Source organism: Streptomyces albicerus (assembly GCF_008905045.1).
GTDB classification, from domain to species: Bacteria; Actinomycetota; Actinomycetes; order Streptomycetales; family Streptomycetaceae; genus Streptomyces; species Streptomyces albicerus.
Window position 1 is genome coordinate 17588 of the sequence record NZ_VWMY01000035.1, and the last position, 46810, is coordinate 64397.

Below are 46810 nucleotides of genomic sequence, written 5' to 3' on the forward strand. Positions count from 1 at the left end.
GAAACCCCCGGCGGCAGACAACTCCCCAATCGAGTGACACCCAGCCCCACTCCCCCCGAATCGCCCCAGAGGGCGCATAACCTGCGCTCCGCGACAACGCGCCGGGGGGCGCCCTCGCACCGGGGAGGGATCCGCATGCCGGACACGGCAACAAAGTCAGCGACGGTCACAGCGGCACAGACGGCGCCCGAGCCCACCCTCGGCCGCCCCCGCGGACGGCACCGCAAACCCCGCCCCCGCCGCACGCTGTTCGCGGTCGGAGGGCTCGCCCTGGCCGCGGGGGCGCTGAGCCTGCTGCGCCTGGCACCCCAGCCGTCGGGCGGAAGCGTGGAGGCCACCGATATCGAGCCCAGCGCGGTCAGCTCCACGGAGGAGACGGTTCAGGACAACTCCGGGGCAGTGGCCGAGGGCGACGTGCCCACGGCGAGTGCGTCGCCCTCGGCCACGACGAAGACGGGGAGCCCCAAAGCGACATCGCCCTCAGGGTCGAGAGGAGGCGCAGGACCGGCCATCGCCCACCCCGCGCCCACACCTTCAGGGACCCTCCAGGAATCGCGGCCACCGAGCGCCACCACCCCACCCGCACACTCGGCCCGACAGCCGGCGGCCCCCAAGCCCCCCGCCGCCACACCCTCGGCACCGGCCCCCACCCTCACCGGCACGCCCCAGAACCCCGCGCACCCGGCCCAAGACCTGTGCGTACCCATCGTGGGCCTCTGCCTCGACGAGGACTGAAACGGAAACGGGGACGGGAACGAGAACAGGGACGGAAACGGGAACGGGAACGAAGACCCCTAGTTCCTGCGGCTCATGAGCCACGGCTCGACCACACCCAGCCCCCGCACCGCCCGCTGCCACATCGGCTGGAGCGCGAAGCGGTACACCGGCGGCTCCTCGCCCTCCTTCTCCGCGGCGGCAGCCTCCTCCGCGGCCTCGGCCTCCGAGGCGGGCGCGTCGCCCGTCCGCGTGAGCTCCTCGGCGAAGGCCCCGTCGACCAGGACAGCATCCTTGGGGGCTATCGAGGTCAGCCGGGACGCGAGATTCACGGTCGTGCCGAAGACGTCGCCCATCCGAGTGGTCACCGTGCCGAAGGCGATACCGACGCGCAGTTCGGGCATCGTCTCGTCGTTGGCCATGGTCTCGATGAGGCGGAGGGCGATCTCGGCGGCGACGCCGGCGTCATCGGCGGCGTACAGGACCTCGTCGCCCAGGGTCTTGATGAGGCGGCCCCCGTGCGCGGCCACCAGATCCGCCGCCGTGGTCTCGAAGGCCTCGACGAGCTCGCCGAGTTCCTCCTCCTCCATACGGCGCGTGAGGCGCGTGAACCCGACGAGGTCGGCGAAGCCGACGGCCAGCCGACGGTCGACCATCTCCTCGTCGTCCGCCGCCTGCACGACGCGGCCGGTCGCGGCGGCGAGCTGACGCCGCCAGACATAGACGAGGAACTCCTCCAGCTCGGGCAGGAGCAGCTCGACGAGGGGGTATGTCACCTCGGTGCGCGTCATGCCCGGTTCCGGGGGCTCGGTCAGGCCCTCCAGGAAGGAGTCGATCTGCCACTCGGCCAGCCGGGCGGTGGTCTGACCGGTGGAGCGGGCCACCTGGACCGCCATCGCCTCGCTCAGCAGCCCGGCCTCCACCAGACCGGCGAGACGCCGCAGCGCCAGCACGTCCGCCTCCGTGAGGGCCTTGGCCTGGCCGATGTCGGCGAAGCCCATGGCCCGCCAGAAGCGGGACGCCAGCTCCATGGAGACGCCCGCGCTACGAGCCGCTTGGAAGGGGGTGTAACGCCGCTCGGCGCCGAGGATGAGCTGTTCGAGCCGGAGCGCCAGCGGATCGTCACCGGAGTCGTCGGCGTACACGTCCGTCCGGCTCTGCGCGTCCGTCCGGCTCTGCCTGTCCGTCCGGTCCGGCGCCTCCGTCCGGTCCCGCCGACCGTCCTGCGCGTCCACTCGGTCCTGCTCCTCCACCCGCGCGTGCGCCTCGGTCCTGCCGACGCGCGCGGCCGCCGTGTCGGCGACAGACCCGGCGGTACGCCCCGGCTCACCGTCGGAGGCGGGGTTACCCGTGCCGGAGCCGGTGTCGTCGACGGTCACGCCTGCTGCCCTTCCGATCTGCCGCGGTCAGGTATCGACCGGCCTCAACTCTACGGCAGGTGTGCTGTGGCTCACTCCCGAGTGCCGAGGCCGGACGGCCGGTGGCCCGCTCCTCGCGCGTACGTCCGGCGGCCCACTCCCTGTCGTACGGCCTGTACGTGCCCCTTGCTCACCATCAGGCACGAAGTACCCCGCGTACCCCTCTCATCACATCGGATCGCATCCATCACATCCGTCACGCGTCCCCCGAGGACCCCGCCGGCCGCAGATGCACGATGTCGCCCGCCCCCACGGGCCGCTGCACGCCTTCCTCCGTGGCCAGCACCAGACGTCCGTCGCCGTCCACGGCCACCGCCTCGCCGGTGACCGACTGGCCGCCGGGCAGCTCGGCCCGCACCACCAGTCCGAGCGTCGCGCACCCGGCGGCGTATGTCTCCTGGAGGCCGGAGGCGTCGGGGTCGCCCGCCGCGCCCCGCCACTTCACGTACCACTGCTCCAGGGAGCGGAGGACAGCGCGCAGGATCGTGTCACGGTCCGTGGTCGCCGCTCCCGCGAGGGCGAGCGAGCCGGCGCCCGGCACGGGCAGCTCGTCCGCACGGAGCGTGACGTTGATGCCGATGCCGACGACGACCGCGTCGGAGCCCGCGCGCTCGGCGAGGATGCCGCCGGCCTTGCGTTCCTCATCGCCGACCGTCACCAGCAGGTCGTTGGGCCACTTGAGTGCCGTGTCCACGCCGGCCGCCCGCGAGAGACCCGTGGCCACCGCGACCCCGGTGAGCAGCGGCAGCCAGCCCCAGCGCTCGACGGGGACCTCGGCCGGCTTCAGCAGGACGGAGAAGAAGAGGCCGGAGCGGGCGGGCGCCGTCCACTGACGGTCGAGGCGACCCCGCCCGGCGTCCTGCTCCTCGGCGACGAGGACCGCGCCCTCCTCCGCCTTACCCTCCGTGGCGAGGGCGACGAGATCGGAGTTGGTGGACCCGGTGCGGGCCACCACCTGGAAGTCGGACCAGAGCCCGCCGTCCCGTACGAGCGCGCGGCGCAGCGCCGCCGCGTTGAGCGGCGGACGGTCCAGGTCGGACCACCGATTGCTGTTCGCGTCTGAGTCATCTCGCGGCGTCATGCAACCCAGCCTAGGTGTGGTAAACGCCGCACTGCCGAACGGTAGGCACGCCATTACGCTACGGATGAGTAGCCACCCCCCCTTCTGAGCAGCACGTAACAGCCTTCGATACAACCTTCAATACCTCTGAATCACCCTGAATCGTCCCCCGAAGTACCTCTGAGCACCTCACCCTCACGTCCCCACTGAGCAGGCAGGGAGCCGCATCCCGATGTCCGAGCCGGAACAGCAGCATGAGATCGACATCCACACCACCGCGGGCAAGCTCGCGGACCTGCGGCGCCGTATCGAGGAGGCGACGCACGCCGGCTCGGCGCGCGCGGTCGAAAAGCAGCACGCCAAGGGCAAGTTGACGGCCCGTGAGCGGATCGAGCTGCTCATGGACGAGGGCTCCTTCGTCGAGTTCGACGAGTTCGCACAGCACCGCTCGACGGACTTCGGCCTGGAGAACAACCGCCCGTACGGGGACGGGGTCGTGACCGGCTACGGCACAGTGGACGAACGTCCGGTCGCCGTGTTCTCGCAGGACTTCACGGTGTTCGGCGGGGCGCTCGGCGAGGTCTTCGGCCAGAAGATCATGAAGGTGATGGACTTCGCGCTGAAGACCGGCTGTCCGGTCATCGGCATCAACGACTCGGGCGGCGCCCGCATCCAGGAAGGTGTCTCGGCGCTCGGCATGTACGGCGAGATCTTCCGCCGCAACACCCACGCCTCCGGCGTCATTCCGCAGATCAGCCTGGTCGTCGGCCCCTGCGCGGGCGGCGCGGTCTACTCCCCCGCGATCACCGACTTCACGGTGATGGTCGACCAGACCTCGCACATGTTCATCACCGGGCCCGACGTGATCAAGACGGTCACCGGCGAGGACGTCGGCTTCGAGGAGCTGGGCGGCGCGCGCACGCACAACGCGGTGTCGGGCGTGGCCCATCACATGGCGGGCGACGAGAAGGACGCGATCGAGTACGTCAAGTCCCTGCTCTCCTACCTCCCGTCGAACAACCTCAGCGAGCCGCCCGCCTTCCCTGAGGAGGCGGACCTGGCGCTGACGGACGAGGACCGCGAACTTGACACGCTGATCCCGGACAGCGCCAACCAGCCGTACGACATGCACACGGTGATCGAACACATCCTGGACGACGCCGAGTTCTTCGAGACCCAGCCGCTGTTCGCGCCGAACATCCTCACCGGTTTCGGCCGCGTCGAGGGCCACCCGGTGGGCATCGTCGCCAACCAGCCGATGCAGTTCGCGGGCTGTCTGGACATCGACGCGAGCGAGAAGGCGGCCCGCTTCGTCCGTACCTGCGACGCGTTCAACGTCCCGGTGATCACCTTCGTGGACGTGCCGGGCTTCCTCCCCGGCGTCGACCAGGAGCACACGGGCATCATCCGCCGCGGCGCCAAACTGATCTACGCGTACGCGGAAGCCACCGTCCCCCTCATCACGGTCATCACCCGCAAGGCCTTCGGCGGCGCGTACGACGTCATGGGCTCCAAGCACCTGGGCGCCGACCTCAACCTCGCCTGGCCGACCGCCCAGATCGCCGTGATGGGCGCACAGGGCGCGGTGAACATCCTGCACCGCCGCACCATCGCGGCGGCCCCCGCGGAGGAGCAGGACGCCACCCGGGCCCGCCTGATCCAGGAGTACGAGGACACGCTCCTCAACCCCTACACGGCGGCCGAGCGCGGCTACATCGACGGCGTGATCCTGCCGTCCGACACCCGCTCCCACGTCGTACGCGGTCTGCGGTCGCTGCGTTCGAAGCGGGAGTCCCTGCCGCCGAAGAAGCACGGCAACATCCCTCTGTAGGACGCCAGTCGAGAGCGGGAGCGGTCATGATCAAGGTCATACGGGGCAACCCGACCCCGGAGGAGCTGGCCGCCGCACTGGCGGTGGTCCAGGCACGCGCCGCGGCGGCGGCCACGACTCCGCCCGGCGCAACACAGGAAAGGGACGCGTGGTCCGACCCGTCCCGGGTGGCCGCGAGGCGCCTACCGACCCCGGGCCCGAGGACTTGGGCCCGCACCTTCTGGCCGAGTTGAACCTGCGCCCCGCAAGGGGCGCGGGGAACCGCGCGACCAGCCACAACGGGCCCGCAGTCAAAGAACCGCGGCGACGACTTCGGCCATCACTTGGTACCCGTCATCATTCGGGTGCAGGTGATCGCCGAAGTCATACGCGCCGCACAGCACATCCGAATCGGCAGGATCGGCAAGCGCACGACTGAGGTCGGCCACCGCGTCGTACTCCCCCGAGCAACGAATCCACTCGTTGAACTCATGGCTCACCTTCGCCGCCCGCTCCCCCCAGTGATCGGAGCCACCGAAGGGAAGCAGGGTCGCACCGACGACCCGCACCCCCCGAGCCCGTGCCTGCCGTATCAACTCCCGATGCCCCGCAATGAGTTCACCCACCTCAACACGCGGCGCGGGCCGATACGTAGGCTGCTCGTCCGTCTCACTGAAGCCGATGTCATTGAGCCCGAGCAGAACGACAAGGGTGTCGACGCTCGCGTAAGCGAGCACATCCCGGTCCAGACGACGGACGCCCTTCTCCCCGTACCAAGCGGAGTCGTTGAGCAGCAGATTCCCACCGATGCCCGCATTGAGCACGGGCCGCCCCGTGCGCTCGAGGAGGGCATCGGACCAACGCCGGTTCATACCTTGCGTGGACCCGAACCCGTCGGTGATCGAGTCGCCGAAGAGCGCCACACCGTCCGTACGCCCTGCGGAGACATCGACGCCCGACAGGAAGTACCAGGACTCGGTGACCTCGTCGAAGCCCTCGCCTCCGGCATCCTCCAGGAGATCCCCCGCGCCTCGATAACTGGTCGCGAAGGCCTGCGCATGGAAGGTCGCGGGCCCGGTGACGGCATCGAGATGAAGCGTGATGGTCACCGACTCCCTTGATTCCAGGGCGAGTTCGACGGCGTCGCTGATCAGCTCCCCGCGCGCGGGGATCGCCACGGACCGAGATCCCCCGAACGTCAGCCGCCTCAGTGAACCGGCCTCGACGACGGCTCCCGTGACCGTACGGGCCACCGTCGCGCCCGCGACCCGAAGCGGCGAGGCCCCGTACGCGTTCGAGAGCCGGATACGGACCCGCTCGCCACCCGCGCCGAGCCGGACGACCTGACGGAGGGACTGACGCCAGAAGCCCTCCTGGGACCAGTTGGGAGTGAAGCCCTCGCTGGGGCGCTGGGGTGAGGCGGTCCAGACGGTGGTGAACACGGCACTTCCCTTCCTAATGGGATCAAAGTCCCTTTAGTGATGCCTGGAAAGGTAGCAGGAGTGTGCGCACTAATGAAACGTCAGACCCTTTTACTCAAGATGAGTACGCATACTCAGGCGTCCGGGACGGCCGCGGAGTCACGATCGTTGACATGCTGTGGTCCGACCCGGAGAACGAGCCTCCGAAAGAACTGCGTGACATGCAGGACATGTTGCGGCGGCTGGGCGTTCTCATGGCGCTGGCCATGGTGCTCGCGATGATCGTGCTCGGCGTGATGTGAGCCGCCGCGGCCCCGCCGATAGTCTGGCCGCATGACTGATCAGCCGCGTCGCCGACTCGTCCTCGCCTCCAAGTCCCCCGCCCGGCTCGGACTGCTGCGCCAGGCGGGACTCGCCCCCGAGGTCATCGTCAGCGGGGTCGACGAGGACGCCGTGACCGCCCCGACCCCCGCCGAGCTGGCGCTCGCCCTCGCCGAGGCGAAGGCGTCCGTGGTGGCGGCGAAGCCGGAGGTCAAGGGGGCTCTGGTGATCGGCTGCGACTCGGTGCTCGACCTGGACGGCGTGGCACTCGGCAAGCCCGCCGACGCCGAGGAGGCGACCGCGCGCTGGAAGTCGATGCGCGGCCGTGCGGGCACGCTGCAGACCGGGCACTGCGTGTGGGACACGGTGGCCGGGCGGTACGCGTCGGGGGTCGCGTCCACCGTGGTCCGCTTCGGCGAGCCGACCGACGCCGAGATCGCCGCGTACGTCGCTTCGGGCGAGCCCCTCCACGTCGCCGGGGCCTTCACGCTCGACGGCCGGTCGGCCCCGTTCATCGACGGCATCGACGGCGACCACGGCAACGTCATCGGGATCTCGCTGCCGCTGGTGCGCCGCCTGCTGGCCGAACTGGGCGTCGGAATCACGGAGTTGTGGACGCCGCCCGAGAAGTGATCACGAGGGGCGCCACTGCTCGGAGAGGCACCGTCGTTCAGGGGGTCGAGGGCGCAGGGGGTGCGACCGGGGCTCCCTCGTTGCCGTTGTCGCCCTTGCCGTCGCCGTTCGTCGGGCCACCGTCCCCGTCCGGCTTCGCGTCGGACACGGCTGCCTCCGGGCGGTCGTACGCCATGAAGACGAGCACGATCAGCCCGAGCACCACCATCATGAAGGCGAACGCGCCCCAGCCCACCAGCCCGACCGTGAACGCGCCTAGCAGGCCGTGCACCACCGCGGCGCTGAGCAGCAGGATGCGGCCGAGGCCGGCCGGGGCGCGGTCGCGCAGGGCGACGCGCAGCGCGACAAGGCCGCAGAGCGCGAAGTAGAGGCCGAAGACCAGGCCCGCGACCTTCGAGGACGTGGACATCACGTCCGAGTCGAGCCCCGCCAGGGACATGTCCTGCCGGTCGACGACGACCCCCAGGAACCAGTTGACCAGCGCGATGCCGACCGCCTCCACGAAGAGCACGATCGCGGTCACCCACGCCACCGGTCTGCGTACCACCGGTTCCCCACCCACTTTCGACTGCCGTCCGAGCAAAGCGCCTGTTACCTCAAGTACGTTCGAGACATCGCGCACGCTACTAACGGGTAAACCCGGAGACAAGGGATCCGTGGAGGGCAAAGAATCGTTGGGCCATTCGTAGGGACTCCACAAAGAAACGGAGTGGGCCGCAGCACGCTCTCACAGAGACCTTGACCACATCGGGGGACTAGGGTTCATGGGAAGCCCCCTGCGTACCGCGGTGCGACAAGGGATTTCGCGGGCGAGCGGGCCTCGTATCACGCTCCGTGTGGGCAAGCTCACCACCGGGGACGGGTCGAAACGTCGTGTCGGCAGTCCCTAAACTCGGCTTGTTTCAAGGAGAGGGAGCCAACGTGCGCAAGGTGTTGATCGCCAACCGTGGCGAAATCGCTGTTCGTGTCGCCCGGGCGTGCCGCGACGCCCAGATCGCGAGCGTGGCGGTGTACGCCGACCCGGACCGGGACGCGCTGCATGTGCGGGCCGCGGACGAGGCGTTCGCCCTGGGCGGTGACACCCCGGCCACCAGCTACCTGGACATCACCAAGGTGCTCCAGGCGGCCAAGGACTCCGGGGCGGACGCCATCCACCCCGGCTACGGCTTTCTCTCGGAGAACGCGGACTTCGCGCAGGCGGTGCTGGACGCCGGCCTGATCTGGATCGGCCCGCCCCCGCAGGCGATCCGCGACCTGGGTGACAAGGTCGCCGCCCGGCACATCGCGCAGCGCGCGGGCGCCCCACTGGTCGCGGGCACCCCGGACCCGGTGAGCGGCGCCGAGGAGGTCGTGACCTTCGCCGAGGAGCACGGCCTGCCGATCGCGATCAAGGCGGCGTTCGGCGGCGGCGGCCGCGGTCTGAAGGTGGCCCGCACCCTTGAAGAGGTCCCCGAGCTGTACGACTCCGCGGTGCGCGAGGCGGTGGCGGCCTTCGGGCGCGGCGAGTGCTTCGTGGAGCGCTACCTGGACAAGCCCCGGCATGTGGAGACCCAGTGCCTGGCCGACCAGCACGGCAATGTCGTGGTCGTCTCGACCCGTGACTGCTCGCTGCAGCGCCGCCACCAGAAGCTGGTCGAGGAGGCCCCGGCGCCGTTCCTCACGGACGAGCAGAACAAGCAGCTGTACGCGGCCTCGAAGGCGATCCTCAAGGAGGCCGGGTACGTCGGTGCCGGCACCGTGGAGTTCCTGGTGGGCGTGGACGGCACGATCTCCTTCCTGGAGGTCAACACCCGCCTGCAGGTGGAGCACCCGGTCACCGAGGAGGTCACCGGCATCGACCTGGTCCGCGAGATGTTCCGCATCGCCGACGGCGAGGAACTGGGCTACGACGACCCGGCGATCCGCGGCCATTCCTTCGAGTTCCGCATCAACGGCGAGGACCCGGGCCGCAACTTCCTGCCCGCCCCCGGCACGGTCACGACCTTCGCCCCGCCGTCCGGTCCGGGCGTGCGCCTGGACGCGGGTGTGGAGTCCGGCGCGGTGATCGGTCCGGCCTGGGACTCGCTGCTGGCCAAGCTGATCGTCACCGGTGCGAGCCGGGAGCAGGCGCTGCAGCGGGCGGCCCGGGCGCTGGCCGAGTTCACCGTGGAGGGGATGGCCACCGCCATCCCGTTCCACCGGGCGGTGGTCGCGGACCCGGCGTTCACCAGCAATCCGTTCCGGGTGCACACCCGGTGGATCGAGACCGAGTTCGTCAACGAGATCACGCCGTTCGCCGCGCCCACCGATGCCGCGGAGGCGGACGAGGAGCCGGGCCGCGAGACGGTGGTGGTCGAGGTCGGCGGCAAGCGCCTGGAGGTCTCGCTGCCCTCCAGTCTGGGCATGTCGCTGGCCCGGACCGGGCTGGCGGCCGGGGCTAGGCCCAAGCGGCGGGCGGCGAAGAAGTCCGGCCCGGCGGCCTCCGGCGACACGCTGGCCTCGCCGATGCAGGGCACCATCGTCAAGGTCGCCGTGGAGGAGGGCCAGCAGGTCACCGAGGGCGACCTGGTCGTGGTCCTGGAAGCGATGAAGATGGAACAGCCGCTGAACGCACACCGCTCCGGCACCATCAAAAGCCTCGCCGCCGAGATCGGCGCCTCCGTCACCTCCGGCGCCCTCATCTGCGAAATCAAGGACTGACCTACAAGGCATCCGCCGCGCATCCAGAGGCGCCCGACGGCCAGGAACAGCCTGCCGGCCGGGCGCCTCTGGGCACGGCGCCCCGCTAGGGGCGCAGCCCATTAGGGGCGCGGGGAACTGCGCGACCAGCCACAGCGGTCCCGCAGCGCCCGGACGGCGGTCATGGGGCAGACGAGAAGGCCGTGGGCCAGCCACATCCCGGCCCACGGCACGCAAAAGAGGCGAGGTGAAACCCATGGCCAAGCCGCCGGCAGGCATGCGTGCTGACGCCCGCCGCAACCACGAGCGGCTGGTCTCGGAGGCGCGGGCCGCGTTCGCCGAGTACGGCGCTGACGCGTCCCTGGAGGACGTGGCCAGACGGGCCGGCGTCGGCATCGGCACGCTGTACCGGCACTTCCCGAACCGGCACGCGCTGCTGAGCGCGGTCTTCGCGGACGCGGTGAGCGATCTGCTGGACCTCTCGAGCGAACTGCTCGACGACCCGCAACCGTGCACGGCGCTCGTGGCATGGCTGCGCGCCATCATCACCCATGCGGGTGAGTACCGCGGGCTGTCGCGTGCGCTCATGGCGGCCTCGCACGACGAAGCCTCGGCGCTCGCCCGGTGCAGCGGGCCGATGCGTGAGGCGGGCAGTCGCCTGCTCGCGCGTGCGCAGCAAGCGGGCGCCGTACGCCCCGATGTCTCCATCGTGGACCTGCTCCAGCTGACCAACGCGATCGCGCTGGCCGCCGAAGAGACCCCGGGCGACCCGGAGTTGGCCGACCGCCTGCTGACACTGACCCTGCGGGGCCTCAAGATCTGAAGTCCCGCACACCGGACGTACGTACAGCCTGATGACCATCCGTCCGGCCGCCCGACTTGACTGCCGGCCGTCCGGCCTGCGTGCCTGCCCGCCCGCGTGCCTGCCTGCCTGCCTGCCTGACGTACGAACTGGACCGCCGTCCGTCAGAGCCGACCGCCGATGGCTGGCGACCGATGACCGGCCACCGACTGCCCGTCAGCGTCGGCGCAGGTCCGCGACCCGCGCCCGCTCGCTCTGGGGCTGTTCCCCCAGAACCGCGGCCGCACTGCGCAACTGCGGTCCTCCGCCCGGGACTTGGCCGCGGCGAGGGCCCGGGAGCGGCACGTCCCGGCGTGGCGGCTGGCGCCCCGCCGGGACCGTATCTCCGCCCGCACCGCCGGCTCCGGCCACCGCGATCTGTACACCCTGATCGGCCAGGGCCTGCAGTTCGGTGGCCGCGCGGTCGTCGTGGGCGGGCGGCTCGTCGGTGACGAGCCGGGTGATGACATCCGTCGGCACCGTCTGGAACATGGTGTCGGTGCCGAGCTTGGTGTGGTCGGCGAGGACGACGACCTCCGCGGCCGCCTGCACCAGCGCGCGGTCGACGGACGCCGACAGCATGTTGGAGGTGGACAGACCGCGCTCGGCGGTCAGTCCGCTCCCCGACAGGAAGGCCCGGGAGACCCGCAGCCCCTGGAGGGACTGCTCGGCCCCGCTGCCCACCAGGGCGTAGTTGGAACCGCGCAGGGTGCCGCCGGTCATCACGACCTCCACGCGGTTGGCATGGGCCAACGCCTGGGCCACCAGCAGGGAGTTGGTGACGACGGTCAGGCCGGGCACCCGCGCGAGCCGGCGAGCCAGCTCCTGTGTGGTGGTACCCGCCCCCACCACAATGGCCTCGCCCTCTTCGACGAGACCCGCGGCGAGATCGGCGATGGCCGTCTTCTCCGCGGTCGCGAGATGAGATTTCTGCGGAAAGCCGGACTCCCGCGTGAACCCGCCCGGCAATACCGCACCGCCGTGCCGGCGGTCGAGGAGTCCTTCTGCCTCCAGTGCGCGCACGTCCCGCCGTACGGTCACTTCGGAGGTCTGGACGACGCGGGCGAGCTCACGGAGCGACACGGCTCCATTCGCTCGCACCATTTCGAGGATCAATTGGCGACGTTCTGCAGCGAACACGAAACTGACAGTAACCCCAACGACCGTCTGCTTTCAGCAGTTTGCGCCGAATAACAGAAGTTGTTCGCACGGCAGGGCAGGAAGTGGTATACGCGCCTAATCGCGTTGCCTATGCCGTACGAATGGTCGGCCACTCAACGTGACCGCACTCCGGGTGACCAGCGGGAAGTGCCTTTCGCCGTCAGGCGTCGCCCGCGGTCTTCCGGGTGTGCAGCTGCCGTGCCACCTCGGCGATCGAGCCCGACAGGGAGGGGTACACGGTGAAGGCGTTCGCGATCTGTTCGACGGTCAGGTTGTTGTCGACCGCGATCGAGATGGGGTGGATCAGTTCCGAGGCGCGCGGCGCGACCACGACACCGCCGACGATGATCCCGGTGCCCGGGCGGCAGAAGATCTTCACGAAGCCGTCCCGGATGCCCTGCATCTTGGCGCGCGGGTTGCGCAGCAGGGGCAGCTTCACGACCCGGGCGTCGATGACGCCGCCGTCCACGTCCGCCTGCGAATAGCCGACGGTGGCGATCTCGGGGTCGGTGAAGACGTTCGAGGACACCGTCTTCAGGTTCAGCGGGGCGACCGCGTCACCGAGGAAGTGGTACATGGCGATACGGCCCTGCATGGCGGCCACCGAGGCGAGCGCGAAGACACCGGTCACGTCACCGGCGGCGTACACACCGGGAGCCGTGGTCCTGGAGACCCTGTCGGTCCAGATGTGCCCGGACTCCTGGACCTTGACCCCGGCCTCCTCGAGGCCCATGCCCTGGCTGTTGGGGATGGCGCCGACGGCCATCAGGCAGTGCGAGCCGGAGATGACACGGCCGTCGGCGAGCGTCACCTCGACGCGGTCGCCGACCCGCTTGGCGGACTGGGCGCGCGAGCGCGCCAGAACGTTCATGCCGCGCCGCCGGAACACGTCCTCCAGTACGCCCGCCGCGTCCGAGTCCTCGCCCGGCAGCACGCGGTCGCGGCTGGAGACGAGGGTGACCCGCGAGCCGAGCGCCTGGTAGGCACCGGCGAACTCGGCGCCGGTGACACCCGACCCGACCACGATGAGCTCGTCGGGCAGCTCGTCGAGGTCGTAGACCTGGGTCCAGTTGAGGATCCGCTCCCCGTCCGGCTGTGCGTCGGGCAGCTCACGGGGATGGCCACCGGTGGCGATGAGCACGGCGTCCGCGACGAGCGTCTCCTCGCTCCCGTCCGCGGCCCGTACGACGACCTTGCGCGACCCGTCCAGGGCCTGCATGCCTTCGAGCCGCCCGCGTCCGCGCAGCACCCGGGCGCCGGCGCGTGTGACGGACGCCGTGATGTCGTGGGACTGGGCGAGCGCGAGCCGCTTCACACGGCGGTTGACCTTGCCGAGATCCACACCGACCACCCGCGCGGGCGTGTCGACGTGAGGAGTGTCATCGGCGACGATGATCCCTAGCTCCTCGTAGGACGAGTCGAAGGTGGTCATCACCTCGGCCGTCGCGATCAGGGTCTTCGACGGCACGCAGTCGGTGAGCACCGACGCACCGCCCAGACCGTCGCAGTCGACGACGGTCACCTCCGCGCCGAGCTGGGCGGCCACCAGGGCCGCTTCGTATCCGCCGGGTCCGCCACCAATGATCACGATCCGAGTCACGTACTCCATTGTCCCGCACGCCCCAGGGTGCTCCCGCCCCGGGGGGACCCGCCGGATGCCTCCGGTACGGGATCCGGTGCTCCCGGTACGGCATCGGGCCCTCCGCGGTACGGGGATCGGGTGCTGCTGTTGCGGGAGAGGCGCACGCGTTCGCTGCCGTACCCTCGGTCCCATGTCGCTCTACGCCGCGTACGCCGGCAATCTCGACCCGCGGCTCATGACGCGCCGCGCCCCGCACTCGCCGCTGCGCGCCACCGGGTGGCTGAACGGCTGGCGGCTGACCTTCGGCGGCGAGCACATGGGCTGGGAGGGCGCACTCGCGACCATCGTCGAGGCCCCGCGCTCGCAGGTCTTCGTCGCCCTCTACGACATCGCTCCCCCGGACGAGGAGTCCATGGACCGCTGGGAGGGCGTCGGCCTCGACGTCTACCGGCGGATGCGGGTCCGGATCCACACGCTGGAGGGCGAGGAGTCGGCGTGGCTGTACGTCCTCAACGGTTACGAGGGAGGGCTCCCCTCGGCCCGCTACCTCGGTGAGATCGCGGACGCGGCGGAGTCGGCGGGGGCCCCGCACGACTATGTGATGGAGCTGCGCAAGCGCCCCTGCTGACCCATGGGAGACGTACTGACTCACAGGGCAGTACGGCACCCCCGTTCCCTCCTTCGGCGGTCGTCGGCGGTCTTCGGCGGAAACAACAAGACAACGATCGCAAACCCGTGACCATCAACATCTACGCGCGTAGGCCCAGACCGGCTACCCTCGTGCGCGTGAACGCATCTCTTCTTCCGGACGACATCCAGGGCGACCCTTACGCCGCCGCCGACGCCGCCGCCGCGCGCCTGCGGGAACTCACGGGCGCCGAGACCCACGACGTCGCCCTCGTGATGGGCTCCGGCTGGGCGCCGGCCGTGGAGGCCCTCGGTGACCCCGAGACCGAGTTCCAGGTCACCGAGCTGCCCGGTTTCCCGCCGCCGGCGGTCGAGGGCCACGGCGGCAAGGTCCGCTCGTACCAGATCGGCGACAAGCGCGCGCTCGTCTTCCTGGGCCGCACCCACTACTACGAGGGCCGCGGGGTCGCCGCCGTCGCCCATGGCGTCCGTACGGCCGTGGCCGCCGGCTGCAAGACCATCGTGCTGACCAATGGCTGCGGCGGCCTGCGCGAGGGCATGCGTCCCGGCCAGCCGGTCCTCATCAGCGACCACATCAACCTGACGGCGGCCTCCCCGATCGTCGGCGCGAACTTCGTCGATCTCACGGATCTGTACTCGCCCCGTCTGCGTGCGCTGTGCAAGGAGATCGACGAGACCCTTGAGGAGGGCGTGTACGCGCAGTTCCCCGGCCCGCACTACGAGACGCCGGCCGAGATCCGGATGGCTCGCGTCATCGGTGCGGATCTGGTGGGCATGTCGACCACCCTCGAGGCCATCGCCGCGCGCGAGGCCGGTGCGGAGGTTCTCGGTATCTCCCTGGTGACCAACCTCGCCGCGGGGATGACCGGCGAGCCCCTCAACCACGAGGAGGTCCTCCAGGCGGGCCGCGACTCCGCCACGCACATGGGCGCGCTGCTGACGCAGGTCTTGGACCGGCTGTAGGTTTTCGCCCCCGCCGCCCCTACCCGTTCCCGTCCCCTGGGGCTCCGCCCCAGACCCCGCTCCTCAAACGCCGGAGGGGCTGGATTTTGCTCAGCTTTCCAGCCCAGTCCAGGCACTCTCAGCCCGTCCGGCGTTTGAGGACGATGCCGTTCAGGCCGATAGCGGGGGTCTGGGGGCGCAGCCCCCAGGGATGGGACGGGTAGGGGCGGCGGGGGCGACATCCCGGGGTACACGGCAACCCAGGACACAGCGAAACAAAGAGAGAGGTTGACCCGACGTGCAGGACGAACTCATCGCACGGGCCAAGGCGTGGCTGGCCGAGGACCCCGACGCGGAAACCCGTGAGGAACTCGCCAAGCTCATCGACGCCGAGGACACAGCGGAGCTCACCGCACGCTTCAGCGGCACCCTCCAGTTCGGCACAGCGGGCCTGCGGGGCGAGCTGGGCGCGGGCCCGATGCGGATGAACCGCTCGGTGGTCATCCGCGCGGCCGCCGGCCTCGCCGCGTACCTGAAGTCGAAGGGCCGGACCGACGGCCTCGTGGTCATCGGATACGACGCCCGCCACAAGTCCGCCGACTTCGCCCGGGACACGGCAGCGGTCATGACGGGCGCGGGCCTGCGCGCGGCCCTCCTCCCCCGCCCCCTCCCCACCCCCGTACTCGCCTACGCCATAAGGCACTTGGGCGCTGCGGCAGGCGTGGAGGTGACGGCCAGCCACAACCCCCCGCGCGACAACGGCTACAAGGTCTACCTGGGCGACGGCTCCCAGATCGTCCCGCCGGCGGACGCGGAGATCGCGGCGGAGATCGACGCGATCGCGAGCCTGGCCGACGTACCCCGTCCGGACGCCGGCTGGGAAACACTCGACGACGGCGTCCTGAACGCCTACCTGGCGCGCACGGACGCGGTACTGGCCCCCCGCTCCCCCCGTACCGCCCGCACCGTCTACACGGCGATGCACGGCGTGGGCAAGGAAACCCTTCTCGCGGCCTTCGCCCGAGCCGGCTTCCCCGCACCCGTCCTCGTCGCCGAGCAGGCGGACCCGGACCCGGACTTCCCGACGGTCGCGTTCCCGAACCCGGAGGAGCCGGGCGCGATGGACCTGGCCTTCGCGAAGGCTCTCGAGACGGACCCGGACCTGATCATCGCGAACGACCCGGACGCGGACCGCTGCGCGGCGGCGGTCAAGGACGCCGACGGCTGGCGCATGCTGCGCGGCGACGAGGTGGGAGCCCTCCTCGCGGCGCACCTGGTGCGCCGGGGCGCGCGGGGCACGTTCGCGGAGTCGATCGTCTCGTCCTCCCTGCTCGGCAGGATCGCCGAGAAGGCGGGCCTCCCGTACGAGGAGACCCTGACGGGCTTCAAGTGGATCGCCCGGGTGGAGGGTCTGCGGTACGGCTACGAGGAGGCGCTGGGCTACTGCGTGGATCCCGAGGGCGTACGGGACAAGGACGGCATCACGGCGGCTCTCCTGATCACGGAGCTGGCCTCCGAGCTCAAGTCCCAGAACCGCACCCTCCTCGACCTCCTCGACGACCTCGCGGTCGAGCACGGCCTGCACGCCACGGACCAGCTCTCGGCCCGGGTGGACGACCTCTCGCTCATCTCCGACGCGATGCGCCGCCTGCGCGAACGGCCGCCCGCCCGGCTCGCCGGCCTGCCCGTCACGAAGGCCGAGGACCTGACGAAGGGCACGGACAGGCTCCCGCCCACGGACGGCCTGCGCTACACGCTGGACGGCGCCCGCGTCATCGTCCGCCCCAGCGGTACGGAGCCGAAGCTGAAGTGCTACCTGGAGGTCGTGGTGCCGGTCGGTACCCACGACGACCTCCCGGCGGCCCGCGCGAAGGCGACGGACCTGTTGTCGACGATCAAGCGGGACCTGTCGGCGGCAGCGGGGATCTAAGCAGGTCGGGTGAGGTCAGCTGCGGTTCGGCAGCGTCCCAAAGGGGCGCGGGGAACTGCGCGACCGGCCCCGACGGGCCCGCAGAAGACCGACGGCACATCGCGGCACTTCCAGCGGAGCGTTTAGCCCCAGCGGGTATCCGATGACGGCAGCAGCTATCCGATGACACCACTGGGTCTCCGATGACATATCCGGGCTCGGATACCGGCCCGGAGGCACCCCATCGGGTGATTTCCGCGCGGCAGTTGACGCAGCGCTCCGGTGCGCCACCGGTCGGCCGAGGAACGGTTGACCGGTAGCGCACCGCCGAGCCCTGGAGCCGCCGCCGTGTCCCCGACCGCATTCCGGCCGACACCCCGAGCGACCGAAGCCCCGGAACCCCGCGACACCTCCGACGGACACCCCCCGGCCTCCCCACACCCCGGCCGCCCCGCGGCTCCCCGCACCACCCCACCGCTCTCCGTACGCGCCCGCCGCGCCCTGCGCCGCGCCGCCCCCGCCCTGCTCGCCTACGTCGCCGTACGCCTCACCGGCCTGCTCGTCCTCACCGTCTGGGCCCACCGCCGCCACCATGGCGTCTGGCCGACCCTGGCAACCCAGTGGGACGCGGACTGGTACCTGGGCATCGCGGACCACGGGTACACCCGCGAACTGGGCACCGCGTACGACGCGAACAACCTCGCCTTCTTCCCGCTCTACCCGGTCCTGGTGAAGGCGGTCGCCGCGTTCACCCCCGGCACACGCGCCACAACGGGCCTGGTCCTCGCGGTCATCAGCTCGCTCTTCGCCGCCTGGGGCATCTACGCGATCGGCAACCGCCTGTACGGCCACCGCGCCGGCGTCATCCTGACCGTCCTCTGGGCCGCCCTCCCGGTGGGCCTGGTCCAGTGGATGGGCTACACGGAGTCCTTGTTCACGGCGCTGGCAGCCTGGTCCCTCTACGCGGTACTGACGGGCCGCTGGCTCTGGGCGGGTTCCCTGGCCACGCTCGCGGGCCTGACCCGCCCGACGGGCATCGCCGTGGCGGCCGCGGTCACGGTGACAGCGCTACTGGCCCTCCGTCGCCGCGTCTGCGCCCGCCTCCTCGCGGCCGCCCTCCTCGCCCCGCTGGGCTGGTTCGCGTACGTCGGCTGGGTGGGCCTGCGTCTGAACCGCTGGGACGGCTACTTCGCCGTACAGGAGATGTGGCACAACGACTGGGACGGCGGCGCCCAGACGCTCCGCTTCCTCCGCGAGTACCTCGCGCGGGACTCGACACCTGAACTGTTCCTGGTGATGGTCACCCTGACCCTCCTGGCCTCGGTCGCCCTCTTCGCCGTAACCATCTGGGACCGCCACCCCCTCCCCCTCCTGATCTTCACCGCAGCCCTCCTGACCATCGTCCTGGGCAGCGGCGGCGTCTACTTCCCCCGAGCGCGCTTCCTCCTCCCGGCCTTCCCGCTCCTCCTCCCCCTGGCCGCGCACTTGTCCCGAGCCTCGGGCCGCCTCCTCATCCTCACCGTGACGACGGCGGCCCTGAGCTCGGCGTACTGCGGGGCGTACATGGTGCTGGTGTGGCCTAGCGCGCCCTGATCGGCTGCCCCGGGCCGCGACCCGGGCGCGCAAGGCCGACGCCGCCGTCAGATCCCGTACCGCCCCTTCAGATGCCGCCAGAAGTCCCGCAGCATCCACTTGTCGAACTCCGTGATCTGCGCGGCGCTGCCCGCTTTCATGAGGAAGCAGCACTGGCCGGTCGGGGTCCAGTCGTAGAAGTCGTCGAGGCCGAAGGTGTGGCCGACCTCGTGCAGGTAGATATGGATGTTCTCCTGGGTCAGGGCGCCCGTGAAGTACTCCTGGCCCACGCGCTGGCCCCAGTCGCCGCCGGCGCCGCCCTGGAAGCCCTTGGTCAGCCAGAGGGACTGGTCGTAGTGGCGGGCCGCGCCGCCCGGGCAGCGGGAGTAGTCGCCGTCCTGGTGGAAGAAGCGGCCGCAGTCCGGGGCGCACTGCGGGGCGCCGCCGCCGTCGAGGTTGCCGGCGTAGATGTCGACGGAGTTGTCCGTCCACTGGAGGGTCGAGCGGTTCTTCACCGCCCAGCCGACGATGTTGACCGGCACGTTCGTGTACGGCCAGGCGTTGTGGCCCGTGCCGTTGTCCACCATCGCCGACATCCACTTGCCGAACTGCTTCTTCAGCGCGGTGTGGATCCGGTCGCGCAGGTCCGCGCTGACCGGAGTGTCGGACTCCCAGCGGACGCAGTAGTTGACGCTTCCTCTGTTGGCCATGACCTGGTCCCAGCCGTAGTTGCGGAAGCCGTAGAGGTCGGGGTACGTGGACGAGACGTGGTTCCACACCTCGTTCAGCGGCTGCACCAGGTTCGCGGGCGGGTTCCACTCTTCGGCGGCCTGCGCCGGGGACGCCGTCGTACCCGGCGCGAGGACCAGCGCGAACAGGGCGGCGAGGACTGTGGCCAGACGTGCGAGATGTCTGTGCACGGTGAACTCCCTTTGTGGGGGACGGGATTTCACCCTCAGGTCGCCGCCGACCCCCGCGCGGGTTGCCTGCCGTGCGCGAGCAACTCCCGCTGCGTCAGGGCTACTTCACCCCCACACCACCAGCACCGCGGCCCATACCAGCGCCAGCACCAGGGCCAACGGCCACAGCGGGCGCCCGCGTTCGGGCGCGGTGCTCTCTCCGGTGGGCCGCAGGGCGGGATCCGTACGCATGGCCGTGAGTTCGGCGGCCAGGGCGTCGTACGGATGGATCAGGCCCTGGCGGCGCTCGAACCACGCCCACCGCGGCGCCGCGACCGACCAGTCGTCGCCCCGCCAGCGCAGCTTCAGCTCGAATGACCGGCGGCGTACGGAGCGGATGTCGTCCCAGGGGACGTGCCGCGGGCCGCGCAGCCCGGTGACCCAGAGGCCCGAGCGGTCGGCAGTGATGCGCCAGGCGAGCTTCACCGGGACGCGGACGGCTCCGTAGAGGCCGAGTACGCCGACGACGGCCAGCTTCCACAGGGGCATGTCGGACTCGGTGAACGAGGCCCAGAAGAGCCAGACGCCCCACTGCACCAGCAGCACCGCCGCCACCCAGTCCAGCCAGCCCGCACGCCAGCGGCGCACCGGGACGGGCGGCCGGTCGACGACCAACTCCCTTGCCTGCTCCTCCAGTTGGCGGCTCTGCTCCTCCCTGGCCTTCTCCTTGGCGATACGCCGCATCCCGGCGCTCGGCGACAACGGGCGGACCGGTCCCGCCGACCATTCCGTCAGGGGCGGCTGTTCCGGGTCCTCGTCGGCGCTGACGACCACGATCTCGGCGCCGTCGAAGGGGGCGCCGTAGAGGACGGCTTCGCGGACCGGCCCGGGGGTGTCGTCGTCCACCGCGTCGAGGAGCCGCTCCAGTTCCTCGTCCGTCTCCGCGTCGTCGTCGTCATCGTCGTCGTCCTCGTCGCCTTCTTCGGAGGCACCGTCGTACGAGGTCAGGTCGACGGTGAACAGCGGCCGCATCGCCGCGAGGTCGTCCGCCGCGTACACCTCCGTGGAGCCCTGCGCGTCGTCACGTACGAGGACGCGCAGTACGGGCGCGGCGGCCCGGCGCAGCGCGACGGACCGGTGGCGGCCCAGCCACGCGGAGGCAAGGGCGGTCACGGCGAGCCCGGCCAGGTAGAAGGCCATGACCCAGGCGCCCCGGCGGTCGTCGACCGTGCCCCACAGTTCCGAGGTGGCGCCGGTGAGCACGGCCAGCCCGAGCACCACGAGGCCGAGCGGGAGCAGGAAACTGCCGCGCCGCACCCGTGCGTCCGCGTCCGGGACCCGCGCCGTGCCGTCCGCGGCGGCCTCCAGCGCCTGGTCGAGCTGGGCGCTCCGGGCCCGCAGGCGTACCGCGACGGCGGCCCAGGAGACCACCACGACGAACGCCCCGACGGCGGTCACACCCCACGGCTGCGACGGCGCCTCCACCGCGAGCGCGAGGAGCAGCCCCGGCGCCCCGACCCAGACCAGCTCGGGCCGCGCGAGCGCCCAGAGGGCGTACACCGCGAACCCCGCCGCGACGAACGGCCACAGTCCGCCGAGCATCGCGGCCCAGGCGCCCGCGCACAGTGCGAGCGTGGTCACGGCGGCCGCGATCGACCTGCGCACCCTCAGGAACGTCCAGCGCGGCGGCAGCGCGGCCGACCAGCCGGCCGCACCCCCGGCGGTCCAGTCCCGGCAGCCGTCGGGTATCGCGGCCGCGGGCAACCGCAGCGGCTCGTCGTACGACACATGCACTCCTGGATCGCGTGGGAACGCCGGTGTGACACCGGCGTCGGCACCGGTGGTGGGTGACAGTAGCGACCGGACGCCCCCGCCTCGGCCACCGGACACCTCTGCCTCCGACGAAGGTGCCACCCTCTCGTACGGCCGGACGTGCCCATCGCCTCAAGCGCGCGAAGACGTCAAGTCGTGGGAAACCGCGAGAAGGCGTGCCCTCACCCCACCGCCAGCAGCACCGCCAGCAGCACCGCCCCGGCCACCGCCGGCCCCACGATCTCGTACGCCCACCGCACCGACACCTCGCCCTGTGCCCGCGGGTCCTTGCCGCGGGCCTCCAGCAGCTCACCCAAATCGTGCATGATCTGGTCGGTCTGGGCGCGCACGGGCCCGTCCGTCACGGCCGAAGGACCGCGGGACCGGCCACCGGACGGACCGCCGCGGCCCGCCGCCGTGTCTCCCCGGGCCCCTCGGGCCTCCCGAGCTTCCCGGGCCTCCCCGCGGGCCTCCCTCCGCGCCGCTCGCTTACGAGCCCGCAGCGAGACGGGCACGGCCCACACCTGGTACTTGGTGCCGGCCTTGTCGAGCACCTCGTTCGAGTAGCCGGACCTGAACGCCTCGACCGTCCCCCAGGGCAGCACGATCACCCGGAAGGGGTTACGGATACGCATGCGCTGCTCGTTCGCAAAGACGGCCGGGCGCAGCGTGAAGGCGACGACCAGCGGGACCAGGAGGATCAGCACGGCCAGCGCCACCCACGGTGCACGGCCCTCGCCCGTGACCAGGGCGTCGATGCCGAGCCAGCCCGCGATGGCGAGCAGCAGCACACCGCCCGCGATACTGGAGGGTGACCGGTAGATCCGGTCCTTGAACTGGGGTTCCGGTGTGTCCGGTGCGGGTGGCTGGTGGTCCGGGGTCGTCATGCTCCCGATTCTGCCCGACGCCCCCGACACCGCTCCCGGGCGGTGCCCCGGCTCGTCGGGTCAAGCACACTGAGAACACGGGACGAGTACCGGGGAACACGGGACGAGTCCGGGCTGACTACCCCGATGAACCTCGGGGGTGTACAGCCGCTACGCGCGTAGATATGCTCGGCTGGTGACCATGCCCACCACAGCAAACGCTGCACACGCACTCGGCGACGTAACCGCGTCCGACAGCACGCTGCGCCGCTTCCTCCACGGGCTGCCAGGCGTCGACACGGTCGGCCTGGAGGCGCGCGCCGCCTCGCTCGGCACCCGTTCCATCAAGACCACCGCGAAGGCGTACGCCATCGACCTCGCCATCTCGATGGTCGACCTGACGACGCTGGAAGGCGCGGACACCCCGGGCAAGGTCCGGGCGCTCGGCGCCAAGGCCGTCCGCCCGGACCCCACGGACCGTACGACCCCGACGACCGCCGCCGTCTGCGTCTACCCCGACATGGTGGCCGTCGCCAAGGAGGCCGTCGCCGGCTCCGGCGTCAAGGTCGCCTCGGTCGCGACCGCCTTCCCGGCGGGCCGCGCCGCCCTGGGCGTCAAGCTGGCCGACGTGCGGGACGCCGTCGCCGCGGGCGCCGACGAGATCGACATGGTCATCGACCGCGGGGCGTTCCTCGCGGGCAACTACATGAAGGTGTACGACGAGATCATCGCCGTGAAGGAGGCCTCGGGCGCCGCCCGCCTGAAGGTCATCTTCGAGACCGGCGAGCTGTCGACGTACGACAACATCCGGCGCGCGAGCTGGCTCGGCATGCTGGCGGGCGCGGACTTCATCAAGACCTCGACGGGCAAGGTCGCCGTCAACGCGACGCCCGCGAACACCCTCCTCATGCTGGAAGCCGTGCGCGACTTCCGCGCGCAGACCGGGGTACAGGTCGGTGTGAAGCCCGCCGGCGGCATCCGCACCACCAAGGACGCCATCAAGTTCCTGGTCCTGGTCAACGAGACCGCGGGCGAGGACTGGCTGGACAACCACTGGTTCCGCTTCGGCGCGTCCTCGCTCCTGAACGACTTGCTGATGCAGCGTCAGAAGCTGGCCACCGGCCGCTACTCCGGCCCCGACTACGTGACGGTGGACTGATCACCATGGCTTCCGCATTCGAGTACGCACCGGCGCCCGAGTCCCGCGCCGTCGTCGACATCGCACCCTCCTACGGCCTGTTCATCGACGGCGAGTTCACCGAGGCCGCCGACGGCAGGGTCTTCAAGACCGTCAGCCCGAGCACCGAAGAGGTCCTCTCCGAGGTCGCCCAGGCGGGTACCGAGGACGTCGACCGCGCGGTGAGGGCCGCCCGCAAGGCCTTCGAGAAGTGGTCCGCTCTCCCCGGCTCCGAGCGCGCCAAGTACCTGTTCCGCATCGCCCGCATCATCCAGGAGCGCAGCCGCGAACTGGCCGTCCTGGAGACGCTGGACAACGGAAAGCCCATCAAGGAGACGAGGGACGCCGACCTCCCCCTCGTGGCCGCGCACTTCTTCTACTACGCGGGCTGGGCCGACAAGCTCGACCACGCCGGCTTCGGGGCGAACCCGCGGCCGCTGGGCGTCGCGGGCCAGGTCATCCCCTGGAACTTCCCGCTGCTGATGCTGGCGTGGAAGATCGCCCCGGCGCTCGCCACCGGCAACACGGTCGTCCTGAAGCCCGCCGAGACCACCCCCCTCTCGGCCCTGTTCTTCGCGGACATCTGCCGCCAGGCGGGCCTCCCGAAGGGCGTCGTCAACATCCTTCCGGGATACGGCGACACGGGCGCGGCCCTCGTCGAGCACCCCGACGTGAACAAGGTCGCCTTCACCGGCTCGACGGCGGTCGGCAAGGCCATCGCGCGCCAGGTGGCGGGCACGAAGAAGAAGGTCACCCTCGAGCTCGGCGGCAAGGGCGCCAACATCGTCTTCGACGACGCCCCCATCGACCAGGCCGTCGAGGGCATCGTCACCGGAATCTTCTTCAACCAGGGCCAGGTCTGCTGCGCGGGCTCCCGCCTGCTGGTCCAGGAGTCGATCCAGGACGAGCTCCTCGACTCCCTGAAGCGCCGCCTCTCGACCCTCCGCCTCGGCGACCCGCTCGACAAGAACACGGACATCGGCGCGATCAACTCCGCCGAACAGCTCTCGCGCATCACCTCGCTCGTCGAGCGGGGCGAGGCCGAGGGCGCCGAGCGCTGGTCCCCGGCCTGTGAACTCCCGTCCGCCGGCTACTGGTTCGCCCCGACGCTCTTCACGAACGTCACCCAGGCGCACACCATCGCCCGCGACGAGATCTTCGGCCCGGTGCTCTCCGTCCTCACCTTCCGCACTCCGGACGAGGCGGTCGCCAAGGCCAACAACAGCCAGTACGGCCTCTCGGCGGGCATCTGGACCGAGAAGGGTTCCCGGATCCTGGCCGTGGCGAACAAGCTCCGCGCGGGCGTCGTCTGGTCCAACACGTTCAACAAGTTCGACCCGACCTCGCCGTTCGGCGGCTACAAGGAGTCGGGCTTCGGCCGCGAGGGCGGTCGTCACGGCCTGGAGGCGTACCTCGATGTCTGAGAAGACCGAGAAGACCGAACAGCGGCGTCTGAGCGTCTTCAAGACCTACAAGCTGTACGTGGGCGGGAAGTTCCCGCGTTCCGAGAGCGGCAGGGTGTACGAGGTGACGGACTCGAAGGGCGAGTGGCTGGCCAACGCGCCGCTTTCCTCGCGCAAGGACGCCCGCGACGCCGTGGTGGCCGCCCGCAAGGCCTTCGGCGGCTGGTCCGGCGCGACCGCGTACAACCGCGGCCAGATCCTCTACCGCGTCGCGGAGATGCTGGAGGGCCGCAAGGACCAGTTCGTACGGGAGGTCGCGGACGCGGAGGGTCTGTCAAAGTCGAAGGCGGCCGTCCAGGTGGACGCGGCCATCGATCGCTGGGTCTGGTACGCGGGCTGGACCGACAAGATCGCCCAGGTGGTCGGCGGCGGCAACCCGGTCGCGGGCCCGTTCTTCAACCTGTCGACCCCGGAGCCGACGGGAGTGGTCGTCGTACTGGCCCCCCAGAAGTCGTCCTTCCTGGGCCTGGTCTCGGTGGTCGCCCCGGTGATCGCGACCGGCAACACGGTGATCGTGATCGCGAGCGAGAAGTCCCCGCTCCCGGCGCTGTCACTGGGCGAGGTGCTGGCCACGTCCGACCTCCCGGGCGGCGTCGTCAACGTCCTCTCCGGGAAGACGGCGGAAATCGCGACACCCCTCGCCGCGCACCAGGACGTCAACGCGATCGACCTCGCCGGCGCCGACGACGTACTCGCGAAGGAACTGGAGATCGCGGCCGCGGACAATCTCAAGCGGGTCGTTCGCCCACAGGCTGTGGATAACGCGGACTACTTTGCGAATCCCGGCATCGAGCGCCTGACGGCCTTCCTGGAGACGAAGACGGTCTGGCACCCGACGGGCGCACTGGGCGCCTCCGGCTCGTCGTACTGACGGCCGCCGAAGACGGGAGAGCCGCGCTTCCCCTCCGTCCGGGGGAGGCGCGGCTTTCTCTTCCGTTCCGTCTTCGTACGACTCGCTTCCGAGATGTGATGCACGTTCCAAAGGCGACCCGAGGGGTCGGCCGGGGGCGCGCGATGCGTCAGACTGGTGTCTCGTGAGTTCCCATGCCCCGAATTCCGCGATAACCGCCCGTGTCGTGCTGCTGTGCGGCCCCTCCGGCTCCGGCAAGTCCCTCCTCGCGGCCCGCTCCGGCCTTCCGGTGCTGCGGCTCGACGACTTCTACAAGGAGGGTGACGACCCGACGTTGCCGCAGGTGGCGGGGAGTTCGGACATCGACTGGGATCATCCGCTGTCCTGGGACGCGGACGGGGCCGTCGCGGCGATCTCGGAGTTGTGCCGGACCGGGCGTACGAGTGTTCCGGTGTACGACATCTCGCTGAGCGCGCGGACCGGTGAAGAGGCCGTTGATTTCGCGGGGGCGCCTGCCTTCATCGCCGAGGGCATCTTCGCCGCGGAGATTGTGGGGCGGTGCCGGGAGGCCGGCGTTCTGGCCGACGCGCTGTGTCTGAGCCGGGGGGCGGTGACCACGTTTCGTCGGCGGTTCCTGCGGGATCTGCGCGAGGGGCGTAAGTCCGTGCCGTTTCTGGTTCGGCGGGGGTGGCGCTTGATGCGGGACGAGTCGTCGATCGTGGCTCGTCAGACCGCGCTTGGCGCTTACGCGTGTGATCGGGATGAGGCTTTGGGGCGACTGGCCGCTGCGGAGCGCTCCGCGCGGGAAGTCGTTGATGACGTGCGGGTGCGTAGGGGCTGGTCGTGCCCCGCGGCGGAGCCGCATGACGTCACGGCCCCGCGCCCCTGAGGGGCGCGCCCACGCCCGGCCCCACTCACAAGGGAACCCGTGCACACGAAGAAGCGGGACTGGATGGACCCCCCGGCCCTCCAGTCCCGCTCTCCTTTGTGCTCCCCCGTGCGCTTCCCCCGTGGTCCCCCGTGACCCCGTTGGTTCCCCCCGGTAGTGCTCCCCCGTGCTGTCCGCTACCTCCCCCCGGAGTGACGGACATCCCCCCACAGCCTTCAGGCGACAAGCTCCCCGAAGGACTCTTCCTCGTCACGGCCGAAGCTGAGGACCTCGTCCTCGCGCAGCCGGCGGAGTGACCGCCAGATGCTGGACTTCACCGTGCCGACACTGATGTCGAGGATTTCCGCGATCTCCGGGTCCGTGCGGCCCTCGTAGTAGCGGAGGACCAGCATGGTGCGCTGGAGTTCGGGGAGCCGGGCGAGCGCCTGCCACAGGACGGCGCGCAGTTCGGTGCCGCGCATCGCGTCCGTGTCGCCGGCGGTCTCCGGCAGCTCCTCGGTCGGGTACTCGTTCAGCTTGCGGCGGCGCCACGCGCTGATGTGCAGGTTCGTCATGGTGCGGCGGAGGTAGCCCCCGACCGCGGCCTTGTCGCTGATCCGGTCCCACGCCTTGTACGTCGAGAAGAGGGCGCTCTGCAGCAGGTCCTCGGCCTCGAAGCGGTCACCGGTCAGGTGGTAGGCGGTTGCGTACAGGGAGGCGCGGCGCTCCTGGACGTAGGCGGTGAACTCCGCCTCCGACACCGAACGACGCTCCCCCGTGGCCTCCCCGTACGCTGCTCCCCCGTACGTTCCCCCGTTGGTCCCCCCCAGATGTGCGTCAACCACCGTCATGTACGACCCGGTGTGCTGACGCCCGGTGCCGCGAGCGCACCCCCGCCCGCTCACGGCACCGGACTTCTCCGTGCCCCTCGTGACGTCGTGGAGACGCGTGACAACTGCGCCAGTGCTGGTGCTGTGCAGCGTGTTCATCTCGCGCCCCCCGTCGTGGAGTTCCGGTTCTGCGGTGTTTCCTTGCCTGTGACGAAAAGCTTGCCGCGGCCACTTCATGACGGTGTCCGCCGACTGTCACAGACCTGTCACAGGGGTAGGGCCCAGTCACGGCACAGGACGATCACAGAGAAGCGTCGTACGGCTACTCATACGACACACTCGCCACGCACTCGCACGCGGACATGTGTGGGAGCGCTCCAACAGTCGATACACGTCCACGTCATGGGACAGAATGACGTCCGTGCCTTCCCTGTTGCTGATCGAGGACGACGACGCCATCCGGACGGCCCTGGAGCTCTCTCTGACGCGCCAGGGACACCGGGTGGCCACCGCTGCCACCGGCGAGGACGGTCTGAAGCTGTTGCGCGAGCAGCGGCCCGATCTGATCGTCCTCGATGTGATGCTGCCGGGCATCGACGGGTTCGAGGTGTGCCGGCGCATCCGGCGCACGGACCAGCTGCCGATCATTCTGCTGACCGCGCGCAGTGACGACATCGATGTGGTGGTCGGGCTCGAGTCCGGCGCCGACGACTATGTCGTGAAACCCGTGCAGGGACGGGTGCTCGACGCCCGGATCCGGGCCGTGCTGCGGCGCGGCGAGCGCGAGGCGAACGACTCGGCGACGTTCGGCTCGCTGGTCATCGACCGTGCGGCGATGACCGTGACGAAGAACGGCGAGGATCTTCAGCTGACGCCCACCGAGCTGCGGCTGCTGCTCGAGCTGAGCCGGCGGCCCGGGCAGGCGCTGTCCCGTCAGCAGTTGCTGCGTCTGGTGTGGGAGCACGACTACCTGGGCGACTCGCGGCTCGTCGACGCGTGTGTGCAGCGGCTGCGCGCGAAGGTCGAGGACGTGCCGTCCTCGCCCACCCTGATCCGTACCGTCCGCGGAGTCGGCTACCGGCTGGACAGTCCTCAGTGACCAAACCGCAGGACAAGCTCCGTGGCTGGGCCGCGGCACGCAAGACCATACTGGCGGGTCTGCGCTTCACCAGTCTGCGACTGCGCCTGGTCGTGGTGTTCGGCCTCGTGGCGCTCACCGCGGCCGTGTCGGCGTCCGGGATCGCGTACTGGCTGAACCGCGAGGCCGTGCTCACCCGCACGCAGGACGCGGTGCTCGGCGACTTCCAGCAGGCGATGCAGACCCGCGCCAGCACGCTGCGGCCGCATCCCACGCAGGGCGAACTGCAGCGCGCCGCCGGGCAGATGGCGAACAGCAGCCAGCGCTTCAGCGTGCTGCTGATCGCTCAGGACGAGAACGGCAACACCGTCCGCGGGAACTCCGACCTGGACACCTTCACGCTGGAGGACGTACCGAAGTCCCTCCAGAAGGCGGTGAACAAGGAGCAGGAGCTCTCCTCGAACAACAAGTACGCGTACCACCTGTACTGGCAGCGGATAGTGCAGGGCGACAAGCCGTATCTCGTGGGCGGCGCGAAGGTCATCGGCGGTGGGCCGACCGGGTACATGCTCAAGTCGCTGGAGCCGGAGGCGAAGGACCTCAACTCCCTCGCCTGGTCGCTGGGTATCGCGACCGGGCTCGCGCTGATCGGCTCGGCGCTGCTCGCGCAGGCCGCCGCGGGCACCGTCCTGAAGCCGGTGCACCGCCTGGGGGTCGCGGCCCGCAGGCTCGGCGAGGGCAAGCTTGACACCCGGCTGCGGGTGTCGGGCACGGACGAACTCGCGGATCTGTCACGGACGTTCAACCGCACGGCGGAGGCGTTGGAGAAACGGGTCGCGGACATGAGCGCCCGCGACGAGGCGTCCCGGCGCTTCGTGGCGGACATGTCGCACGAGCTGCGGACACCGCTGACCGCGATCACCGCCGTGACCGAGGTCCTCGAGGAGGAGCTCGACGCGGAGACCGGCAGCGTCGACCCGATGATCGAGCCCGCGGTCCGGCTCGTCGTCAGCGAGACCCGGCGGCTGAACAACCTCGTGGAGAACCTCATGGAGGTCACCCGCTTCGACGCGGGCACGGCCCGGCTCGTCCTCGACAACGTCGACATCGCCGACCAGATCACCGCCTGCATCGACGCGCGTGCCTGGCTGGACGCGGTGGACCTGGACGCCGAGCGCGGCATCACGGCCCGCCTCGACCCGCGCCGCCTCGACGTCATCCTGGCGAACCTGATCGGCAACGCCCTCAAGCACGGCGGCTCCCCGGTGCGCGTGTCCGTGCGTGATGAGGGCGACGCCCTGGTCATCGAGGTCCAGGACCACGGCCCCGGCATCCCCGAGGACGTCCTGCCGCACGTCTTCGACCGCTTCTACAAGGCGAGCGCCTCCCGGCCGCGCTCCGAGGGCAGCGGCCTCGGCCTGTCCATCGCCCAGGAGAACGCCCATATCCACGGCGGCGAGATCACCGCCGCGAACTCGCCCAAGGGCGGCGCCGTCTTCACCCTGCGCCTGCCGCGCGACGCCTCCGAGCTCAAGGACCCCGAGGACCCGGAGAACCCCGAGCACGCCGACGACACCGACAAGCCCGACGAGGGCGACCGCACCGAGGGGGGCGCGTGATGTCCGTACGCGACTCATGGGGCGTACGCCTGACGCGCGCCGGGCGCGGCATGCCCGTCGTACGTAGGACGCGTGCCGTGCGCCGGACGCGTGCGGCTCGTCTCGCCCTCGCCGTGCCGTTGCTCGCCGTGGCACTCGCCGGGTGCGGGATCCGCGCGACGGAGGTGCCGACGGACTTCGGGCCCGCGCCCTCCCGGGTGCCGTGCGCGCTGACCGGTCCCGACATCACCACGCAGTCCTCGCGCGGCATCCTCGTCCAGGTCTTCCTGCTCTGCTCCTCGCAGCTGGCGCCGGTCGACCGGACCGTGCGCATCGAGGCCGGGCCGGCGGAGACGGACCGCGTACGCGCCGCGCAGGCGCTCCTCGACGAGCTCTCCGAGCCCCCCTCGGACGCCGAGAAGCAGGCGAACTACACGACGGGCGTGCCGCAAGGTCTGACGGTGAGCGGCCCGAACAGCGGCGACCCGGACGACACGCTCCGCCTGAGCACACCGCCCGCGAGGCTGCCGTCGTACGCGCGGGCCCAGATCATCTGCACCTTCAGCGACTCGGAGGCCGCCTCCGACGACGGCACGGTGACCCTGGGCGGTCCCGGCACGGACGTCCCGCGCCGCTACGAGTGCACGGAGGAGGTCCGCTCCCGGCCGGGCACGGAGACCCCGCCGTCGACGGAGGCCGAGGGGACCTGAGGCCCCCGGCGGGACCCCGTCTGTGGCGCACGCCTCACCCGTGCGGACCACGCGCCGCCCACACACGGAACCGATCCTGCCGAAGGCCGCGTCTTGGGGGGCGTGCAGCGTCAAGGCTCAAACGGCGGCAGCGCCGCGATCCGCTTCCGTGCGGCGGGGGGTGTCCTCCTCGTCGCACATCTCGCGCTTGTTGCCTGGCTCACGCTGCGGCCCCTGGACGTGCCCTGGGTGAGCGCCGCGAACCTCCGTCCGTTCGCGAGTATCAGGGCCGATCTGGCGCTGGGCCCCGAGGCGGCCGCTCGCAGTATCGGCAAGGGCCTGCTGCTGCTCGCCCCCCTCGGAGTGCTGCTGCCCATGGCGGGCGGCAGGCTCGCCGTCTCGCCGCTGCTGTCCCTGCTCCGTACGGTCGCCGCCGGCGCGCTGCTCTCGCTGGGCATCGAGCTCCTGCAGACCGGGGTGCCCGGGCAGGTCGTGGACGTCGACTCGCTGCTGCTGAACACGGTGGGCGTGACGCTGGCCCACCTCGCCGTCGTGCCGGCCGCCAGGGCCGGCCTGCGCCGCCGGGCCGAGACGCGGCGCCGGGCCGCCGTCCTCCGCAGGAAGGGGGAAGCGGCCGAGGAAGCGACTCAGGGTCGGACCCCGACGATTCCCAGGGTCGGGATCGCCCCCTAGAGCGACGCTTTGCCCCCTTCGTGGCCGTAGCGTGGACGTCAGATGAGGCAGCCCGCACGGGAGGCCTCATAGCGAAACCACTGACTACCGAACGCTCACGAGGGAGACGTAAATGAACCGCCTTGCCCGCCCCACCAACGGCCGGATGATCGGCGGAGTGTGCGCAGCGCTGGCTCGGCGCTTCGACAAGTCCCCGACCACGATCCGGGTGATCTTCCTGCTGTCCTGCCTGCTGCCGGGCCCGCAGTTCCTGCTCTACATAGCGCTGTGGATCCTGTTCCCCTCCGAGGGCAAGGCGGCTCGTACGGCCTGGTGACGCGCACACCGCACGCACAGACGCCGATGGGGCGCACCCGACCGGGGGTGCGCCCCATCGGCGCGTACGGGGGAAGTGCTCGCGGTGGTGCTCAGCCCAGCGGAATCCCGTTCACCGGCAGGCCCTGCGTGGGCAGGCCCTGGACCGGCAGGCCGCCGAGCATGCCGGAGGCCGGCCCGGCCGACCCTCCGGAGAGGCCCTTCGCGATGGCCGGCTGAGCGGCGGCAAGGCCACGGCCCAGCGCGTTCGGGCCCTGGGCGAGCGACTTGTCGGCGCCGGGCAGGGTCCTGGTGACCCCGTCCGTCGGCAGCGCGCTGGTGGCGGTGCCGAGCGCGGAGGAGGCGCCCGGGACCGCGGGGGCCTCCGGGGCCGCGTTGGCGGCGCCGGCGCCGGCAGCGGCGAAGGCGGCACCGAGAGCGGCGACACCGAGGGTCTTGGCAGCAGACTGCTTCATCTTCGTCCTTGCGTGCGGTGACGGGGATTTGCGCGGTCCAAAACGGTAATCACGTTCGAGCTCGCCCCGCAAACATCGGAAAGCGGCCGAGCAGACATCACCCGGCCGCTTTCCGTCTCTCGCATTCAGCCCTCTTCGCTCACAGAACCGCTGGTGGAAGAGGTCTGCTGGAACAGCCATTCGGACTTCAGTTCCGCATAACGCGGCTTGATCACGTCATTGATCATCGCCAGTCGTTCATCGAAAGGAATGAATGCTGATTTCATCGCATTGACAGTGAACCACTGCATGTCGTCGAGCGAATAACCGAAAGCGTCGACAAGGTGCTCGAATTCCCGGCTCATGCTGGTGCCGGACATCAGGCGGTTGTCGGTGTTCACGGTCGCCCGGAAATGCAGGCGGCGCAGGAGGCCGATGGGGTGGTCGGCGTACGAGTCGGCGGCGCCCGTCTGGAGGTTGGAGCTGGGGCACAGCTCCAGCGGGATGCGCTTGTCGCGTACATAGGAGGCGAGACGGCCGAGCTTCACCGAGCCGTCCTCGTGCACCTGGATGTCGTCGATGATCCGCACGCCGTGGCCGAGCCGGTCGGCGCCGCACCACTGCAGGGCCTGCCAGATGGACGGGAGTCCGAAGGCCTCGCCCGCGTGGATCGTGAAGTGGTTGTTCTCCCGCTTCATGTACTCGAAGGCGTCCAGGTGACGGGTGGGCGGGAAGCCGGCCTCGGCGCCCGCGATGTCGAAGCCGACGACGCCCAGGTCGCGGTAGCGGTTGGCGAGTTCGGCGATCTCCAGGGCGCGGGCCGCGTGCCGCATGGCGGTCAGGAGGGCGCCGACGCGGATCCGCTGGCCGTTCTCACGGGCCAGCCGCTCACCCTCCCGGAAGCCTTCGTTGACGGCCTCGACGACCTCTTCGAGGGTGAGCCCGGCTTCGAGGTGCTGCTCGGGCGCATAGCGCACCTCGGCGTACACGACACCGTCCTCGGCGAGGTCCTCGGCGCACTCGGCGGCGACCCGGACCAGCGCCTCGCGGGTCTGCATGACGGCGCAGGTGTGCGCGAAGGTCTCCAAGTACCGCTCCAGGGAACCGGAGTCGGCGGCCTCACGGAACCAGACGCCGAGCTTGTCGGGGTCCGTCTCGGGGAGGTTGGCATAGCCCGACTCGCGGGCGAGATCCACGATCGTCCCGGGGCGCAGGCCCCCGTCGAGGTGATCGTGCAGCAGGACCTTCGGCGCCCGGCGGATCTGCTCCGAGCTCGGGGTGTTCTTGGTCTGGCTCGTCATCTCCGCACTCTAACGCCTACGCGCGTAGATCTCCCGTTGTACGGATCCGTCGATACGTAACGGTGACCGTGTGGATGGATGGCGTACACCATGGCTTCTGACACTGTTCTGTCATGGCACAGCAAGCGACGCCGGTTCGCAGAGCCCGGCTGGGGCGGGCACTCGGTACGGAGCCGACGGCGGTGAGCGGCGTGGTGCTGCTGCTGCCGGGCGGCGAGGAGGCCTCTGCCCGCAGGCCGTCACCGATGCTGGCGACCGCGTCCGTACGGGCGTTGGGGCGCCGGCTTGTCCGCGCCGGGCGGGCGGAGGGGCTGGTCGTGCACGTGGTGCACTATCGCTTTCGCGGCTGGAACGGCACGGAGGCGGATCTGGCGCGGGACGCGTCCTGGGCCGCCGATGAGGTCGTGCGGCGGTACGGGGACGTGCCCGTGTGTCTTGCCGGGGTGGACATGGGCGGGCGGGCCGCCCTGCACGCGGGCGGGCACACGGCCGTGAACTCCGTGCTGGCGATGTCTCCTTGGCTGCCCGAGGAGGATGTCGCTGCGCCCGCCGAGCCGGTGAAGCAGCTGGTGGGGCGGCGAGTCCTGATCGTGCACGGGACCAATGACGAGCGGACCGATCCTGAGTTGTCGTTTCGGCTCGCCTCGCGGGTGAAGAAGGCGAACCGGGATGTCTGTCGGTTCGAGGTTCATTCCGATGGGCATGCGCTGAGTCAGCATCGGGAGGAAGTGCTGGCGCTCGCGGAGGACTTTGTGATGGGGACGTTGTTCGGCCGGGCTTTCTCCCGGCCCGTTGAGGATGCGTTGGCGGCTCCGCCGCCGTTGGGGTTGCGTATGCCGCTTGCCTCCGGGTTTGGGAGGTCCCTTCGCCGCTGAGGGTTGGGTTCGGTGGTGGGGTGCGGGTTCGTTGTGGCTGGTCGCGCAGTTCCCCGCGCCCCTAAAACGGCGCGCCCCTGTGGGACTCAGTTGGCAAAGAACCCTCAGTCGGGGAGCAGGTTTCCCCTCTTTGACAGAAGGAACCTCTTGAAAGCCGCCACCGGAGGTGTGTCCGGGTGGCCGTCCAGCCAAGCCACGCCGATTTCTCTTGCCGCCCTCGGAGCCGTGACCGTCAGTTCCACAACTCCTGGGCGGGGTACGGCCGGTGGCGGGAGGAGGGCCACCCCCAGGCCCGCCGCCACCAGACCCCGCAGGGTCTCCGCCTCCTCGCCCTCGAAGGCCACCCTGGGGCGGAAGCCCGCCTGTTGGCAGAGGTCGTCCGTGATGCGGCGGAGACCGTAGCCGGGTTCGAGGGTGACGAAGGTTTCGTCGGCGGCCTCGGCCAGGCGGATGCGGCGGCGGGAGGCCAGGCGGTGATCGGCCGGGACCACCAGGCGGAGTTTCTGTTCGTCGAGGCGGCGGGACACCAGGTCGGGGGCGTCCGGGACGGGGGACGTGAGGCAGAGGTCCAGTTCGCCGGAGCGGAGGCGTTCGATCATGGCCTCGCCGTAGTTCTGGACGAGGCTGAAGCGGACGCGGGGGTGGTCGGCGCGGAAGGCGCGGATCAGGCCGGGGACCGTCTCGGAGCCCATGGTGTGGAGGAAGCCGAAGGCGACCTTGCCGGTGGTCGGGTCGGCGTCGGCGCGTACCTCGTCGGCGGCGCGCTCGATCTCGGCGAGGGCCCGCTCCACGGAGGACAGGAATGTGCGCCCGGCGGGGGTGAGGGAAACCGTGCGGCCTCTGCGGGCGAACAGGTCGACGCCCAGGTCCTGCTCGAGGCGGACCATCGCACGGGACAAGGTGGACTGCGGAACCTGCATCTCCTGCGCGGCCCGGGTGACGTGCTCGGTGCGGGCGACCCCGGCGAAGTACGCGAGGCGCGGCGCGAGGATCGCGACGATGTCTTCTGTGTCACTGGACGGTGACAGGTGAGGCTCTGACCTCTGCTGATGCATCACAGGAACGATTATGGCAATTCCATGCATTGGACGGATGAAGGGGAGGTCTTTAGGTTCGAAACATGCCTTCCGTCAGTACCGGGGCGTCCACCACCGTGGGCGCCTCCCCCGCCGCTTCCGTCGTCTCCTCCGCCGCCTCCGTCGCCTCCTCCGCTCCTTCCGACTCCCGTATGGTCCCGGGCGGGCCCGGCTACCGCCGGATGAGCCTCGCACTCTTCCTCGCGGGTGTCGCGACCTTCGCGCTCCTCTACTCCACACAGGCCCTGCTCCCGCTGATCTCCGGCGACTTCGGGGTGACGGCGAGCACGGCGAGCTGGACGGTGTCGGCGGCGACCGGCGCGCTGGCGCTGTTCGTCCTGCCGCTGAGCGCGCTGTCGGAGCGGTTCGGGCGGCGTACGTTGATGACGGCGTCCCTGGCGATCGCGGTGACCGTCGGGCTGCTGGTGCCCTTCGCCCCGTCGGTCGGCTGGCTGATCGCGCTGCGGGCCGTGCAGGGCGCGGCGCTGGCCGGGCTGCCGGCCTCGGCGACGGCGTACCTGGCCGAGGAAGTACGGCCGAAGGCGCTGATCACGGCGATCGGTCTGTTCGTCGCGGGCAACAGCGTCGGCGGGATGAGCGGCCGGGTCATCACCGGCTGGGTCGCGCAGGAGTGGGGCTGGCGCGTGGCGGTCGGCGTGATCGGCCTGATCGCGATGGGCTGCGCGGTGGCCTTCCGGCTGCTGCTCCCGGCGCCGAAGCACTTCAAGACCGGTTCGCTGCGGCCCGCGGTGCTGGTCCGCACGGTCCGCGACCACCTCTCGAACCCGCTGCTGCGCAGGCTGTACGCGATCGGCGCGCTCTTCATGACGGTGTTCGGCGCCGTCTACACGGTGATCGGCTACCGCCTCACGGACGCCCCGTTCTCGCTGCCGCAGGGCATCATCGGGTCGATCTTCCTCGTCTACCTGGTCGGCACCGTCTCGGCGTCGACGGCCGGGCGGCTGGTGGGCCGGCTCGGGCGGCGTGGCTCCCTGTATCTGGCGGGCGGTACGACGACCTCCGGGCTGCTGCTGTCGCTGGCCGACTTCCTGCCGCTCGTGCTGCTGGGCCTGGTCCTGATCACCGCGGGCTTCTTCGCGGGCCACGCCGTCGCGTCCTCCTCGGTCAGCCACACCGCCAAGGAGGGGCGCGCCCAGGCCTCGGCGCTCTACCAGTCCGCCTACTACGTCGGCTCCAGCGCGGGCAGCACGCTCGGCGCGATCGCCTTCCACTCGGGCGGCTGGGCCGGGACGGTCGCGCTCGGCCTGCTGGCGGTGGCCGGGGTCGTGACGATCACGGTGGTCGGGTCGCACGCGGCCCGGGTGGAGCGGCGACTGGTGGCCGTGCAGCACTGAGTCACCGGGGGTCGGCTTCCGAACGTACGGGTGCAGGTCAGGACAGCAACTGTTCTGACCTGCACCTTTTTCGTCTCGGGGGGCCGTTGTCAGTGCCGTGCGGTAGCTTCCGAAGTGCTGGCGCGCAACGGCGCGTGCGACGAAATCAGCCACAGGGGTGGGTTGGCCATGAGCGACGGTACGGCGACGGCGGAAGACCTCGACGTCCGGCTGGAGAAGCACCGGGTCGAGCTGACGGGGTACTGCTACCGGATGCTCGGCTCGTCCTTCGAGGCGGAGGACGCGGTTCAGGACACGCTGGTGCGCGCCTGGCGCAGCTACGACAAGTTCGAGGGCCGCTCCTCGATGCGCTCGTGGCTGTACCGGATCGCGACGAACGTATGCCTGGACATGCTGACGGCGGGCAACAAACGGGCCCGTCCGATGGACCTGACGGAGTCGACGCCGCTCGCGCAGGCGGCGCTGAACCCGCGCCCGGACAACACGTGGCTGGAGCCGATGCCGGACGCGCGCGTGCTCCCGACGGTCGGCGACCCGGCCGAGGCGGCGGTGGCCAAGGAGTCGGTGCGCCTCGCCTTCATGGCCGCCCTGCAGCAACTGCCGGCCAAGCAGCGGGCCGTGCTGATCCTGCGCGAGGTCCTCGCATGGAAGGCGAGCGAGGTCGCCGAGCTGCTCGGCACGACGGTCGCCTCGGTGAACAGCGCGCTCCAGCGGGCCCGTGCGACGCTCGCCGAGAGCGACGGCACCGCGGCCCGGGCCGCCACCTCCGACCCGCTCGACGAGGACCAGCAGAAGCTCCTCGAGCGCTATGTGGCGGCCTTCGAGGGGTACGACATGACGGCGCTCACGGCACTGCTGCACGAGGACGCCGTGATGACGATGCCTCCTTTCGACCTGTGGCTGTCCGGCCCCGAGGACATCACGGGCTTCATGACGACACTCGGCGCCCCCTGTGCGAACTCCCGCCTGATACCGGTCGCGGTGAACGGCCTGCCGGGCTTCGCCCAGTACAAGCCGGATCCGGACAAGGGCGGCTACACGCCGTGGGCCGTGCAGGTCCTCGAGACGTCAGAGGGCCGGATCACCGGGTTCCACTGCTTCCTCGACACGCAGCGGTGGTTCCCGCTCTTCGGGCTGCCCCTCCACCTCGAAGCGGAGGCCGACGAGACCGAGTAGCGCGCGCAGGGCCGGATCGGGGTCGCGCAGTCTGATCCGTCCCCCCGCGCGGCGGGCGGCGAGCTGCATCCTGGCCAGCGCGTCGACGGTGGTCAGGCCTGGTGGTCCGAGACCGGCGACGTCGCAGACCACGACACCGGCTCCGCTGCTCTCCAGCCGTGCGCGCACGTCCTCGCACAGCCTCGGCACCTCGTCTCGGGCGACGGGGCCGGGCAGTACGAGTACAGCGGGTGTCATGGCGTCCACGAGCGGTAGACCGGGCGGCGGCGCGGAACTCATCGCTGGGCGGTCACCGAGCCGTCGCAGAGCGCTCGGTGCGTGTTCGCGACGCCCAGAGATCCAGACGCCGCAGAGATCCATCAGATGCCCCCCAAGTCCCGTCGGTCAAAGTCACATTGACCAGGGACTGCCCTACCCAAGAGGGTTGGGTGTATGCCCCACGAATCATCGCCCGCCGCACGAATACCCGACCGCCTCCTCGCCTCCGGCCACCCCCGGGCGCGCGTGGAGGTGCCGTGCAGGGGGTGCTGAACGGCTTCGCGGTCATCGCCGTCGTCATCGGCGTCGGCTACCTGATCGGACGCCGCGGCTATCTCGGGGACAACGGCCGGGAGGTCCTGACCAAACTCGCCTTCCACGTCGCCACACCCGCCCTTCTCTTCACCACCCTCGCGCAGGCCGACCTGTCGGTGATCCTGTCCAGCCGGCTGCTGGTGACGGCGATCAGTACGTTCGCGGTGGCCGGGGTGTTCGTCGCGGTCGGTGCCGTACGCCGCTGGGGAGTGGGCCGGACGACGATCGGCGCGCTGTGCTCGAGCTACGTCAACGCGGGCAATCTGGGTATTCCGATCGCCGTGTACGTCCTCGGTGACGCCTCGCTCGTGGCTCCGGTGCTCCTGTTCCAGCAGATCGTGATGACCCCCGTCGCGCTGACGATCCTCGACCTGTCGGGCCCGGGCGAGAAGGGCTCGGTGTGGCGGCGGGTGACCGCCCCCGTCCGCAACCCCGTCGGCATCGGTTCCCTGTCCGGGGTCGCGGTCTCGGCGAGCGGCCTGACGGTTCCGGGCCCGGTCCTCGACCCGCTGACCCTGATCGGGAACATGTCGGTCCCGGCCGTCCTCCTGGCCTTCGGCATCTCGCTCTGCGGCAGCACCATGCCGGGCCGGGGCCCCGACCGGACCCCTGTGCTGCTCTCGGTCGCCCTGAAGTCGGTGGGCCAGCCCCTGGCGGCCTGGGCCCTGGCGGCAGGCGTCTTCGGCCTGCGCGGGGCCCCACTGCTCGACGTCGTCGTCACCTCGGCCCTGCCCGCCGCGCAGAACCTCTTCACGTACGCCTCGCGCTACCGCGTCGGCGAGGTGCTGGCCCGTGAGTCGATCCTGCTGTCGACGATGCTGGCGGTCCCGGTGCTGGTGGTGGTCGCGGCGACCCTCGGCTGAGGTCGGCCCCCAGGACATCGCCCGAGGACAGGTGATCGGCTCCCCTGGACAGGTGAAAGGGGCCGGCGGGTGTCGCCGGCCCCTTTCCCTTCACTTCACCTGTGTGTGGTTCAGGCGATGCGCTCCAGCACGATCGGGTTCGCCGTGAAGTCCGTTCCCCGTGCCGCGACGTCGTACGAGCCCTCGACCGCCTCAAGGGCGTACTCGAAGCGTTCCGGGGTGTCCGTGTGGAGGGTGAGGAGGGGCTGGCCCTCGGTCACCGTGTCGCCCGGCTTGGCGTGCATCTCCAAGCCCGCGGCCGCCTGGACCGGGTCCTCCTTGCGGGCGCGGCCCGCGCCGAGGCGCCAGGCGGCGATGCCGATGTCGTACGCGTCGAGGCGGGTCAGGACGCCCGACGAGGGGGCCTTCACCACATGCTGCTCGCGGGACGTGGGCAGCGGGGCGTCCGGGTCGCCGCCCTGGGCCGCGATCATGCGGCGCCACGCGTCCATCGCCGAACCGTCCGCCAGCGCCTTCGCCGGGTCGGCGTCCTTCACGCCGGCCGCGTCGAGCATCTCGCGGGCCAGGGCGAGGGTCAGTTCGACGACATCGGACGGGCCGCCGCCGGCCAGGACCTCCACCGACTCACGTACCTCGAGCGCGTTGCCCGCCGTCAGGCCCAGCGGGGTCGACATGTCTGTGAGGAGCGCGACGGTCCTGACGCCGTGGTCCGTGCCCAACCCGACCATCGTGGACGCCAGTTCGCGCGCGTCCTCGATCGTCTTCATGAAGGCGCCGGTGCCCACCTTCACGTCCAGGACCAGGGAGCCCGTACCCTCCGCGATCTTCTTCGACATGATGGAGGAGGCGATCAGCGGGATCGCCTCCACCGTGCCCGTCACGTCCCGCAGCGCGTACAGCTTCTTGTCCGCCGGAGCCAGACCGTCACCTGCCGCGCAGATCACCGCGCCGACCTCGTCCAGTACGGAGAGCATCTCCTCGTTCGACAGGAGCGCGCGCCAGCCCGGGATCGACTCCAGCTTGTCGAGGGTGCCGCCGGTGTGGCCGAGGCCGCGGCCCGAGAGCTGCGGTACCGCCGCACCACAGGCCGCCACGAGCGGGGCCAGGGGAAGGGTGATCTTGTCGCCGACGCCGCCCGTCGAGTGCTTGTCGGCCGTCGGACGGGACAGGGACGAGAAGTCCATGCGCTCGCCGGAGGCGATCATCGCGGCCGTCCAGCGGGAGATCTCGCGGCGGTTCATGCCGTTGAGCAGGATCGCCATGTTCAGGGCGGCCATCTGGTAGTCGGCCACCTCGCCGCGCGTGTACGCGTCGATGACCCAGTCGATCTGCTCGTCGCTGAACTCGCCGCGGTCCCGCTTGGTGCGGATGACGGAGATGGCGTCCATGGCCATGGCTTTGGCTTTCCTTCCGAAGAGCAGGCGTTACTTGGTGAGATGCCCCGGCCCGAAGGCCTGCGGCAGCATCTCGGAGAGCGGCAGGAGCCCGGCCGGCGTCTCCAGGATGAGATCGGGGCCGCCGAACTCGTACAGCAGCTGCCGGCAGCGGCCGCACGGCACGAGGATCTCGCCGCGGCCGTCCACGCAGGTGAAGTGCGTGAGCCGCCCGCCCCCGGTGTTCTGCAGCTCCGAGACCAGGCCGCACTCGGCGCACAGCCCGAGCCCGTACGAGGCGTTCTCGACGTTGCACCCGGAGACCACCCGGCCGTCGTCGACGAGGGCCGCGACGCCGACCGGGTAGCCCGAATACGGGGCGTACGCACGGGACATGGCCTCCCGGGCCACCTCCCGCAGGGCCTCCCAGTCGACGGTCGCGGCCTCGTCGGACGTCACTTGCCCTGCCCCCGCCGATACGGCATGCCGTCCGCCTTCGGCATCCGCAGGCGCTGCGCGGACAGCGAGAGGACGAGCAGCGTGATGACGTACGGCGTGGCGGAGACGACCTGGTTCGGCACCTCGTCGGTGAGGGAGTACCAGGTGAACACCAGCGCGCCGACGGCCAGGGTGATCACGGCGGGCACGTACTTCTTCTTGACCACCAGCCAGATCGCGCCGATGACCAGCAGGATGGCGCCGAGCAGCAGCAGCGCGTGGACGTTCGCGGCGCCGCCGCGCAGGTTGAGGCTGTCGGTGTAGCCGAACAGGCCCGCGCCGATGGCGAGTCCGCCCGGCATCCAGTTGCCGAAGATCATCGCGGCGAGGCCGATGTAGCCGCGGCCGCTGACCTGGCCCTCCAGGTAGAAGGGGTTGGCCACGATGGACAGGAAGACACCGCCGAGGCCGGCCAGGCCGCCGGAGATGATCACGGCCAGGTACTTGTACTTGTAGACGTTGACGCCGAGCGACTCGGCCGCGACCGGGTTCTCGCCGCAGGACCGCAGGCGCAGGCCGAAGGCGGTGCGCCACAGGATCCACCAGGTGGCGGGGATCAGCGCGACGGCGATCAGGGTCAGCCAGGAGACGTTGGTGACCAGGCCGCCGAGCAGGCCCGCGACGTCGGAGAGGAAGAACCAGCCCTTGTCGTTGAGGTCGGCGAGTCCGTCGGAGAGTCCTGGCACCGTGAAGTTGCCGAGCGACTCGACCGGCGGGGACTGCTTGGCCGAGCCGCCCTGGGTGCCCTCGAAGGCGAGCGGCGCGAGGTAGCGGGTGGCGCCGAGGGCCAGGATGTTGATGGCCACACCGGAGACGATGTGGTTGACGTTGAAGGTGACGGTGACGATCGCGTGCAGAAGACCGCCGACGCAGCCGCCGATGATGCCGACGAGGACGCCGGTCCACGGGCCCCACTGATAGCCGGCCCAGGCGCCGAACCAGGTGCCGAGGATCATCATGCCCTCGAGGCCGATGTTGACGACGCCCGCGCGCTCGGCCCACAGACCGCCGAGACCGGCCAGGCCGATCGGGATGGCCAGCTGGAGCGCGGTGGACATCTGGCTGACGTTGGTGATGCCGTCGGCGCCCGTGATGATGCGGACGATCGAGGTCAGCGCCAGGGCGCCCGCGATGACCAGCAGGAGGACGGGGAGCGTCATCCGGCGGCTGCGGGGTGCGGCGGGCTGCAGCGTGGGCTGGTTGAGGTCGGTCACGGTGGTCATCGGCCTGCCACCTCCTTCGAAGTGTTGTTGTCGGAGGTGCCTGCGTTGGCGCCGAGGACGTGGCCCGCGGCGAGTTCCGCGCCGACGCGGCGCTGCTGGCGGCGCAGACCCCACTCACGGACGGCCTCGTACGAGACGACGACCGCGATCACGATCAGGCCCTGCATGATGACCGCGATCTCCTTGTCGTACCCGTGGAAGTCGAGCTCGGGCGAGGCCTTGTCCAGCCAGGCCCACAGCAGGGCCGCGAAGGCGATGCCCGTCGGGTTGTTGCGGCCGAGCAGGGCGATGCCGATGCCGAGGAAGCCGATACCGGTCGGGAAGTTCAGGCTGTACGTGTGCGAGTCGCCGAGCAGGATCGGCAGGCCCGCGAGACCGGCCAGGCCGCCGGAGAGCAGCATGGCGGTGAGCACCATGCGCTTGGGGTTCACACCGCTGGCCGCGGCGGCGGTCTCCGAGGCGCCGGAGGCGCGCAGGTCGAAGCCGAAGCGGGTGCGGTTGAGGACCACCCAGTAGCCGATGCCGAGCAGGGCCGCGAGGACCACGAGGCCGTAGATCTCGCCGGCCGCGCCCATGTCGAAGCCGGGAATCCAGCCGGACTCGTGCATCTCGCCGGTGGTGTTGTTGTTGCCGACCTTGACGCCGAAGACGCTGGGCAGCCAGAAGTAGGCGATGACGGAGGTCGCGATCGCGTTGAGCATGATCGTCGCGACGACCTCGCTGACACCGCGGGTGACCTTGAGGACACCGGCGATGCCGGACCAGAAGGCGCCGGTGAACACCGCGGTGAGGAGCAGCAGCGGAACCTGCAGGACCGCCGGCAGGTTGGCGTGGGCGCCGACGACCGCGGCCATCATGGCGGCGAGCTGGTACTGGCCGTCCACACCGATGTTGAACAGGTTCATCCGGAAGCCGATGGCCACCGCGAGCGCCGCGATGTAGTACAGCGAGGCCTGATTGATGATCAGGACCTGGATGTCGGAGAACGAGGCCTGCTCGAACATGATCGTGTACGGCTCGATCGGGTTCTTCCCCGAGGCGATCAGCACGACCGAGGTCAGTGCCACGGCCACGACGAGCGCGATGACCGGCCCGGCCACCGCGAGGAGCAGTCGCTCCTTGTCGAACTTCTTCATCAGCGGGCCTCGTCTTCCGGGGCGTCTGCCTGCTCTTCGAGCTGCTCTACGAGCTCTTCGTTCTCGAGGTGGCCGGAGGCGGCGCCGGTCATGGCCGAACCGAGCTCCTCCGGAGTGATGGTCGCCGGATCGGCGTCCGCGACCAGTTTGCCGTTGTAGATCACCCGGAGGGTGTCGGAAAGGCCGATCAGCTCGTCCAGGTCGGCGGAGATCAGCAGGACGGCCAGGCCCTCGCGGCGGGCTTCACGGATGAGGTCCCAGATCGCGGCCTGCGCGCCGACGTCCACACCGCGGGTGGGGTGGGCGGCGATCAGGAAGCGCGGCTTGTGGATCATCTCGCGGCCGACGATCAGCTTCTGCTGGTTTCCGCCGGACAGGGAGGCCGCGGTGACGTCGATGCCGGGCGTGCGGACGTCGTACGCCTCGACGATCCGGCGCGTGTCCTCCTGGGCGCCCTTGATGTCGAGCCAGACGCCCTTCGCGTTGGGCTTCTCGGTGACGTGGCCGAGGATGCGGTTCTCCCAGAGCGGGGCTTCCAGGAGCAGGCCGTGGCGGTGGCGGTCCTCGGGGATGTAGCCGATGCCCTGCTCGCGGCGCCTGCGGGTGCCCCAGGAGGTGATCTCCTCCTCGGCCAGCGTGATGGTGCCGGAGTCGGCGCCCTTGAGGCCGATGAGCGCCTCGATCAGCTCGGTCTGGCCGTTGCCCTCGACGCCGGCCAGGCCCAGAACCTCGCCCTCGTGGATGGTGAAGCTGATGTCGTCGAGGAGTGCCTTGCCGCCCGGGGCGACCAGGCGCAGGTCCTCGACGGCCAGCACCGGCCGGTCGGTGACCGTCGACTCGGCGGTCTCCGGGGTGGGCAGCTCGCTGCCGACCATCAGCTCGGCGAGCTGGCGTGGGCTGGTCTCGGCCGGGATGGCGGTGCCGACCGTCGTGCCGCGGCGGATGACCGTGATCTCGTCGGCGACCGAGAGCACCTCGCCCAGCTTGTGCGAGATGAAGATGACCGACAGGCCCTCGGCCCTGAGCTCGCGCAGGTTGGCGAAGAGCGCGTCGACCTCCTGCGGGACGAGGACCGCGGTGGGCTCGTCGAGGATGAGGATCCGAGCGCCGCGGTAGAGGACCTTGAGGATCTCCACGCGCTGACGGTCGGCGACGCCGAGTTCCTCGACCAGGGCGTCGGGGCGCGCGCCGAGGCCGTACCGCTCGGAGAGCTCCACGATCTTGCGGCGGGCCCTGCCGCCGATGCCGTACAGCTTCTCGCTGCCCAGGACGACGTTCTCCAGGACCGTGAGGTTGTCGGCGAGCATGAAGTGCTGGTGGACCATGCCGATGCCGCGGCCGATGGCGTCGGCGGGACTGTGGAAGGTCACCTGCTCGCCCTCGACGGCGATGGTTCCCTCGTCCGGCTTCTGCATGCCGTAGAGGATCTTCATCAGCGTCGACTTGCCGGCACCGTTCTCGCCGACGAGGGCGTGGACCGTGCCCTTGCGGACGCTGAGGTGGATGTCGTGGTTGGCCACGACGCCGGGGAATCGCTTGGTGATCCCGGCGAGTTCGACTGCGGTCACCTGACCGTTGACCGCGCCGGCCGGAGGGCTGCTGGACGCGTTGATGGCGCACTCTCCTGAGGAAAGGGGGTCGTCTACGCGCGTAGCGCCCCTACGGCAACATGAGGGGCGGCGTCTCGCGAGAACGGGGCACAAGGAGCCAGGCTCCCTGTACCCCGTTGAGCGGACGTAACCCCGCGGTTACTAAGCGGCTCCGGGGAAGTACCGGCGACGTGGCGGCGTGCCTGAACTTCCCCGGATTCGCCTGGCTGCTCTTGAGGTACTGCTGTCAGCTGCTCTTGACCTTGATCTCGCCGCTGATGATCTTCTCCTTGGCCGCCTCGACGGCTTCCTGGATCGCGGTGTCGTTCTTGAACTTCGGGTTGGAGTCCGCGAGGCCGACCTCACCGGACTTCAAGTCGCCCCTGACGATACCGCTCTCGGGCTTGCCGTCCTCGACCGACTTCGCGAGGTTGTACACCGCCTTCGCGACATCCTTCGTCGCGGAGGTCAGGATGGAGGCCTTGTACTTGCTCAGGGCTTCCTGCTGGTACTGGTCGGAGTCGACACCGATCGCCCACACCTTGTTGGCGGACGCGGCCTCGATGACACCCTGACCGGACAGACCGGCCGCCGCGTACACGACGTCGGCCTTCTTCTCCAGCTGGCCTTCGGCAGCCGTCTTGCCCTTGTCGGGGCTGGAGAAGCCACCCTCCTCGGCGGTCTGCGTCAGGTACTGCGACAGGACCTTGACACCGGGCTCGGTGTCCTTGACGCCCTGCTCGAAGCCCGCCCCGAACTTGTGGATGAGCGGGATGTCCACACCGCCGACGAAGCCGACGGTGTTGGTCTTGGTGGCCTTGGCGGCGGCGACACCGGCGAGGTACGAGGCCTCCTGCTCGGAGAAGACCAGGTCCGCGACGTTCTCCGCCTCGATCGTGGCGTCGTCGACGATGCCGAAGGTGGTGTCGGGGTACTTCTCCGCGGCGGCCTTGACGGCCGGCGCGTAGGCGTAGCCGATACCGATGACCGGGTTGTGGCCCTGCTTGGCCAGCGAGACAAGACGCTGTTCCTTGTCGGCGTCGGTCTCGCCGTCGGTGGGCTCGATGTCGGCGGTCTCGTAGCCGAACTCGCTCTTCGCCTGCTTCAGGCCTTCGTACGCGGCGTCGTTGAAGGACTGGTCGCCCCTGCCGCCGACGTCGTACGCGATGGCGAGGCCCTTGTCGCCCTTCGACTCCGACGAGCCGGAGGAGGTCGAGGTACCGCCACAGGCGGAGAGGACGAGGGCGAAAGAGGCGGCCGCCGCGCCTGCGAGCGCGATGCGGGGAACCCGGCGCATGTGTTGTGCTCCTGTCGTACTAGCGCCTGTCGGACACCTTCGGCGCTGGCTTCGCCGCAGAGTAACGCGCGTAGACCCTCCTGGAGAACCCCTTCTGTTCACCTTGTTATGCGCCTGTGCCCGAGGCCTCCTGCCGGCCGGGCGGGGGCTTGCCGACCGCAAAGGTCCGGGGGCGGCGGGTGACCTGCGCAGAAGGCAAGAGAGCGGGCGGGC

At 70.4% G+C, this 46810-nt stretch carries 44 protein-coding genes; 24 read left to right on the forward strand and 20 right to left on the reverse strand.

What is annotated here, in order from left to right; translation table 11 throughout:
- Positions 1-135 precede the first annotated feature (135 nt).
- A complete protein-coding gene (locus tag GAS53_RS29880) occupies positions 136-735 on the forward strand; it encodes a hypothetical protein (RefSeq protein ID WP_151480839.1) in 600 nt (199 codons plus the stop codon).
- A 59-nt stretch (positions 736-794) separates the two neighbouring features.
- Here GAS53_RS29880 and GAS53_RS29885 read toward each other — a convergent pair whose 3' ends face one another.
- Complete coding sequence (locus GAS53_RS29885) at positions 795-1859, reverse strand: adenylate/guanylate cyclase domain-containing protein (protein WP_151480930.1); 1065 nt, start codon at positions 1857-1859, stop codon at positions 795-797.
- A 469-nt stretch (positions 1860-2328) separates the two neighbouring features.
- Positions 2329-3213: a biotin--[acetyl-CoA-carboxylase] ligase gene (locus GAS53_RS29890; protein ID WP_151480840.1), complete on the reverse strand. Its 885-nt coding sequence runs from the start codon at positions 3211-3213 to the stop codon at positions 2329-2331.
- 211 nt (positions 3214-3424) lie between these two features.
- Between GAS53_RS29890 and GAS53_RS29895 the strand changes: the two genes are divergently transcribed.
- Positions 3425-5023 (forward strand): acyl-CoA carboxylase subunit beta, encoded by a 1599-nt coding sequence (locus GAS53_RS29895; RefSeq protein WP_151480841.1) that lies wholly within the window; start codon positions 3425-3427, stop codon positions 5021-5023.
- Between the two features lie 26 nt (positions 5024-5049).
- The gene (locus GAS53_RS29900) at positions 5050-5256 is read left to right on the forward strand and encodes an acyl-CoA carboxylase epsilon subunit (RefSeq protein ID WP_151480842.1); all 207 of its coding nucleotides are present in this window, start codon (positions 5050-5052) and stop codon (positions 5254-5256) included.
- Positions 5257-5313: 57 nt separating this feature from the next.
- On the opposite strand, the gene GAS53_RS29905 is transcribed toward GAS53_RS29900, so the two are convergent.
- Positions 5314-6444 carry an SGNH/GDSL hydrolase family protein gene (locus GAS53_RS29905; RefSeq protein WP_151480843.1) on the reverse strand — a complete coding sequence of 377 codons (1131 nt, stop codon included), beginning with the start codon at positions 6442-6444 and terminating at the stop codon, positions 5314-5316.
- Between the two features lie 152 nt (positions 6445-6596).
- On the opposite strand from GAS53_RS29905, the gene mmpB reads away from it, so the two are divergent.
- Positions 6597-6725, forward strand: a complete 129-nt coding sequence (gene mmpB / locus GAS53_RS57700; RefSeq protein ID WP_148010176.1) for a morphogenic membrane protein MmpB — start codon at positions 6597-6599, stop codon at positions 6723-6725.
- A 31-nt stretch (positions 6726-6756) separates the two neighbouring features.
- A complete protein-coding gene (locus GAS53_RS29915) occupies positions 6757-7377 on the forward strand; it encodes a Maf family protein (RefSeq protein ID WP_151480844.1) in 621 nt (206 codons plus the stop codon).
- A gap of 37 nt (positions 7378-7414) precedes the next feature.
- Here the strand turns inward: GAS53_RS29915 and GAS53_RS29920 are convergent, their stop codons facing one another.
- A complete protein-coding gene (locus tag GAS53_RS29920) occupies positions 7415-7909 on the reverse strand; it encodes a hypothetical protein (RefSeq protein ID WP_404829306.1) in 495 nt (164 codons plus the stop codon).
- Positions 7910-8298: 389 nt separating this feature from the next.
- Between GAS53_RS29920 and GAS53_RS29925 the strand changes: the two genes are divergently transcribed.
- Both GAS53_RS29925 and GAS53_RS29930 read left to right on the forward strand, forming a co-directional pair.
- Complete coding sequence (locus GAS53_RS29925; RefSeq protein ID WP_151480846.1) at positions 8299-10056, forward strand: acetyl/propionyl/methylcrotonyl-CoA carboxylase subunit alpha; 1758 nt, start codon at positions 8299-8301, stop codon at positions 10054-10056.
- Between the two features lie 235 nt (positions 10057-10291).
- The gene (locus tag GAS53_RS29930; protein WP_225859172.1) at positions 10292-10858 is read left to right on the forward strand and encodes a TetR/AcrR family transcriptional regulator; all 567 of its coding nucleotides are present in this window, start codon (positions 10292-10294) and stop codon (positions 10856-10858) included.
- A 195-nt stretch (positions 10859-11053) separates the two neighbouring features.
- Here GAS53_RS29930 and GAS53_RS29935 read toward each other — a convergent pair whose 3' ends face one another.
- Positions 11054-12016 carry a DeoR/GlpR family DNA-binding transcription regulator gene (locus tag GAS53_RS29935; RefSeq protein WP_151480847.1) on the reverse strand — a complete coding sequence of 321 codons (963 nt, stop codon included), beginning with the start codon at positions 12014-12016 and terminating at the stop codon, positions 11054-11056.
- 181 nt (positions 12017-12197) lie between these two features.
- Entirely contained in the window at positions 12198-13646 is a 1449-nt protein-coding gene (locus tag GAS53_RS29940) for an NAD(P)H-quinone dehydrogenase (RefSeq protein WP_151480848.1), read from the reverse strand.
- Positions 13647-13809: 163 nt separating this feature from the next.
- Here GAS53_RS29940 and GAS53_RS29945 point away from each other — a divergent pair, with 163 nt between their 5' ends.
- The 4 genes from GAS53_RS29945 to GAS53_RS29960 all read left to right on the forward strand — a co-directional run bounded on the left by GAS53_RS29945 (position 13810) and on the right by GAS53_RS29960 (position 18711).
- The gene (locus GAS53_RS29945) at positions 13810-14247 is read left to right on the forward strand and encodes a gamma-glutamylcyclotransferase (RefSeq protein ID WP_151480849.1); all 438 of its coding nucleotides are present in this window, start codon (positions 13810-13812) and stop codon (positions 14245-14247) included.
- A 158-nt stretch (positions 14248-14405) separates the two neighbouring features.
- Positions 14406-15230 (forward strand): purine-nucleoside phosphorylase, encoded by an 825-nt coding sequence (locus GAS53_RS29950; protein WP_151480850.1) that lies wholly within the window; start codon positions 14406-14408, stop codon positions 15228-15230.
- Positions 15231-15507: 277 nt separating this feature from the next.
- Positions 15508-17139 (forward strand): phospho-sugar mutase, encoded by a 1632-nt coding sequence (locus tag GAS53_RS29955; RefSeq protein ID WP_151480851.1) that lies wholly within the window; start codon positions 15508-15510, stop codon positions 17137-17139.
- Positions 17140-17466: 327 nt separating this feature from the next.
- A complete protein-coding gene (locus GAS53_RS29960; protein WP_151480852.1) occupies positions 17467-18711 on the forward strand; it encodes a glycosyltransferase family 39 protein in 1245 nt (414 codons plus the stop codon).
- A gap of 47 nt (positions 18712-18758) precedes the next feature.
- Here GAS53_RS29960 and GAS53_RS29965 read toward each other — a convergent pair whose 3' ends face one another.
- The 3 genes from GAS53_RS29965 to GAS53_RS29975 all read right to left on the reverse strand — a co-directional run bounded on the left by GAS53_RS29965 (position 18759) and on the right by GAS53_RS29975 (position 22288).
- Complete coding sequence (locus GAS53_RS29965; protein WP_151480853.1) at positions 18759-19610, reverse strand: hypothetical protein; 852 nt, start codon at positions 19608-19610, stop codon at positions 18759-18761.
- A 105-nt stretch (positions 19611-19715) separates the two neighbouring features.
- Positions 19716-21377 carry a hypothetical protein gene (locus GAS53_RS29970; RefSeq protein WP_151480854.1) on the reverse strand — a complete coding sequence of 554 codons (1662 nt, stop codon included), beginning with the start codon at positions 21375-21377 and terminating at the stop codon, positions 19716-19718.
- A gap of 206 nt (positions 21378-21583) precedes the next feature.
- Positions 21584-22288 carry a PH domain-containing protein gene (locus GAS53_RS29975; protein ID WP_151480855.1) on the reverse strand — a complete coding sequence of 235 codons (705 nt, stop codon included), beginning with the start codon at positions 22286-22288 and terminating at the stop codon, positions 21584-21586.
- 181 nt (positions 22289-22469) lie between these two features.
- On the opposite strand from GAS53_RS29975, the gene deoC reads away from it, so the two are divergent.
- The 4 genes from deoC to GAS53_RS29995 all read left to right on the forward strand — a co-directional run bounded on the left by deoC (position 22470) and on the right by GAS53_RS29995 (position 26646).
- On the forward strand, positions 22470-23426 hold the full coding sequence (gene deoC, locus GAS53_RS29980; protein WP_151480856.1) for a deoxyribose-phosphate aldolase: 957 nt from the start codon (positions 22470-22472) through the stop codon (positions 23424-23426).
- A 5-nt stretch (positions 23427-23431) separates the two neighbouring features.
- The gene (locus tag GAS53_RS29985) at positions 23432-24868 is read left to right on the forward strand and encodes an aldehyde dehydrogenase family protein (protein WP_151480857.1); all 1437 of its coding nucleotides are present in this window, start codon (positions 23432-23434) and stop codon (positions 24866-24868) included.
- Entirely contained in the window at positions 24861-25778 is a 918-nt protein-coding gene (locus tag GAS53_RS29990) for an aldehyde dehydrogenase family protein (protein WP_151480858.1), read from the forward strand. Before GAS53_RS29985 ends, GAS53_RS29990 begins: the two co-directional genes overlap by 8 nt.
- 163 nt (positions 25779-25941) lie before the next feature.
- Positions 25942-26646, forward strand: a complete 705-nt coding sequence (locus tag GAS53_RS29995) for a uridine kinase (RefSeq protein ID WP_225859173.1) — start codon at positions 25942-25944, stop codon at positions 26644-26646.
- A 215-nt stretch (positions 26647-26861) separates the two neighbouring features.
- Here the strand turns inward: GAS53_RS29995 and GAS53_RS30000 are convergent, their stop codons facing one another.
- On the reverse strand, positions 26862-27614 hold the full coding sequence (locus GAS53_RS30000; protein ID WP_151480859.1) for a SigE family RNA polymerase sigma factor: 753 nt from the start codon (positions 27612-27614) through the stop codon (positions 26862-26864).
- A gap of 262 nt (positions 27615-27876) precedes the next feature.
- Between GAS53_RS30000 and afsQ1 the strand changes: the two genes are divergently transcribed.
- From afsQ1 to GAS53_RS30025, 5 genes are all read left to right on the forward strand, one after another.
- Entirely contained in the window at positions 27877-28554 is a 678-nt protein-coding gene (afsQ1, locus tag GAS53_RS30005) for a two-component system response regulator AfsQ1 (RefSeq protein WP_128380879.1), read from the forward strand.
- Positions 28551-30152: a sensor histidine kinase gene (locus GAS53_RS30010; RefSeq protein ID WP_151480860.1), complete on the forward strand. Its 1602-nt coding sequence runs from the start codon at positions 28551-28553 to the stop codon at positions 30150-30152. Before afsQ1 ends, GAS53_RS30010 begins: the two co-directional genes overlap by 4 nt.
- A gap of 50 nt (positions 30153-30202) precedes the next feature.
- Positions 30203-30841 carry a hypothetical protein gene (locus tag GAS53_RS30015; protein ID WP_151480932.1) on the forward strand — a complete coding sequence of 213 codons (639 nt, stop codon included), beginning with the start codon at positions 30203-30205 and terminating at the stop codon, positions 30839-30841.
- Positions 30842-30943: 102 nt separating this feature from the next.
- On the forward strand, positions 30944-31513 hold the full coding sequence (locus GAS53_RS30020; RefSeq protein WP_151480861.1) for a VanZ family protein: 570 nt from the start codon (positions 30944-30946) through the stop codon (positions 31511-31513).
- 112 nt (positions 31514-31625) lie between these two features.
- Positions 31626-31829, forward strand: a complete 204-nt coding sequence (locus GAS53_RS30025; RefSeq protein WP_151480862.1) for a PspC domain-containing protein — start codon at positions 31626-31628, stop codon at positions 31827-31829.
- A gap of 91 nt (positions 31830-31920) precedes the next feature.
- Here GAS53_RS30025 and GAS53_RS30030 read toward each other — a convergent pair whose 3' ends face one another.
- Both GAS53_RS30030 and GAS53_RS30035 read right to left on the reverse strand, forming a co-directional pair.
- Positions 31921-32283, reverse strand: a complete 363-nt coding sequence (locus GAS53_RS30030; protein ID WP_151480863.1) for an ATP-binding protein — start codon at positions 32281-32283, stop codon at positions 31921-31923.
- A 125-nt stretch (positions 32284-32408) separates the two neighbouring features.
- Positions 32409-33563: an adenosine deaminase gene (locus GAS53_RS30035; RefSeq protein WP_151480864.1), complete on the reverse strand. Its 1155-nt coding sequence runs from the start codon at positions 33561-33563 to the stop codon at positions 32409-32411.
- A 113-nt stretch (positions 33564-33676) separates the two neighbouring features.
- Between GAS53_RS30035 and GAS53_RS30040 the strand changes: the two genes are divergently transcribed.
- Positions 33677-34438, forward strand: a complete 762-nt coding sequence (locus tag GAS53_RS30040) for an alpha/beta fold hydrolase (RefSeq protein ID WP_151480865.1) — start codon at positions 33677-33679, stop codon at positions 34436-34438.
- Between the two features lie 104 nt (positions 34439-34542).
- Here GAS53_RS30040 and GAS53_RS30045 read toward each other — a convergent pair whose 3' ends face one another.
- The gene (locus GAS53_RS30045) at positions 34543-35493 is read right to left on the reverse strand and encodes a LysR family transcriptional regulator (protein WP_151480866.1); all 951 of its coding nucleotides are present in this window, start codon (positions 35491-35493) and stop codon (positions 34543-34545) included.
- Between the two features lie 65 nt (positions 35494-35558).
- On the opposite strand from GAS53_RS30045, the gene GAS53_RS30050 reads away from it, so the two are divergent.
- Both GAS53_RS30050 and GAS53_RS30055 read left to right on the forward strand, forming a co-directional pair.
- Positions 35559-36869 (forward strand): MFS transporter, encoded by a 1311-nt coding sequence (locus GAS53_RS30050; RefSeq protein ID WP_151480867.1) that lies wholly within the window; start codon positions 35559-35561, stop codon positions 36867-36869.
- Positions 36870-37037: 168 nt separating this feature from the next.
- Positions 37038-38045, forward strand: coding sequence for a sigma-70 family RNA polymerase sigma factor (locus tag GAS53_RS30055; protein WP_151480868.1), 1008 nt, complete (start codon positions 37038-37040; stop codon positions 38043-38045).
- Here GAS53_RS30055 and GAS53_RS30060 read toward each other — a convergent pair.
- Complete coding sequence (locus GAS53_RS30060) at positions 37938-38324, reverse strand: STAS domain-containing protein (RefSeq protein ID WP_151480869.1); 387 nt, start codon at positions 38322-38324, stop codon at positions 37938-37940. The genes GAS53_RS30055 and GAS53_RS30060 overlap by 108 nt on opposite strands.
- A 236-nt stretch (positions 38325-38560) precedes the next feature.
- Here GAS53_RS30060 and GAS53_RS30065 point away from each other — a divergent pair, with 236 nt between their 5' ends.
- Positions 38561-39481 carry an AEC family transporter gene (locus GAS53_RS30065; protein ID WP_151480870.1) on the forward strand — a complete coding sequence of 307 codons (921 nt, stop codon included), beginning with the start codon at positions 38561-38563 and terminating at the stop codon, positions 39479-39481.
- A 110-nt stretch (positions 39482-39591) separates the two neighbouring features.
- On the opposite strand, the gene GAS53_RS30070 is transcribed toward GAS53_RS30065, so the two are convergent.
- From GAS53_RS30070 to GAS53_RS30095, 6 genes are all read right to left on the reverse strand, one after another.
- Positions 39592-40875, reverse strand: coding sequence for a thymidine phosphorylase (locus GAS53_RS30070; RefSeq protein WP_151480871.1), 1284 nt, complete (start codon positions 40873-40875; stop codon positions 39592-39594).
- A gap of 30 nt (positions 40876-40905) precedes the next feature.
- Entirely contained in the window at positions 40906-41313 is a 408-nt protein-coding gene (locus tag GAS53_RS30075) for a cytidine deaminase (RefSeq protein ID WP_151480872.1), read from the reverse strand.
- Complete coding sequence (locus GAS53_RS30080) at positions 41310-42575, reverse strand: ABC transporter permease (RefSeq protein ID WP_151480873.1); 1266 nt, start codon at positions 42573-42575, stop codon at positions 41310-41312. The genes GAS53_RS30075 and GAS53_RS30080 overlap by 4 nt, the downstream gene beginning before the upstream one ends.
- Positions 42572-43711, reverse strand: coding sequence for an ABC transporter permease (locus GAS53_RS30085; RefSeq protein ID WP_151480874.1), 1140 nt, complete (start codon positions 43709-43711; stop codon positions 42572-42574). The genes GAS53_RS30080 and GAS53_RS30085 overlap by 4 nt, the downstream gene beginning before the upstream one ends.
- Positions 43711-45279, reverse strand: coding sequence for an ABC transporter ATP-binding protein (locus GAS53_RS30090; RefSeq protein WP_151480875.1), 1569 nt, complete (start codon positions 45277-45279; stop codon positions 43711-43713). Before GAS53_RS30090 ends, GAS53_RS30085 begins: the two co-directional genes overlap by 1 nt.
- Positions 45280-45547: 268 nt before the next feature.
- Positions 45548-46597 carry a BMP family lipoprotein gene (locus GAS53_RS30095; protein WP_151480876.1) on the reverse strand — a complete coding sequence of 350 codons (1050 nt, stop codon included), beginning with the start codon at positions 46595-46597 and terminating at the stop codon, positions 45548-45550.
- Between the last annotated feature and the right edge of the window lie 213 nt (positions 46598-46810).

Bases quoted from the DNA above. Each gene is read 5' to 3' on its own strand.
- GAS53_RS30035 (WP_151480864.1), bottom strand. From the start codon at position 33,563: ATGACGAGCCAGACCAAGAACACCCCGAGCTCGGAGCAGATCCGCCGG.
- GAS53_RS30070 (WP_151480871.1), bottom strand. From the start codon at position 40,875: ATGGCCATGGACGCCATCTCCGTCATCCGCACCAAGCGGGACCGCGGC.
- GAS53_RS30000 (WP_151480859.1), bottom strand. From the start codon at position 27,614: ATGAACACGCTGCACAGCACCAGCACTGGCGCAGTTGTCACGCGTCTC.
- GAS53_RS30045 (WP_151480866.1), bottom strand. From the start codon at position 35,493: ATGCATCAGCAGAGGTCAGAGCCTCACCTGTCACCGTCCAGTGACACA.
- GAS53_RS30025 (WP_151480862.1), top strand. From the start codon at position 31,626: ATGAACCGCCTTGCCCGCCCCACCAACGGCCGGATGATCGGCGGAGTG.
- GAS53_RS29985 (WP_151480857.1), top strand. From the start codon at position 23,432: ATGGCTTCCGCATTCGAGTACGCACCGGCGCCCGAGTCCCGCGCCGTC.
- GAS53_RS30015 (WP_151480932.1), top strand. From the start codon at position 30,203: ATGCCCGTCGTACGTAGGACGCGTGCCGTGCGCCGGACGCGTGCGGCT.
- GAS53_RS29975 (WP_151480855.1), bottom strand. From the start codon at position 22,288: ATGACGACCCCGGACCACCAGCCACCCGCACCGGACACACCGGAACCC.
- GAS53_RS30080 (WP_151480873.1), bottom strand. From the start codon at position 42,575: ATGACCACCGTGACCGACCTCAACCAGCCCACGCTGCAGCCCGCCGCA.
- GAS53_RS30060 (WP_151480869.1), bottom strand. From the start codon at position 38,324: ATGAGTTCCGCGCCGCCGCCCGGTCTACCGCTCGTGGACGCCATGACA.
- GAS53_RS30040 (WP_151480865.1), top strand. From the start codon at position 33,677: ATGGCACAGCAAGCGACGCCGGTTCGCAGAGCCCGGCTGGGGCGGGCA.
- GAS53_RS29880 (WP_151480839.1), top strand. From the start codon at position 136: ATGCCGGACACGGCAACAAAGTCAGCGACGGTCACAGCGGCACAGACG.
- GAS53_RS29890 (WP_151480840.1), bottom strand. From the start codon at position 3,213: ATGACGCCGCGAGATGACTCAGACGCGAACAGCAATCGGTGGTCCGAC.
- GAS53_RS29990 (WP_151480858.1), top strand. From the start codon at position 24,861: ATGTCTGAGAAGACCGAGAAGACCGAACAGCGGCGTCTGAGCGTCTTC.
- GAS53_RS30050 (WP_151480867.1), top strand. From the start codon at position 35,559: ATGCCTTCCGTCAGTACCGGGGCGTCCACCACCGTGGGCGCCTCCCCC.
- GAS53_RS30085 (WP_151480874.1), bottom strand. From the start codon at position 43,711: ATGAAGAAGTTCGACAAGGAGCGACTGCTCCTCGCGGTGGCCGGGCCG.
- GAS53_RS29915 (WP_151480844.1), top strand. From the start codon at position 6,757: ATGACTGATCAGCCGCGTCGCCGACTCGTCCTCGCCTCCAAGTCCCCC.
- mmpB (WP_148010176.1), top strand. From the start codon at position 6,597: ATGCTGTGGTCCGACCCGGAGAACGAGCCTCCGAAAGAACTGCGTGAC.
- GAS53_RS30030 (WP_151480863.1), bottom strand. From the start codon at position 32,283: ATGAAGCAGTCTGCTGCCAAGACCCTCGGTGTCGCCGCTCTCGGTGCC.
- GAS53_RS29895 (WP_151480841.1), top strand. From the start codon at position 3,425: ATGTCCGAGCCGGAACAGCAGCATGAGATCGACATCCACACCACCGCG.
- GAS53_RS30095 (WP_151480876.1), bottom strand. From the start codon at position 46,597: ATGCGCCGGGTTCCCCGCATCGCGCTCGCAGGCGCGGCGGCCGCCTCT.
- GAS53_RS29940 (WP_151480848.1), bottom strand. From the start codon at position 13,646: ATGGAGTACGTGACTCGGATCGTGATCATTGGTGGCGGACCCGGCGGA.
- GAS53_RS29930 (WP_225859172.1), top strand. From the start codon at position 10,292: ATGGCCAAGCCGCCGGCAGGCATGCGTGCTGACGCCCGCCGCAACCAC.
- GAS53_RS29900 (WP_151480842.1), top strand. From the start codon at position 5,050: ATGATCAAGGTCATACGGGGCAACCCGACCCCGGAGGAGCTGGCCGCC.
- GAS53_RS30055 (WP_151480868.1), top strand. From the start codon at position 37,038: ATGAGCGACGGTACGGCGACGGCGGAAGACCTCGACGTCCGGCTGGAG.
- GAS53_RS29945 (WP_151480849.1), top strand. From the start codon at position 13,810: ATGTCGCTCTACGCCGCGTACGCCGGCAATCTCGACCCGCGGCTCATG.
- deoC (WP_151480856.1), top strand. From the start codon at position 22,470: ATGCCCACCACAGCAAACGCTGCACACGCACTCGGCGACGTAACCGCG.